We start from the raw sequence: 57,671 nt of genomic DNA, 5'->3' as shown, positions 1-57,671 counted from the left end.
TCCCGGTTGTAGCCGCCGCTGCGGCCGCCGTCGCCGTCGCGGCGCGGTCCGCGGTCGTCGCGGTTGTAACCACCGCGGCTGTCGCCGTCGCGGCGCGGGCCGCGGTCATCGCGGTTGAACCCGCCGCTGCGCGGCCGGTCGTCGCGGTTGTAGCCACCACTGCGCCCGCCGCGGTCGTCACGGCTGTAGCCGCCGCTGCGGCCCCCGTCGCCATCGCGGCGCGGGCGGTCGTCGCGGCTGCCTTCGAAGCGGCGCGGGCCGCGGTCATCGCGGTTGTACCCGCCACTGCGGCCACCGCGGTCGTCACGGCTGTAGCCGCCGCTGCGGCCCCCGTCGCCGTCACGGCGCGGGCGGTCGTCGCGGTTGTAGCCGCCACTGCGGCTGTCGCGGTTAAAGCCACCGCCACGGCTGTCGCCGTCCCGGCGCGGCCGGTCATCACGGCTGCCTTCGAAGCGGCGCGGGCCGCCCCGGTCGTCGCGGTTGTACCCGCCGCTGCGGTTGTCGCGGTTGTAGCCGCCACTGCGGCCCCCGTCGCCCTCACGGCGAGGACGGTCGTCCCGGTCATCGTAGCGCCGCGGGCGGTCATCGCGGCCTTCACTGCGGCCGTAGCCGCCCCGGCTGTCCCCTCGGCCGTCCTGGCGGTTGTACCCGCCGCTGCGGCCCGAACGGTCGCCGTAGCCGCCGCCCTCGCGACGGCCGTAGCCGCCTCGTCGGTCATCTTCACCCTTGCGGGCGCGGCCGTCTTCAGCCACTCGATTCTCCCCCTCTATTCACCGCGACAAAACCAGCCAAGTGTATGCCTCAGCCGACTACCTCGAACCCGGCGACGGTCTTCTTGCCGCGCCGGATCACTCCGTACCGTCCGTGAAGCAGGTCAGAAGGGTCGATAACGGCCGCAGGATCACTCACCCGGACGTTGTTCAGGTAGGCCCCGCCCTCCTTCGCGGCGCGGCGGGCCTCGCCCAGGCTCGCGACCACGCCGGACTCCTTCATGGCCTCGGCCACCGTGACGCCTGGCTTCGTGAACTCCGCCAGGCCCGCCTCGACGAGCGCGGCGCGCAGCGTCGACTCGGGCAGCTCGGCGAGCTCGCCGCGGCCGAACAGCGCCTGCGAGGCGGCCACGACATGCGCGGTCTCCTCGGCGCCGTGCAGCAGCGAGGTCATCTCCTCCGCGAGCGCCTTCTGCGCGAGACGCGCGGCGGGCTTCTCAGCGGTCGCCCGCTCCAGCTCCTCGATCTCCTCATGGGACTTGAACGAGAAGTACTTCAGGTAGCCCACCACGTCGGCGTCGGCCGAGTTCACCCAGAACTGGTAGAACGCGTACGGGCTGGTCAGCTCGGGATCGAGCCAGACGGCCCCGCCTTCGGTCTTGCCGAACTTCGTGCCGTCGGCCTTGAGGACCAGCGGGGTGACGAAGGCGTGGACGTGCTCGGCGGCCTTGCGGCGCACGAAGTCCACGCCCGCGGTGATGTTGCCCCACTGGTCGGACCCTCCGAACTGGAGGGAGCAGCCGTGGCGGCGGTGCAGCTCGTAGAAGTCGTTGGACTGCAGCAGCTGGTAGGAGAACTCGGTGAAGGAGATGCCGGATTCGAGCCGGGCCTTCACGACCTCGCGGGCGAGCATCTTCGAGACCGGGAAGTGCTTGCCGACGTCCCGGAGGAACTCCACGACGCCCATCTCGCTGGTCCAGTCGAGGTTGTTGACCGGGATCGCGCCGTTCTCGCCGTCGTAGGTGACGAACGGGGCGAGCTGCCCCCGGATCTTCTCGACCCATCCGGCCACGACCTCGGGCGGGTTGATGCTGCGCTCCCCCGCCTCCTTGGGGTCGCCGATCTGGCCGGTCGCGCCGCCCACGAGCAGCAGCGGCCTCAGGCCCGCCTGCTGGAGGCGGCGGGCGGTGATGACCTGCATGAGGTGGCCGACGTGCAGGCTGACCGCGGTCGGGTCGAAGCCCACATAGAAGGTCACCTGGCCCGCGTCGATGTGCTCGCGGAGAGCGTCGATGCCGGTGGAGTCCTGGATGAGGCCGCGCCATGCGAAGTCGTCGAGAATATGCACGCCCTCATTGTGCCCTAGCGGGCGAAGCGCTTTTCGGGCTCCGAGGCCGGTCGTGACCCTGCCGTCAGGCCTCCGCGTGCCGCCCCGCCTCGCCGAGCGCCAGCGCGACCTCGATCTGGACGCGCAGCTCAAGGGCCGCATTGGTCTTCGCGACCTGCTTGGTCGGGCCCTTGCCCTCGGCCGCGACGTGCTCGTCGGAGACCTGCAGCCGCCCTTCCGCACGGCAGGTGAAGACCCGCTCGTGCGAGGGGCCGTCGACCGAGAAATCCCAGGTGAGCGGCTTGATCAGACCGCGTGCGGCGTAGATCTGGACCGCTTCGGCCGGGTTGACCGCGGCGTCCACGAGGAGCTTCTTCGGGCCCTCAGTGCGCGGCTTGGCCACCGCGTCAGAGGACGGGTCGGGCAGGCCCGCCAGCGCGGCGACGAGCGCCAGGGCGGCCTGGTTGCGGGCTTCCTTCTTGTTGCGCTGCAGGCGCTTCGGCGAGTCGACCTGCTCGTCGCCGTAGCGGATGGAGACCTGCGCGGAGAAGAGCGGGCCCTCGAAGCCGGGCTCGTCCTCGACGGTCCAGAGCACGTTCGTCTCGTTGCTGACGGGGCCGCCGAGGCGGTCCTGGAGGTAGACGTTGACGATCGACTGGGCCTGCTGGGGCTCGTCGGCGAGCATCCGGTTCATGCGCTCGCGCAGCGGTTCGAACTCGCCGCGGCCGTAGAGGTAGACGGAGGCGAACTCGCGGAGCTGGAGTTCGCGGGCGTCGAGGCGGCGGGCGGTGTCCTCGGCGAGCCCGGCCGGGTGCTCGCCGCGCTCGACGGCGAACTGGAGGACGCGGGCGTACTGCTTGTAGGGCAGGGCGGTGAAGTCGGCGGCCGCGGCGTGCTTCGCGGTCTGCTCGTGGGCCTTCTGCTTGAAGTACTCGGCTTTGGCGCGGCGCTCCTCCTCGACGCGCTCGTTCACGTGCGCCGCGATGGCGTCGAGCTCTTCGGCGGGGTAGGGGCTCGGGCGGCCGAGGGCGGCGGCGAGCAGGATGCGCTGGACGACGAGGTCGGGGTAGCGGCGGATGGGGCTGGTCGCGTGCGTGTACGCGGGCAGCTGAAGTCCGTGGTGGCCGTGCACGGTGGGGCCGTAGGTCGCGGCGCGGGCGACCATGCGCATGCGGGCGCGGAGCATCTCGAAGGCGGCGCCGTCGCCGCTGGCGGCGATCGAGTCGAGCTCGGCGCGCAGTTCCGCGGGGTCGCCGGCGACGGCGGCGAGGCGGTGGTTGCGGAAGAGGATCGGCAGGTCCTCGCGCACGGCCCAGGAGGCGATCTGCGCGTTGGCGGCGATCATGAACTCCTGCACGATGATGTAGCCGGAGTTGCGCATCGAGCTGTCGAGCCGGACGAGCTGGCCCTCCTCGTTGGTGGCGAAGCCGGAGAGGAGGTCGTAGAACGCGAGTGCGCCGGCGTTGCGGCGGGCGGCGAGCATCGTCTGGGCGAAGCGCAGGGCGAGCGCGAGCGTGCCGTGGAGGGGGTGGGTGTCGTCGTTCGCGGCGGTCGCGGCCTCGCCGTGGGTCATGATCCACGACCGGGTGAGGCGTCCGGGGCCGAGTTCGGCGGTGAGCACGCGGCCGGCGGCGTCGAGTCTGAGGTGGACGGCGAAGGTGTCGTTCTCGCGGCCGGGTTCGAGGGAGGCGGCTTCGACGACGGGCGCGGGGAGCATGTGCTTGGTGTGCTCGGGCCGGTAGCGGGTGTGGACGCGGCGGTGGGCCTCGGTGTCGGCGCGGCCGCCGGTGGTGACGTGGTCGGCGACCCGGGCGATGTGGACCCAGACGTCGAAGCCGTCGCCGTGGGGCTCGATCCAGATGGCGTCGTCGCGATCGACCGTGGTGGCGGCGTCGATCATGATCCCGGTCTCGGCGGGGTTGTGCTCGACCAACTGCGCTCCTCGTTCGTCTCGCGCCATATCGTAGCGGGCAGCTCACTCGCATCGTTTCCCGTCTCGGGAAAGGTTGCGGGGCCGCGACACCTTGCAGGAGAGCGCGAGCGCTTTGGACGAGTGCGCCGACGCGGCGAGAGGGACCGAGCGCCGAGCGCTCGGTCCCTCTCGACGGTCCGTTCGGTCAGGGGCGCAGGTCCCAGGTCTCCAGTCGTCCGCACATGCCCCACTTGCCCACCGCGTCCCCGGCGTTGCCGGCGTGGGCGTCGCACAGGTGGGTCGCGTCGGCCCGCTCGAGGGCGTCCAGGTGGGCGCCCGTGGCGTCGGCCTGGGCCTTGGGCCCTGCCGCCCAGATCCGCCGCCAGGTCTCGGCGCGGCCCGAGACGAGCTGTGCCGCCTTGTCCCACAAGGGCTTCATGGCCGCGGGGCCCTCGGCCTCGACGCGTTCGCGCAGGGCGAGGTAGCCGTCGATCGCGAGGTCCCGGCGGGCCCGGGTGGCCTCGCCGCGCTGGCTCTCGGTGAGCCCTTCGGCGGCCGGTGCCGTCGCGGCGGCCCGGTAGGCCTCCGGGTCGGCAAGGGTCGCTTCGGGAAAGGTGAACACGGCGTCCCCGGCCTCGGGGATGCCGGCGTTCTGCATGACCACGACGACCTGGAGGTCGCCCGAGCCGTTGACCGCGCGGTGGACCGTCCCGGGGGTGAACCACAGGACGGTCCCGCGCTTGAGCTCGTGGCGCTCGAAGCCGTTCCCCGAGAGCGTCTCCACCGCTCCGGTGCCGCCGACGACGACGTAGCCCTCGGTGGAGGCGGTGTGGAGGTGCGGGCTGCCGCCCGCCTGCCCGTCGGCCGCGGGCCAGTCGTAGACCGAGACGAGGGAGACGGCCGTGCCGCCCGGGAAGCCGCTCATCGCTACCCCAACCGGTCCAGTTCGGCGGCGGCGAGCGCAGCGGCCTTGGCGGCGCCGTCGATGCCGGTGTCGCCGTTGCAGATGGCGACGGCGTGGCGCAGCGTCACGGTGTCGCCGGGCTCCATCGGCAGCTCGGTGTCGAAGAACGGCGCGGGGCAGACCGCGGCGAACGGGGTCGTGCGGACGAACCACTTGACGGGCGCGGTCGGGTTCTCCGGGTGGTCGGTGAAGACCAGCGTGGAGACGGCGTCGACCGAGTCGTGCTTGCCGCGGTAGGCGAGCCAGTCGCCGCGCTCGCCCATCTTCTCGTCGCCGCCTTCGCCTTCGGCGGTGTAGACGGTGCCTTCGGTGAAGGAGCGCGGTCCGCGCCAGAAGAAGCCGCCGTAGCCCGCGTTCTCGCGGCCCTCGGTGGTGGGGCTGCCCATGACGACCGTGTTCTCGGTGTCGTTGGTGAACGCGGTCGTGAACGACAGCACCCAGGTGTCGTCGGCGAGGACGGTGACGGCGAAGGTGCGGGTCTCGGAGAAGAAGTGGCGGCCGTCCTGGGTGATCCAGTCGAGGCGCTCCACGGCCTTGACACCGTGCTCGTCCGAGGTGAGCTCGGTGAACTCACTGTGGACCATGGCGCCGTCGTTCTTCTCGTCCACGTAGCCCTTGCCGCGGCGGAAGGTCGCGCCGCCCCAGAAGTTCTCGGGGCCCGCGTTCGGCAGGGAGAGCGCGATGCCCTTGTGCCACACGTGGTCGTGCGGGCGGTAGAGGCTCACCTGGTTGCCGGCGAGGTCGTAGAGCGGTTCGAAGTAGGGCCGCGGGGATTCGAACTGGGCGTTGTCGGGGCGGTAGACGTACCGCAGGATCGTCAAGTCGCCCTTGTTGATCGAGACGGCGGTGCCGTTGTCGTCGAGGTGCAGCGTCATCGGTGTGCTCTCCAGTCGTTGCTCGGTTTGGCGGCTCTGTCGGGCGGTCACTTGCGGTCGGGCCAGGGCGCGCCTGAGCCGTCCATGCGCTGGTAGAACGGCGAGGTCGGGTCGATCTCCCCGGCGCGGACGCGCTTGCCGGTGAAGGCGGAGGCGTAGATCGCGGCGAGGAGCTCGAGGGTGCGGCGGGCCTCCTCGACGGTGACCGGCGGGGCGGCCTTCCCGTCGAGGGCGTCGGCGATGCGCAGGAACTGGGCGTAGTGGCCCGAGTTCCGGCCGCGGGGCTCGCCCGCCCAGGCGAGGTGGACCTCTTCGGCGGCCGCGTCGATCGGGTGGATGCTCCAGTTGTCGTCGCCGTAGCCGTAGAGGTGGTCGAGTTCGACGGTGGCGTTGTCGAAGTCGAGCCGGATCTGCGAGACCTCGCGCGGGGAGAGCAGCGAGTTCGTGATGACCACCGAGGCACCGGACTCGAGGGTGACGATCGCGTGCGAGACGTCCTCGGTGTTGGTGATGCGGCGGTGGCGGTGGGCGGTGGCGACCACTTCGGACCAAGGCCCGACCAGGGAGAGGAGCGTGTCGATCTGGTGGATGCCGTGGCCCATGGTGGGGCCGCCGCCCTCGGTCTCCCAGCGTCCGCGCCATTCGACCGCGAAGTACTCCTCGGGGCGGTACCAGAGGGTGTCGCATTTCGCGACGGCGAGGCGGCCGAGGACGCCCGAGGCGGTCATGTCGCGCACGCGTTCGGCGGCGGAGCCGAAGCGGTGCTGGGAGATGAGCGCGAAGTCGCCCTTCGAGGCGGATGCGGCGGCGGCGATCCGGTCGAACTCGGCGAGGCTCAGCGCCGGGGGCTTCTCGCAGATGACGCCGACGCCGGCTTCGAGGGCGGCGATGGCACCGGGCGCGTGCGCCACGGGCGGGGTGCAGAGGTCGACCAGGTCGAGGGTCTCGGCGGCCAGCAGCTCCTCGATCGAGGCGTACCCGCTCGCGACGCCGAACTTCTGCTTGAACGCGTTGAGGCGGTCGGTGTCGGGGTCGACGGCCGCGACCAGCTCGATCCGGCCTTGACAGTGATCGCGCAGCTGCTCGGCGTGCAGGTGGGCGATGCCGCCGGTGCCGACTACGGCGAGGCGGTAGGGGGAGGACACAGTGGACTCCTTCGTCACAGGGTCTGTAAACGCTTTCCAGCGTCTGAGTGAATACTAGCCGACAACGGACGCGGAAGTGACTTGGGTCGCCAGGGCCCGGGTGCCCGGCTCCAGGCGCCGGGTGCCCGTCACCTCGACGTTCAGCGAGGCCACAGTGTCCGCCGCCGACCGCGCGAGACGCAGCTCGAGCGCCCCTGCCTCGACGACCCACCCGCCGTCCGCACCGACGAACGCGGCCAGCTCGACGGGCATGGCGAAGCGGGCCTCGCCGGCCTCACCGGGAGCCAGGTCGAGCCGCGCGAAACCGACCAGGCGCTGCACGGGGCGAACCGCGGAGGCCACCGGGTCGTGGAGGTAGAGCTGCACGACCTCGGTGCCGTGGCGCTCACCCGTGTTGCGCACGCGGACCGCGAGCTCGACGACTTCGTCCGGGCCGACCTCGGCGCCGGAGACGAGCGCCGCCTCGTCCCACGTGAACTCGGTGTACGAGAGGCCGTGGCCGAACACGTAGCGGGCCGTCGGGTCCACCGACGAGACCGAGGAGCGCCGGGCCAGTTCAGGGGCGAGGTAGGTGGCGGGCGGGGAGTCCGCGCGCGCCGGAACGCCCGCAGGCAGGCGCCCTTCGGGCTCGGCCGCTCCGGTGAGCACCGCGCTGATCGCGCCGGCGCCCTCCTGGCCGGGCAGGAACGCCTGCACGATCGCGGCGGCCCGGTCCGGGGCCGTGCCGAGCGCGTACGGGCGGCCCGAGATCACGACGACCACGGTGGGCGTGCCGGAGTCGAGCACCGCTTCGAGCAGTTCGGCCTGGCGGCCCGGCAGCGCGTGCGTCGGGGCGTCGCAGCCCTCGCCGGAGGTGCCCCGGCCGAAGAGCCCGGAGCGGTCGCCGACGGCGACGATCGCGAGGTCGGCAGCGGCGGCGGCGTTCGCCGCGGCGGCGATCTCGGCGTCGGAGGCGTCGAGGACGGAGCCGGCGGCGAGGTGCTCGACGACCGCGGCCGGGAGGTCCGCTTTGAGCCGCTCGAGGAGCGTGGCGATCGAGACGCCCATGTCCACGTGCGGGTACGGGTCGTCCGAGTCGATGGACGCGGCATCGTTGCGGCCGTGGTGGTTCGGGAAGGCATAGCAGCCGAGCATGACGGCCTTGTCGTCCGCGACGGGGCCGACGAGCGCGATCCGCCCCGGCTCGGCCTTGAGCGGCAGCGTGCCGTCGTTGGACAGGAGCACGATCGACTTGCGGGCCACCTCGGCGGCCAGCACGCGGGCGTGGGGCGGGTCGAGGTCGATCTCCGCGGCGGGCTCGGGGAGCTCCTCGAGGAGGCCCAGCTGGATCTTCTGGGTGAGCACGCGCTCGACGGCGCGGTCGATCACGCCTTCGTCGATGCGGCCGGCGGCGACGGCGGACTGCAGGGGCTCGCCGTAGCAGTCGACGCTCGGCAGCTCGACGTCCACGCCGCCCGCGAGGCCCAGCACGGCCGCTTCGGAGCGGTCGGCGGCGACGCTGTGCAGGGAGTTGAGGAAGTTGACGCCGAAGTAGTCGGAGACCACGGTCCCCTCGAAGCCCCATTCGTCCCGCAGGATGCTCTGCAGCAGCTCGGGGTTGGCGTGGGAGGCGATGCCGTCGTTGGCGGCGTAGGAGGGCATCACGGAGCCGGCGCGGCCGATGCGCACGGCCATCTCGAACGGGGTCAGGTAAGTCTCGGCGAACTGCCGCGGGCCCATGTAGACCGGTCCGAAGTTGCGGGCCGCGTGCGAGGCGGAGTAGCCGGCGAAGTGCTTCAGCGTGGCGACGATCCCGGAGTCCTGGAGGCCCGAGACGTACGCGGTGGCGAGCGTGCCCGTCAGGTACGGGTCCTCGCCCATCGTCTCCTCGGTCCGGCCCCAGCGCGAGTCGGCGACGACGTCCAGCACGGGGGCGAGGCCCTGGTGGACGCCCACGCTGCGCATGGTCGCGCCGATCTGCTGGGCCATCGCGCCGATGAGCTCGGGGTCGAAGGTCGCGCCCCAGGCGAGGGCGGTCGGGAAGATGGTCGCGCCGTGGGCCATGAAACCGGTGAGGCACTCCTCGTGGGCCAGGGCGGCGATGCCGAAGCGGCTGGAGGCCCGGATGCGCTGCTGCAGGGCGGCGAGGTTGGCCGCGCCTTCGGCGGCCGGGACAGGGGCCGAACCGAAGGGGCGGGTCAGCTGGCCCAACCCGTGCGCGATGGCCTCGTCCTCGGAGACGCCGCTGTTCTGCTCGCTCTGGTGCGGGGCCATGTCGGCGGCGTCCGCGTCGACGCCGCGCCACAGGCTGTACAGCTGCGCGCATTTCTCTTCGAGCGTCATCCGCTTGACAAGACCGGCGGCGCGTTCGGCCGCGTCCGCGGGGGTGTCGGTGTCCATGCTGCTCCACTCAAGCGGCCCGGAGCATTGGAACTGCTGGTTCCGGGCCGATAGTTTCTGAAACTTTTCTGATCGTTTTCGATACAGGTTTGCACACCATAACATTGATGACGGGCTACTTCTAGGCTTGATTTAAGCGTGGGATGCGTTTGCCCAGGACGTTTTATCGAGCGAAGTTCTCGAAAGTTTCGGGTGGAATCCGGGAGCCCTGGGGCACAGCTATAAGATGTCGGCACTACGGTTGGGCAGGAACGACCAGGAGGACCTTTGAGCGAAGACGAACATGGGCGCATCACGATCCGGGCCATCGCCGACGAGGCCGGCGTCAGCGTGCCGACGGTCTCGCGAGTCATCAACGGACGCTCGGACGTCGCCCCCGAGACGCGCAAACGCGTCGAGGAACTGCTGAACGAGCGCGGCTATCAGCGCCGCCGCTCCACCCGCGCGCCCAGCCGCGCGCGCCTGGTCGACCTCGTCTTCAACGAACTGGACAGCCCCTGGGCCGTGGAGATCATCCGCGGCGTCGAGGACGCGGCCCACGCCGCCGGCGTCGGCACCGTGGTCTCGGCGGTCCACCGCCGCCGCGCCTCGACCGAGCAGTGGCTGGACAACCTCCGCACGCGCGCCTCCGACGGCGTCATCCTGGTGGTCTCCCAGCTCGCCTCCCCGATCCTGGAGCAGCTGCGCCACCTCGGGGTCCCCATGGTCGTGCTCGACCCCTCCGGGGGCCCGACGATGGACGCCCCGGCGATCGGCGCCACCAACTGGGCCGGCGGCCTGGCCGCGACCGAACACCTGATCTCCTTGGGCCATACCCGTATCGGCTTCATCCACGGCCCCAAGCAGGTGCTCTGCTCCCGGGCGCGCTTCGACGGCTACCGCGCCGCCCTTGACGCGGCCGGCCTCACCTACGACCCGACGCTGATCTACGACGGCGACTTCTACCACCAGTCCGGCTTCGACGCCGCGTCCTCGCTCATGCGCCTCCCCGAGCCGCCGACCGCGATCTTCGCCTCCTCGGACCAGATGGCCTTCGGCGCCTACGAGGCGATCCGCCAAGCGGGCCTGCGCATCCCCGAGCACGTGAGCATCATCGGCTTCGACGACCTCCCCGAGTCGCGCTGGACCAGCCCGCCGCTGACCACGGTGCGCCAGCCCCTCGCCGAGATGGGCGCCCTCGCCGCCCGCACGGTCCTGGAGATGGCGGCCGGCAACGACATCGACTCGCCCCGCCTCGAGCTCGCCACCGAGCTCGTCGTCCGCGAGTCCACCGCACCCCTGGTCTGAACCGGGGTCAGGAGTCCGGGTCGTAGAGGAGGACCCGGACCTCCTGCGCGCACCGGCAGGCCTTCGCGAACCGGGCGGCCCACGCCAGGGCCTCCTCGCCGGAGTCCACCTCGATGATCGCGAACCCGCCCAGGACCGCCTTGGTCTCGGGGAACGGCCCCTCGGCGACCGTGCCGTCTGTGTCCACGATGCTCGCGCGCTGGCTTTCCAGCCCTGCGCCGAAGATCCAGACGCCGGCCTCCTTCGCCGCCGCGACCACCGCGCGCGAATCCCGGCTCACCTCGGGCAGGTCCTCCTCGGGGAAGGTCATCGCCCCGTCGTCGAACGAGATCAGATAGCGCTCCATACCGGTGCCTCCTGTCCGGCGCCGGCCGCGGTGCACGGCGCCCCGCCCCGATCGTACGGACGGGGTCCGACACCGTCCCCGGATCAGGCGTTCGGGGCCACGTCGGTGCCCGCCCCGCGCTTGCGGGGCTTGACCGCCTCGCGGACCGCCTCGGGGGCGGCGTCAAGACCGAGGGGGACGAGGCCCGCGTCCGCGATGAGCGCGAGGTCGTCCTTCGCCGCCTGGCCCTCGCTGGTCAGGTAGTCCCCCAGGAAGATCGAGTTGACGATCTGGAGCGCCACGCCCTGCATGTGCCGCAAGTGGACCTCGCGGCCCGCCGCGAGGCGCACCTCCGCGGCCGGGTTCGCCAGGCGCACCATCGCGAGGATGCGCAGGCACCGGCGCGGGTCGAGCTCCCACGTGTCCTGGAGGGGCGTGCCGTCGAAGGGCAGCAGGAAGTTCACCGGGATCGAGTCCACATCGAGCCCCCTGAGCCCCAAGGCGACCGAGACGAGGTCGGCGTCCGACTCCCCCATGCCCGCGATGAGGCCCGAGCACGGGGACAGGCCCGCGCCGTGCGCGGCGTTCACGGTGTCCACCCGGTCGCCGAAGGTGTGGGTCGAGCAGATCTCGGCGTAGGAGTCCTCAGCGGTGTTGAGGTTGTGGTTGTAGGCGTCCGCGCCGAGGTCGGCGAGGCGCTCGGCCTGGCCCTCCTTGAGCAGGCCCAGGCACGCGCACACCTCCACGCCGGGTGCGGCGTTCTTCACCGCGGCGATGGTCTTGCCGACGCGCTCGACGTCCATATCGGTCGGACCGCGCCCGCTTGCGACCAGGCACACCCGCGAGGCCCCGCCCGAGACGCCGGCCGCGGCCTGCTCGGCGGCCTGCTCCGGGCTCAGCCACGTGTACTTGAGGACGTCGGCCTTCGAACCGAGCCGCTGCGAGCAGTAGTTGCAGTCCTCGGGGCACAGCCCGCTCTTGAGGTTCACCAGGTAGTTGAGCTTGACCGTGTTCCCGAAGTGGCGGAACCGGTGCCGCGCGGCCGCGGCGACCACGTCCATGAGCTCGGCGTCCGCGCTCGCCAGCACCGCTTCGAGGTCGGCGGCGGCCGGGGCCTCCCCCGCGTCGGCGGCGGCGGACAGGCGGCTGAGGGCTTCGTGCACTGCGGTCATGGCAAAAATCTTGCCACAGCGCGGACACGCGGGACCTTTCGCATGGTTCGCGGCCATTGCGTGCGATAGGCATCGGACATCACCCTCAGACCGCAGCGTCGCGATCCGAATACACTTGCTACAGTGGGTGGTCGGTGCTGCGAAGAACGCGGCGGGCTGGTGGAGGTCCCCCCTGCTCGCGTTTCATACGACGAACCGCTCGAGCCATCCGGAGAGAACCAACCGTGCCGATCGCACCTGGACAACCGGCGTTGATCGCCGTCGCAGTCGCGACCCTCTGGGCCCAGCCCTCGGCCCCGGGACCGGAGGACCGCCTCGCACTCGGCGTGCCGTCCGCCATCCGGGAATGGGTCGCCCGGCTCACCAACGACATCCGCGCCAACGGCCTCAAGGGGCGCGTGCGCACCCAGTGCCTCCTCGGCACCCGCGTCGAAGTCCTCCAGGTCGCCGACGGCTGGGCCGAGGTCTCCTGCCCGCAGCAGGAGACCTCCGGCTGGGTCCCGCTCGACCAGCTCGTGCACCCCGCCGAGAACGACAATGAGGGCGTCGAGCACTTCGTGAGCGCCACCGCGACCGCCGTGCGGGAGGAACCGGGCGGCGACGTCGCCATCCCGGGCGTCACCCTCGGCACCCGCCTGCGGGTCGTCGGCGCCGCCTACCGCGGCTGGGTCCCCGTGGGCCTGCCCGGGCCGCGGCAGCCCGGCTGGGTGCCCCAGCGCGACCTCGCCAACGAACCCGTCACCGATGCGCCCTCGACCGCGCTCATCGCGGCCGGGCTCGACGCGGTGAAACTCGCCCAGCAGCTCCTGGAGATCCCGTACCTCCACGGCGGCGTCAGCGCCTACGGCATCGACGCCCCCGGCCTGGTGTGGATCGTCTACCGCCAGCTCGGCATCGACGTGCCGCGCTTCAACGACGCGCTCATCGAATCCGGCGAGGCCGTCCAGTTCGAGGACCTCCACCCCGGCGACCTGGTGTTCCTCGAGCACGGCGGCGACTCCAGGACCCCGGCGATCATGGCCGAGCGCAGCCAGACCGACCTGCCCGAGGTCATCTTCTCGTCCTCGGTCTACGGCAAGGTCGTCGTCGAATCGCTCAAGGACTCCGAGCTGGCGGGCATCACCGCCTGCCGCCGCCTGCCCGTGCAGGCCTGAGAACGCCGCAAGCGGAACGGCCCGCCTTCCCTTCCGGGGAGGCGGGCCGTTCCGCTTGCTGTGCGCTTGCGTGCTTACTTATCGACGCCCGCCACCGCGGGGGCGGCGGCGTCCATCTCGGCCTCGGACTCCGCGAAGAGCTCCTTGAAGGACTTGCCCTGGCGGCGCAGCAGGAACCAGTTGGCGATCACGACCGCGGCCAGCACGCCGGCGATGATGCCGAGCGAGATCGTGGTCGGGATGTGCGGCATCCACTCGATGTGGTGGCCGCCGTTGATGAACGGCAGCTGGTTCTCCGCCAGGCCGTTCATGACGAGCTTGACGCCGATCCAGCCGAGGATCGCCGCCAGACCCAGGTGCAGGTACTTCAGCGACTTGAGCATCGCGGCCAGCAGGAAGTACAGCTGGCGCAGGCCCATGAGCGCGAAGATCGTGGCGGTGAAGACCAGGTACGGCTCCTGGGTGAGGCCGAAGATCGCCGGGATCGAGTCGAGGGCGAACAGGATGTCCGTCGAGCCGATCGCGATCATCGCCAGCAGCAGCGGCGTCACGAACTTGACGCCGTCGATGCGGGTGAAGAGCTTGCTGCCGTGGTAGTCGGCGCTCACGCGCATCTTCGACTCGGCGAACTTCATGAAGCGCGACTTCTCGTAGTGCTCCTCGCCCTCCTCGCCTTCGTGGGCGTTCTCGCGGAGCTGCCCGATCGCGGTCCAGATGAGGATCGCGCCGAAGATGAGGAAGACCCAGCTGAACTTCGCGATGAGCACGGAGCCCACCGCGATGAAGCCGCCGCGGAGGATGATCGAGAGGACGATGCCGACCAGCAGCACACGCGACTGGAGCACCGGCGGGACCCGGAAGCCCTGGATGATGAGCAGGAAGACGAAGAGGTTGTCGACCGAGAGCGCCAGCTCGGTCAGGTAGCCGGCGTAGAACTGCCCGCCGTAAGTCGCGCCTTGGGTGACGAACATGATGACGCCGAAGACCAGCGCCGCGCCGATGTAGACGCCGGCCCAGGAGGCCGCTTCCTTCGTCGAGAGCTTGTGGGGGTTGCGGATGGCCATCGCGAGGTCGAGTACGACCACGGAGGCCAGCACCACCATCGTGAGAGCCCAGGCCCACGGGGGGAGGTCCAATGTGTTGCCTTCCTTGCCTTTGGAGGGTCACATGGTCTCTCCCGGTCCCTGCGGACCAGCGCCACCGGGGACCGATCGCGGTCCCGTGCATTGACGACGACGCTAACAGCGGCGAGCGCTGCGGGATACTCCCCACATACCTGATTCTGAACAGACGGGACTATTCTGCCTGCCGGAAGCCGACTTGTCACCAGTCGGATATGTGACTTCACTCTCGACACTACGCCTGCTGGGGCCGTTGGGGCGGCAGCTGTGGAAGGCTCCGCTCATGGTTCTCGAAGTCGCTGAAATCAAGGTCACCCCCGGGCAGGAGGACGCTTTCAAGGAGGCGTACCGCTCCGCCCGCGAACTCGTGAAGGTCTCCCCGGGCCTGCGCACGTTGCGCATGACGCAGGGCGTCGAGTCGCCGAGCCGCTTCGTGCTCCTCATCGAGTGGGACTCGGTCGAAGCGCATGAGCAGGGCTTCCGCGAGACCGACCGGTACGTCAAGTGGCGCGAGGCCATCGGCCCGTACTTCGCCCAGCCCCCGCTGGTGGAGCACTTCGACGACGTCGAATAAGCAGCACAGCGACGACGTCGAATAAACAGCACGGCGACGATGTCGAATGAGCAGCACTTCGACGACGTCGACCAGGCAGCGCAGCGGCGACGTCGATCGAGAAGTACTTGCAGCGAGCGGCCCGCGCCTTCCGGCGGGGGCCGCTCGTCTCGTTCTACGCTCCGGCCTCGTCGATCTGGCGGAGTTCGCGTTTCAGATCCGTGATCTCGTCCCGGTAGGCCGCTGCGAGCTCGAACCTGAGTTCCCTTGCGGCCGCGAGCATCTGCTCGTTGCGCTCATCGAGCTGCTTGAGGATCTCCGAGCGGACCTTGCCGGCGCCCTGCTCCCGCTTGCTCTTCGGAAGGGTCGCCCACGGGTCCTCTTCGACCAGCTTCGCGGTGTCTGCCGCGGACTCGTAGAGGTCCTCCATGATGTCGCCGATGCGCTTGCGCAGCGGCTGCGGGTCGACGCCGTGCAGCTTGTTGTAGGCGATCTGCTTCTCGCGGCGGCGGTCGGTCTCGTCGAGCGCCGCCTTCATGGAGTCGGTGAGCTTGTCGGCGTACATGAGCACGGTGCCCGAGACGTTGCGGGCCGCGCGCCCGATCGTCTGGATCAGCGAGGTCCCCGAGCGCAGGAACCCCTCCTTGTCCGCGTCGAGGATCGCGACCAGCGAGACCTCGGGCAGGTCGAGGCCCTCCCGGAGGAGGTTGATGCCGACGAGGACGTCGTAGTCGCCGCGCCGCAGCTCCCCCAGCAGCTCGACCCGGCGGAGCGTCTCGACCTCCGAGTGCAGGTAGCGCACCCGGATGCCGTTGTCCATGAAGTAGTCCGTGAGGTCTTCGGCCATTTTCTTGGTGAGGGTGGTGACGAGCACGCGCTCGTTCTTCTTGGCGCGCTCGTTGATCTCGTACATGAGGTCGTCGATCTGGCCCTTGGTCGGCCGCACCTCGACATGCGGGTCGACCAGGCCGGTGGGGCGGATCACCTGCTCCACGAACTGGCCCTTGGTCTGCTCCATCTCCCACTTGCCCGGGGTGGCCGAGAGGTAGACGCTCTGGCCCACGCGCTCGCGGAACTCGTCGAAGCGCAGCGGCCGGTTGTCCAGCGCGCTGGGCAGCCGGAAGCCGAAGTCCACGAGGTTGCGCTTGCGCGAGGCGTCGCCCTCGTGCATCGCGCCGATCTGGGGGATGGTCTGGTGCGACTCGTCGACGATGGTGACGAAGTCGGAGGGGAAGTAGTCGAGCAGGGTGTGCGGCGGGGTGCCGGCGGCGCGGCCGTCGATGTGCCGCGAGTAGTTCTCGATGCCGTTGCAGGTGCCGATCTGCTTCATGTTCTCCAGGTCGAACACGGTGCGCATCCGCAGCCGCTGGGCCTCCAGGAGCTTGCCCTGCTCTTCGAGCTCGGCGAGGCGCTCCTCGAGCTCGACCTCGATGTCGCGGATCGCGCGGGCCATCCGCTCGTTGCCCGTGGCGTAGTGCGAGCCGGGGAAGATGAGCACCCGGTCGACCTCGCGGACCACGTCGCCGGTGATCGGGTGGAGGTAGTAGAGCCGGTCGATCTCGTCGCCGAACATCTCGATGCGGATCGCCAGCTCCTCGTAGGCCGGGATGATCTCGATCGTGTCGCCGCGCACCCGGAAGGTACCGCGGGTGAAGGCGACGTCGTTGCGGCCGTATTGGACGTCGACGAGCCGCCGCAGCAGCTTGTCGCGGTCCCACTCCTGGCCCACGGCGACCTCGGTGGCCTGCTCCAGGTACTCGGCGGGCGTGGCCAGGCCGTAGATCGCCGAGACGGTGGCCACCACGACGACGTCGCGGCGGGTCAGCAGCGAGTAGGTGGCGCGGTGGCGCAGCCGCTCGACCTCCTCGTTGATCGAGGCGTCCTTCTCGATGTAGGTGTCGGACTGCGCGACGTACGCCTCGGGCTGGTAGTAGTCGTAGTACGAGACGTAGTACTCGACCGCGTTGTTCGGCAGGAGCTCGCGAAGCTCCTTCGCCAGCTGCGCGGCGAGGGTCTTGTTGTGGACCATCACCAGCGCGGGGCGCTGGAGCTTCTCGATGAGCCACGCGGACGTGGCCGACTTGCCGGTGCCGGTCGCGCCGAGCAGGACCACGTCCCGCTCGCCTCGTTCGACCCGTTCGGTCAGCTGGGCGATCGCGGTCGGCTGGTCCCCCGACGGCTCCCAGTCGGCTACCACCTCGAAGCGCCCTTCGGCGCGCGGAATATCGAATGCCACGGCCCAACCGTAGCGCCGGGGTACGACACAGTTCGCGATCGGCGGTGACTTTTCCCGGTCCGGCTCGTTGGTCCCTGCGTGAGCTCCACTACCGCAGTCCCCTGGAAATCGGCCCTGATGTGGGCCATGGCCATCATCGTCGCGATCGCCGTCGCCGGCTGGTTCGCCGTCTCGTGCAGTCCCGGCGGGTCGAGCGCCGAGCGCCCCGTGAGCGAGGAGGAGGCCGCGCTGCTGGCCGGGATGCGCGAGCGCAACCACGGCTCCGAGCCGGTCGCGGTGCGCATCAGCGTGCCCACCGGCGGCGAGACGGTCACGGCGGACGGATTCGTCGACTGGCAGACGCCGATGCTGTACGCGCGCGTTCCGGACGCCGAGGGCGGCCACCGGCTGATTCAGGCCGTCCCGGGCCTCATCGCCACCCGCGCGGACGACGAGGCGGCCTTCAGCGAGCTGCGCGTCCCCGAGGACGGCTGGACCACCCGGCAGATGCTCGCGGGCGCGGGCACGCCGCTGGAGACGACCATCGACATCCTCGCGTCCTCGCTGTTCACGCTGAGCAGTGCCGAGGCCGACGACCCCGCCGAGCTGGCGGCGCAGGCCACGTGGCGGGAGGAGGGGGTCATCGACGGCGAGCCGGTCGACTCCTTCCGCGCGCCGATCATGGTCGAGACCGACGAGAGTGCGCCCCAGCAGGGCGCGAAGCCTGAGGCGCTGTACTCGCTCGACGCGGACGGGAACCTGCGCCGCTTCCAGGTGAACACGGGCGAGGAGAGCCTCTCGGCCGTGGACTTCCTGCGCGACGTCGAGTTCGACGCGAGCGGACTCGCGGCCGCCGACCTCCTGGGCGGCCCGGCGGTCACGCCCGCCCCCGTCGACGAGGAGCTGGCGGCGACGATCGCGGAGGTGCGCAAGGGCAACTGGGAGGACACCGCCGAGGTTGAGCTGACCGTGCCCACCGGCGACGGCGAGGTGACGACGGGCCGCGGCTCGATCGACTGGCGCACCATGACCGCGTACCTGCACCTGTCGGACGCGAGCGGCCAGCGGCTGCTCCTGGCCCGGCCCGGCGGCTACGCGACCGCCGCGGCCGAGGGCGACGAGCTGCCCGAGTCGCCGCCCGCCGAAGGCTGGGAGGCGCACGCGCTCGCCGACGAGGACGCGGCCGACCATTTCGGCGCGGTCGAATCGCTGGTCTTCCGGCTCCTGGAGATGGCCGCCGAGGAGGCCGAGGACGCGGACGCCATCGCGGAGCAGGCGTTCCTGCTCCGGGTCGACGACGTCGACGGCGAGGCGGTGCACGTCGTCGAGTTCCCGGTCGCCGGCGACGCCGAAGCGGCCGGGGGCCGCTCGGCGTTCCGCTACCACCTCGAAGGCGAGCGGCTGCGCGAGGTCGAGATGATGTCGTTCTACGGCGTCGCCAGCGCCGAACTGTCCGATGAGGACTTCCCGATGGTCGAGATCCCTTGGGAGCTGGCCGAGAAGATCGGCTGACCACAGTGGTATGGAAGGGGCCAGGCCGTGCGGCCTGGCCCCTCCTCATTCACCTCCGCTTAGCAGACCGGGGCGTGCCAGCCGGTCTCGGCGGCCCAGCGGTTCGCGCGGGGCCAGCCCTCCTGGTCGAACCAGGGCTCCTTGGCCTCGGTGTAGTCCGCGGTCGCATCGACCTTGGTCGCCAGCGCGGCCTTGGCCTGCGCGTAGTCCCGGCGGGCGGCCGGGTCGGCGCGCAGCCAGTCGCGGAACAGCAGCGCGAACCGCTGGCCGGGGCTGTCGATCGGCCGGAAGTGGACATGGGCGATGTTCCCCGGATCCGCGAAGCCGTAGAAGCGCTTCTCCCAGTCCAGCGGGTTCGGGAACTCGGGCTTGGGCGAATCGTGCGCGACCTTGCCGTAGAACCCGGCGTCGCCGAGCGCATCGGCGAAGGCGTCCACGATCGGGAGCGCGACCACCGTGACCTGGATGTCGATGACGTCCTTCGCGGGCACGGCCGGGACGGCGGTGGAGCCCACGTGGTCGATGCGGACCGCGCTCGGTCCGAGGACCCGGCGCAGGCGCGCGGCGTGGTGCTCGAAGCGGCGCGACCATTCCGGGTCGGTCTCGACGAGCTGGATCTTCTCGGGCCGGGGCTCATAGCGGCCCTGGCGGAGGTTCTCGGCGAACGGCATGATGCGGTCGACCCACAGGAGCTCGACACGGTGCTCGAGCTCGTGCAGGTCGCCACCGTTGTGGATGACGACGTCGCAGACCTCGCGGCGTTCGGTGTCGGAGGCCTGGGCGTCGATCCGGCGCAGGGCGTCGGCGCGGGGCAGGCCCCGCTCGGCGAGCCGTTCGAGCCTGAGCTCTCGCGGCGCTTCCACGTCGATGTTGAGGTGGAAGCCGGGCGCCTGACCTGTTTCGGCCAGGAGCGGAATGTCTTGGACGACGATGGCGTCCTCGGGCATGGCATCGGTGAGCTGACGGGCACGGGCCCGAACGCGCGGGTGCACGATCGCCTCGAGCTCCGCCCGGGCGGGCGGGCTGTCGAAGACGATCTTCGCGAGTTCGGCGCGGTCCAGCGCGCCGTCGGCGTCGAGCACTTCGGGACCGAAACGGGAGACCACCGCGGCCAGCCCCTCGGTGTTCGGGGCGACGACCTCGCGGGAGAGGGCGTCCGCGTCGACGACGCGGGCCCCAAGCTCAGACAGCTTCGCTGCGACCGTGCTCTTACCGGCTCCGATGCCACCTGTCAATGCGACTCTAAGCACAAATAAAACACTACCCGCCCCAGGCGAACAGCCTGGGACGGGCAGTGTGTATTTCAGCTAAACGAGCGACGAACCTAGTTGCCGGCGAGCTTCTCGCGCAGAGCCGCGAGCGCCTCGTCGGTGGCCAGGGTGCCCTGGGGCTCGGCCGAAGGAGCCGACTTCTTCTCAGAGGTCGTCTTCTTCGCGCCCTTCTCACCCTTGGGGGCCGCTTCGCCCTCGGCGGGCTTGGCGGGAGCCTCGGTGATGACGCGCTCGGCGATCTGCTTGCCGTGCTCCTCCCAGCGGGTGCGGGCCTCGGCGTACTGCCGCTCCCACTCCTCGCGGGCCTCGTCGAAGCCCTCCATCCACTCGCCGGTCTCCGAGTCGAAGCCGTCCGGGTAGATGTAGTTGCCCTGGTCGTCGTACTGCGCGGCCATGCCGTACAGCGTCGGGTCGAACTGCTCCTCGTTCTCGACGTAGGCCTCGTTGGCCTGCTTGAGCGAGAGCGAGATCCGGCGGCGGTCCAGGTCGATGTCGATGACCTTGACCATGGCGTCGGAGCCGACCTTGACGACCTGCTCGGGCACCTCCACGTGGCGCTCGGCCAGCTCGGAGATGTGCACCAGGCCCTCGATGCCGTCCTCGACGCGGACGAACGCGCCGAAGGGGACGAGCTTGGTGACCTTGCCCGGGACGATCTGACCGATCGCGTGGGTGCGGGCGAACTGGCGCCACGGGTCTTCCTGGGTCGCCTTCAGCGACAGGGAGACGCGCTCGCGGTCCAGGTCCACCTCGAGGACCTCGACCTCGACCGGCTGACCGACCTCGACGACCTCGGACGGGTGGTCGATGTGCTTCCAGGACAGCTCGGAGACGTGCACCAGGCCGTCGACCCCGCCGAGGTCGACGAACGCGCCGAAGTTGACGATCGAGGAGACCGTGCCCTTGCGGACCTGGCCCTTCGCAAGCTGGTGCAGGAACTCGGTGCGGACCTCGGACTGGGTCTGCTCGAGCCAGGCGCGACGCGACAGGACCACGTTGTTGCGGTTCTTGTCGAGTTCGATGATCTTGGCTTCGAGCTCGCGGCCGACGTACGGCTGCAGGTCGCGCACACGACGCATCTCGACCAGAGACGCGGGCAGGAAGCCGCGCAGGCCGATGTCGAGGATGAGACCGCCCTTGACCACTTCGATGACCGAGCCGCGAACGACGCCGTCCTCTTCCTTGATCTTCTCGATGGTGCCCCACGCACGCTCGTACTGCGCGCGCTTCTTCGAGAGGATCAGACGGCCTTCCTTGTCCTCCTTCTGGAGGACGAGGGCCTCAACGTGATCGCCCACAGAGACGACGTCTTCGGGGTCCACGTCGTGCTTGATCGACAACTCGCGCGAGGGGATGACGCCCTCGGTCTTGTAGCCGATGTCGAGCAGGACTTCATCCCGGTCGACCTTGACGACGGTACCTTCGACGATATCGCCGTCATTGAAGTATTTGATGGTCGCGTCGATCGCCGCGAGGAGTTCCTCGTCGGAAAAGACTTCTTCGACCGTGCTGTTCTCAGCGTTGCTCGAGGTGGCCTCGATGCTGCTCGTCATGTGGGCTGGTGCTCCGGATACGTAAGAATCGTGGGCTCGCGCCCGCGCCCTCGCTAGACGCGAATGCTCGCAGTTCGTTCCCGGGCCGCCCTTGCCGCTGGCAACGCGTCCTACTCCATTCTGAGGACGCGGACATGCCCAGGCCATCCCAGGTTACCGTGCGCGATAACGCCGCGCCAGTCCGGGCCGGGACTCGTGGCCGCAGCCACGACATCCAAGGCCGGCAAGCGGGCGCCTCGACCCGCTAATGGGCGGCGGCCTCCCACGACTCGCCGAAACCGGCCTGCACGGTGAGCGGCACCGCGAGCTCGGCGGCGTTCGACATCTGCTCGCGCACGAGCGATTCGAGCGCCTTCGACTCACCGGGTGCGACCTCGCATACGAGCTCGTCGTGCACCTGCAGCAGCACCCGCGAGGCGAGCCCGGAGGACCGCAGCGCGCGGTCGACGCCGAGCATCGCGGTCTTCATGATGTCTGCGGCGCTGCCCTGGATCGGGGCGTTGAGTGCGGCCCGCTCGGCCATCTCGCGGCGCTGGCGGTTGTCGGAGGTGAGGTCTGGGAAGTAGCGGCGCCGGCCCATGATCGTCTCGGTGTACCCGGTCTTGCGGGCCTCCTCGACCACCCGGTGCAGGTAGTCGCGGACCTTCCCGAAGCGCGCGAAGTAGTCGTTCGAGAGCTGCTGCGCCTCCTCGGTGGAGACCGCGAGCTGCTGGCTCAGGCCGTACGTGGACAGGCCGTAGGCGAGGCCGTAGGACATGGCCTTGATCTTGCGGCGGTGCTCGGCGGTGACGGCCTCGGGCGCGACGGAGAAGACCTTCGCGGCGACGGCGCGGTGGATGTCCTCGCCCGAGACGAACGCGTCGATCAGTCCCTCGTCGCCGGTGAGGCTGGCCATGATCCGCATCTCGATCTGGCTGTAGTCGATGGTCATGAGGGACTCGAAGCCCTCGGAGACGACGAAGCCGGCGCGGATGTTGCGCCCGGCCTCGGAGCGGACCGGGATGTTCTGCAGGTTCGGGTCGGCCGAGGAGAGGCGCCCGGTGGCGGCCACGGTCTGGTGGAACGTGGTGTGGATGCGTCCGTCGGTCTGGATGGTCGCGCGCAGTGTGGCGACGATCTGCTTGAGCTTCTCGACGTCGCGGAACCGCAGCAGCTGCTCCAGGAGCGGGTGCTGATTCTTCGCGTAGAGCTGCTGCAGCGCTTCGGCATTGGTGGTGTAGCCGGTCTTGGTGCGCTTGGTCTTCGGCATCTTCAGCTCCTCGAAGAGGATCTCCTGGAGCTGCTTGGGCGAGCCGACGTTGAAGGGGCGGCCCACGATCTCGTGGGCGCGGTCCGTGGCCTCCTTCGACTGCATGGCGAACCCGGCCTCGATGTCGGCGAAGTGGCCTTCGTCTGCGGCGATCCCGAGGATCTCCATGCGCGCCAGGACGCCCGCGAGCGGGAACTCCATCTCGTCGGCGAGCCGCGCCTGGTGGCGGTCGGCCAGCCGGGCGGTCTGCTCGGCGGCGAGGTCCCCGATGACGGCCGCGGCGGCGCAGTCGGCCTCGAGCTTCGCCGAATCGTCGTTCATCGCCGCGTCCAGGCCCACGAGCGCGCCGTCGGCGGCGGGCGTCTCGGGGGTCTCCAGCTCGCGGCCGAGGAACTGCATGGCGAGGTCGCCCAGCGCGTACGAGCGCTGCTCGGGCTTGAGCAGGTAGGCGCCGAGCACCGTGTCGGCCTTGATCCCCTCGACCTCGGGCCAGCCCGCGGCGTCGGCGCCCCACAGGAACGCCTTCGCGTCGTGCACGACCTTGCCCTTGGCGGGGTCGGCGAGCCAGGCCGCCCAGGTCGTCTCGTCCTCGGCGTCGAGCTGGGAAGGCTCGAACCAGAGCGCCTGGCCGCCCTCGGCCAGCGCGATCGTGTCGAACGAGCCCGCCCCGGACGCGAAGGTCCCGGTGAACGCGATCGCGACGGTCCCTTCGCGGGCGCCGAGCCAGGCGGCGAGCCCGCCGGGCACCAGCGCGGCGGCCTCGGTCTGATCGACCTCGACGGCGGGGACTGCGGCGGCGCCGACGGCCTTGGAGGCGAGGTTCGCGTTGAGGCGCTCGCCGAGGGCGCGGAACTGGAGGGCGTCGAACAGGCTGTTGGTCTCGGCGACCGACCAGCCGGCCCACTCCAGGTCGTCGAGTCCCGATTCGAGTTCGAGGTCGCACACGAGGCCGTTGAGGCGGTGGTTGCGCAGCACGTCGTCCAAGTGCGCGCGCAGGTTCTCGCCGGCCTTGCCGGTGATCTCGTCGGCCTTGGCGACCAGGCCGTCGAGCGAGCCGTACTTGACGATCCACTTCGCGGCGGTCTTGGGGCCGACGCCGGGGATGCCGGGGAGGTTGTCGGACTTCTCCCCCACGAGGGCGGCGAGGTCGCGGTAGCGGTCGGGGGTGACGCCGTACTTGGCCTCGACGGCCTCGGGCGTGTAGCGGGCGAGCTCGGTGACGCCCTTGACCGGGTAGAGCAGGGTCGTGTCGGCGCCGACCAGCTGGATCGCGTCGCGGTCGCCCGAGGAGATGAGCGTGGCGAACCCGGCCTCTCCGGCGCGGGTGGCGAGGGTCGCGATGATGTCGTCGGCCTCGTAGTTGGTCTTGGTGAGCCAGGAGATGCCGAAGGCGTCCAGGAGCTGCTGGATGATCGGGATCTGGCTCTTGAACTCCTGCGGGGTCTCGCCGCGGCCGTCCTTGTAGGCGGCGTACTCGTCGGTGCGGAACGAGTGGCGCGAGAGGTCGAAGGCGACCGCGATGTGGGTGGGCTCCTCGGCCTTGAGCAGGTTGATCAGCATCGACGCGAAACCGTAGACGGCGTTGGTCACCTGGCCGTCGTCCGTGGCGAACTTCTCGGCGGGAAGCGCGAAGAACGCGCGGTATGCCATCGAGTGGCCGTCGATCAGGAGCAGGCGCGATTGCGAAGAAGTCACCCCACGAGCCTATCGAGTGCCTCCGACAACCCGGCGGCAAGCGGGGGCCGCGTGGCTCGGGGATGCAGAAACGGCCCGCGGACGGTGGGGTCCGCGGGCCGTGAAGTTCGGGAGGCCTACTCGGCTTCCTGGGCTTCCTTCTGCTCGGCTTCGGCGATGACGCGCTCGGCGACGGCGCGCATCGAGAGGCGGTGGTCCATCGCGGCGCGCTGGATCCAGCGGAACGCGTCGGGCTCGGGCATGCCGTACTGGGTCATGAGCAGGCCCTTGGCGCGGTCGACGAGCTTGCGGACCTCGAGGCGCTCGGTGAGGTTCGCGACCTCCTTCTCAAGGGCGGTCATCTCGGCGAAGCGGGTGAGGGAGAGCTCGATGGCCGGGACCAGGTCGGACTTCTGGAAGGGCTTCACGAGATAGGCCATGGCGCCGGCGGACGTGGCCCGGCTGATGAGGTCGCGCTGGGAGAAGGCGGTGAGGATCACGACCGGCGCGATGCGCGCGGAGACGATCTTCTCCGCGGCTTGGAGGCCGTCCATGATCGGCATCTGGATGTCGCAGATGACCAGGTCGGGCTGGTGCTCCTCGGCGAGGCGGACGGCGGCTTCACCGTCGGCGGCCTCGGCTACGACCTCATAGCCTTCCTCGGTGAGCATCTCGGCCAGGTCGAGGCGGATGAGCCCCTCGTCTTCGGCGATGAGCACGCGCTTGCGCGGCTCCTCGGCGGCCTTGCTCGTCATGCGGGTCCGTACCTTTCGTGCGCGAATGGACGTAGGGGCGTGCGTCGTTTCAGGCACACCAGGACGCTAGCTTAGCCGCCGCGCTTCGGGCCCGCACGTTCCTATGCCGAGCGTTTCGGACGTTGGAACCGAAACGTGAGCGGGGCAACCCGCCTCGGGCCGACCGGGAGGACGGGCTCGAAACCCGTACGGTGTGGGTTCGAATCCCACCGGGCCGCTTTCTTCCGCTGCCGCCTAGCGGCCCACTCGGACCGGTTCGCGGCCGCCCGCCCCGCACCGGGTATCATCTACACCGGCTCCGGCGCACTGCCCGGTGCCTCGGCCCGGTATTCCAACTGGCAGAGAAGACGGATTCAAAACCCGTACAGTGTGGGTTCGAATCCCACCCGGGTCATGTCACAGACCCGTACGCCCCCGAACTGGCCGAACACGACTCCACCCCGAGTTTCCTGCTCCAGGCGACATACGACCGGGACGGCAACGAGCTCACCGCCGAGGTGACCTCAACGTGAACCTCCCGCTCCTCCCCCGGCCACGACCGCCACCAGACTCCTCGGACATCCGTGGCCTGCAGGTAGCATCGCTCCCCGGCCAGGCCAACTGTACCGGCCCTACTACTCCAACTGGCAGAGAGAGCGGACTCAAAACCCGCACAGTCTGGGTTCGAATCCCAGGTAGGGCACCAAACTCAGCAAAGGCGGTCCAACCCGAGCTCGACCAGCGGGAGAATACGCCCGGCCGCGGCCCGCAATTCGAGCGCCGTCCGATATTAGGATCGGAGCTCCCATCCAGTCAGCTTGGCAGGGTTGGCGGGTCGAGCCAAGCAAACAGGTCCTCGAACTCGGTTTCGAGCAAGGGGGTCCCTCTGGAGCTCGATACTTGCATCGCGCGCGGCGGCACTGATTAGCGGCCTCGGTGCCTCCCACAACTGCGCGTGGGACGCGAGCACCGGCAGCAGCACCGAGGCCTTCGTGAATCTCCAGGAGACCACCAACTCCTCAGCGGGGAGACTCAGACATCTGGATCGAACCCCATGCGGGGTCCTCCGTACCTGTGAGCATATTCCATCCACTGGGGGGGGTATGTGTGTATAGCCGGTTGAAGCGGGCCTGGCTGAAGATTTCAGACTCACGGAGAGACGTATTTTCGAAATCAGACCTCTCACAGAACACAGTCTTATTGAAGCTTGTGTCTGCACTTGCGGTGAATTTTGCATTCTTGAATCTAGCCTCGCTACCAAAATACACTTCCATGAAGGTCGCGTGACTCTCGAATTCTACATTTTCAAAGGTTGCCACACTCTTTACTCGTGCCGAATGGAAAGAAGCGATTGCATCAAACCGCGCATTTTTGAATGATGCGCTAGTCTCAAACCTAGTCGAGTTGAAGTACGATCTTCCGTCGAACTCGACGCCGGTGAACTCAGCATCTTGCCCGAACGAACCGTACATGAAGAGTGCATCTTGCCTGAAGTGCGCCCAGCTGAACACGGCACTTTGAAGAAATTCGACTCGTTGATATTGTGCGCTTCCCTCAAAGATGGCCTTAAAGAAGTTTGCACCAGCCATGAACTTAGCTTCGGTAAAGACGACATTCCCTACGAATCTAGTTTCTTCAAAATTTGGCCTTCCGATAAATTTCGCCTGTGCGAAATCCGCATTTCGCAGCTCGGCTCCATTGAAATCAATACGATCAAGAACTGCCCCAGAGAGATTCATTCGAGTATGCTCCCAGAAGCCTCCGGGATGCTTACGTTGATTGAGGTGGCGTTGGAGAATCTCTTGGGCCACGAGTCGAACGTGTTGTTCTTCAGATGAAGTACTGCCGATGATTGCTAGCTGAAATTCCTCTAGACGGGATTGTTTCTCGACCTCGCTTCTTACGCGAGGCATCCTTAGATACGCGCAGATTTCATCGAGAACAATCTGTCGAAGTTCCGGGTGAAGGTCACCGAGTCTTTCAAGATTGTGAAGACCGCCTATTCGGACTGCGGGACTTTCGGACCCAAGCTGCTCGACAGCCTTGATGCGCAGCTCCGTAATCCGTCGCTGTTGGGCGTCATTTTGCATTGACGCCGACTCGAGTTCTTTATGTTGTTGCTGCCTTTCCCCTTGGCGCTGGCGATGGAAAGCCAGAAGGAGCGCCAAGATGCCGACGGCACCTGCCCCTGCCGTCAATGCGTAGCGAATGGCAGATATCCGCAATTTCGCCGTCTCGATGACAAAAGTCTCATCAGACTGTGTTGCATCGGGTATTTGAAACAGGACAAGAACATATGTGACTACGATAGTGACGAGAACCGCGCAGACCGCTGCCAACGCTACCCACCAAGGGAGTAGGCGAATCTTGTCCAGAGGTGGCGGTTGATCATGATTCAACGCTGCGCCCTTGTCGGACCTAGTGATTGGAGGGTCCGCCGTCACTCGCGGGCCGGACCCGACCTCGTCATCCTTGTCACCTTGCGCTGAGGCTGCGATGCCGACGCCGAGCCCGGCCCAAGCAGTATCAACGCCGCCATCATCACCTTGGCCTTCGTCGTCGTCCACGTACAGGTCCTCGGCGTCTGGCGAGTACAGGCCGACGCTCCACACCAGCAGCGGCGGCCCTTTGTGCCCGGGAGGTCCGTACAGGGTGATGCTGTGGTGCTCGCCTTCGGCGTAGTCCGGCGGGAACAGACCAAGGCTCATAGCACGCGCACCGAGCTCATATGTGTCGAGTTCATCGGCCGCCGCGCGCAGCTCGGCGAGCTGCACCGCATCGGTGGTCACGATGTAGCGCTCGTAATCATTCACTGCGCTTCAACGCCTCTCCAGTCCCTCGGTACGTGTTGAGCTGGTAGCTGCCATCTTCGCCTTCCACCCGAACGTGGAGGGTATACCCCGGCGGCAGGACCTTTGGCAAGTTCTCATGGCACCCGTTGGGGTCGGGCCGGCGGTAGCCGCCGCAAGTGGGGATGTTCAACCACAGGGTCATGACCATAGTTGTCGTCTTGCGCATGTACGCCGCGACGCCGCCTTCGATATGCCACGAAGTCGCGACCTCGCGCAGCCGCCATTCGTCTTTCAGGTCCGGTGTGTCATAGACGCGGTCGCCGCTCAACGGCCTCAACGGTTGGCGCAACACCGGCTTTCCGGCCCCGTCGTACAGCAGACCCAGGGCGGACGTGCGCCCCTTCACGTTGCGGGGCCAACCTTCGCGCCGAATCGCCTCCACGCGAGCAGGATCACGGGCCTTCGGGTCGTAGGACGGTGCCGAGGATGCGCCGGCCGCTCCGGACGCCTCGTCAACACTTGCCATCCTGGCTCCAACCCTCGGGGAATGACATCCTACGAGATTCGGCCCACCCGCTGAAAAGCACAGTCTGCGGCGGCACCTAGGGGCAAGATTGAGGGCGGCGGAGACTCTCCGGGGCCATCGCGCGCAGCGGTTGAAGAACTCGCCGACTTCGCGCACCGATCCGCGCCCCAGACAGGAAAGCCAAACGCAGTACTATGCCAGCCCGGTCACCAGAGGGTCGTTTGGAAGTGTCGGTCTTCCGGTGGTGACTTCGGGACACGGGATCCTCGGCATTGCGGGCAGTCAGTTCCTCTGCCGGTTCGCCGGTTAACGGCCGCTTCCCATTCGTGTCCCTTCGTGCACCGCCACCACATGACCCGGTTCGAGAACGGGCGCAGCCGCTCCGGGGTCCAGTCGCCGTTCAAGTCGGCCGCGAACTCTGCAGCAATCTCAGGGAACCTATCTGCGAGGCTGTGTCCCGGGGCCGCCGAGTTCGATTCGTGACGGGTTTTGAGAATGCAAGAACGGCATCCAGTTCCTTCCGCTCGCGAACGTGCGACTGGGGACGCCTGCCACCGGTGTCTGCATGTCGGGCACCGCCACCACACCAAGGTTCGCGACTCCTTGCGGACCTCCTCAGGCCCTTTAGGGTTCGCTTCGCGGTCCCACTGGTCGATGAGGTCGGGTCGGGCCGCGGCGAACGATGCGACGTGTGCCCGTTCAGCATGGTAGATGGCCCACCGGTCCTGCCGTTCGCATTCGGGGCAGGAGGCGCCCCCGGTCGTTCGGGACGACAGGAGCGACGAGGTCTCGTGCCCGCGCTCGCACAACCAGTGCACGGTGACGTTCGCTGCAGGGACGAGGTTCCATGGGGTGAGCTCGCCGTTCTTGGTTGGATGCCAGTTGGGCACGATTCTCGGGAACAGTTCGGCGGCCGATCCACCTGGCGGTGGAGTCCGATGCCCGCGTTTGTCAGCGAACACGCATGTGCGGCAGCCTCCTCGCTGCTTGGTGCGGCTGCGAACCGACGACTCCCACTCACGTCCGCAGTCTGGGCATTGCCACCACACGCGGTAGTCACTCGTGATCTTGTAATCCCGGGGTGTGCGCCCTTCGTTGCGCGTCGGGTGCCACGCGGCGGCGATTTCCGGATCCGCCGCGAGGGAGTCTTCGAACTCGGCCGGGCGGTACCGCAGGGGCGCGTCCAGCTTCCGGCATTCCTTGCAGCCGGCGCCTTTGATGGTCCGGTCGGCCACTTTCTGGACCCAGGTGTGCCCGCGCGCGCACCGCCACCAGATCTTCCACTGTGATGCGGGCATGAAGTCCGCGCCGGTGCGGCCCTCGTTCAAGTCCGCGGCCACTTCAGCGCTGATCGCCGGGTGCCGGTCCGTGAGGCTCTGCCCCGGCGGCGGCGGTTTCGGCTGTTTCCGCTTCGCTTGCTTGCAGGTCGCGCAGCCAGGCCCGGAACCGTTCGCGCGGCCGGCGACCGCGGCTTGCCATTGGTGTCCGCAGGAGTGGCAGCGCCACCACACTCGCTCTTGTGCACCGGACCCATACGCCTCGGGCCCTGTCCCGTTAGCGGCAATATCCCAGTCACAAACTAGTTCGGGATGGTCGGTCGCCAGCGAACGCTGCACGCGGCACTCGTAGTCGGCGGCAGCGGCATCTGCACCCAGGCGAATCCTGGCCGCCAAGTATTCTCCAGCGTTCACGGGATACCCGAGGCTGGCCAGGTGCGCGAGCAGGAGATGCGCCGTCTCCAGGACAGTAGCGGTGATTGTGATGCCTAGGTCCTGGTCAGTGAGAGCCTCAAGACCTTGACGGACGCGAACGACCGTCCATCCGAGAGCGATCAGGTGCGCGGTCTTCTCGCTGTCACGCGTTTGACTGGTTCGGTGGTACAGGTGCCCGTCGAACTCGACGGCAAGGTGCCATTCGGGGACTGCAATGTCGACCTGACGCCACCGGCTTCCTTCAGGAAGTCGCAGGTCGTGCACGACGGGGCACCCGGCTGCGCGGAGTTCATGAAATAGTTCGATTTCAAACCGAGACGTGCCTTGCGGAATGCATTTGGGGCAGCGTGTGTTCTGGCCAGTCCGCATTGCCGGGGAGGTCTGCCATTCATGACCTCGCGGGCACTGCCACCATATGGATCGTTTGGACACTGCGGGAAGAATGTCGGTTGGGGCGAGGCCCCCGTTACGGGTCGGGTGCCATTCAGCGGCGACATCGGGGCGGACGTCGGCAAGGCTTCTCCCCGGGGGAGGATTGCGGAAGCCGAATCGTGCCCGACTTGCGCATTGCGGGCATCCCCGTGGGTTGACCGATTTGTTCCGGTTGGAGACGTACGCTTCCCATTCATGTGCGCACTCGGGGCAGGTCCACCAAGCTTTCGCGTTCCAACAGGCGGGTATGTCAGCTGGCGTCATGTCCCCGTTCTTAACCGGGTGCCATTGTGCTGCCAAGGCGGGGTTGTCCAGCGCGAGGTTCGGGCGGCGGGCTCGTGGGTCTGCCATGGCGACACCGTAGAGCATGGGTACGACATCTGGCATTTCGCGCTTCTCGGCGGCGACGCAGAGGATTACCTCGACGTCGCGACCGAGCGGCGGAGATCGACCTGAACGAGAATGCATACAAGGCTAGGGGGGTTCCTCGGGCACAGTAGGCAAACACGAACCCTGTTATGACGGATCATGCTGGGGTTTTGGTGGGCGTTCCATATCGCCATGCCCGGCGAGCGGCCAGATGCGGCTCGCGTCGCCCCCGCCGGCACCTATGTCGCGAGTGGAGGGCCTGGCCGTTTCGCCCACCAAGCACCGGCCCGGCCACCCTCAATCGTCGCCGCGGTTCAATGCCGCGAACAGCAGGATCGCAATGAGGAACAGTGCGGCGGCGATGGCGAGACCTACGCCGAGCATGACGGGCACCCACAGGGTCCCGCGAGCGCCCGGTTGCCACGTCTTCACGGAGAACAGCAGGCTGAACGTGCCGATCACCATCAACAGCAGCAGCAATCCGACGTCCAGGAACGACGCGAACCCGGTGAACGCAGGACGGAGCAGCGTTTCGGCTGAATCGGGGATGAGGAACGCGTAGATGCCAGTCGGGACCGGCAGATGCGTGAAGACGGGCGTGACCTTCCAGGTAACTGCGAACCAGTGTCCGAAGGTCGGGTCGAGCACGGCAGCGGTCGCTACCATGGAGCCCGCGACACCGACACCGGCGGCAAGGTCGGCGCTTTTGCCTTGGGTGGCACCGGCATTGACCGCAGCGGCGACCGGCAGGCACACGATGCGGCCGATCTGCCCGAACAGTGCCGTGAACAGACCGGCGGCTACCAGAAACACCGCGACGACGGCGATAACGCGGCCGATGAACCCGAACACGGGGGCGACGAGGGCGACAATCCATTCGATGCCCGCGACCAGACCTGCCCAGGCCACAGCGAAGGCGTGCGCGATGAGGGCGAGAAGCCCGTCAAGCCAACCTGCGGCGAGCACACCGGCGACCACCGCTACAGCAGCTACGACGAGAAGCGCACCGATCCAGCGTCGGCCTTGCGTCAGCGCGAGGATGAGTCTGACGAGGATCCTCCCGATGTAGACGACAGCGGCGATGGCGGCGACGACCATGACGGCGACAAGGATCCACAAGAGGATCCGCGTCACCCATGGTGCGATCCAGGCGATGAAGTCCATGACGTACCCGGCGATACGCCACGCCGCCCACAGGAGCCAGCCGATCCAGGCGGCGATGGGGATACCGATGAGCCCGAGCAGGCCGGCGAGGACGGTGATCTGGATCGGTCGCGGGCTGCGTGCACGGGCGGAGCGGATGAGCGCCGCGATCCACATCAGCGGCAGCGCGAACAGCGCGAGCTGGAGACACAGGCGGCCGGTGCCGCTGTAGGAAGCGATCGTCAGGGCGTCCGCCCACTGCCCGGCAGTTTCCCGAAGGAACGCGAGCGAACGGTCCACGTAGGTCGGCCCGCTATCGATGCGGGCAATGATCACAAGCAGGTTCGGGATCGAGGCCATGGCGTACAAGGCACCAGCAAGGACGTAGACCACGCCGAGCACGACGAGGATCCGCACTGGCGGAAGATCGAAGAAGGGCCGGGCGGACGGGTTTGGCATGGACATCGGGCACTCCTGGCTCCCGCGCGGCGGGGTGGAGGGGCGGGGTGCAGCGGAGTGGGACGCTGTACATGGACCGTATAGGCCATGCACTTGAGTCAGTGTCCACCAGCGACTGATGTCGGGCAGATCGGTCACGCACCGCGCGGATTCATCCGTTCGAAGGACCACCGTCGCACATCGTGTCGCACCATGTTGAGAAGCACTGCTGCCGTTGGGGCACGCGACTACCGATAGCTGCACGGCCGTTTGCGCGCCCCTCAGCTGCAACAGCGCGGTCACGTCATCTGGAGGTTCTCTACCACGTCCTCTCCGCCCCGGCCGCAAACCCAGTTCAGTGGCGGTGAAGGTTACGAACCCACACGCGCTCGCCAGACGGCCCTGACATGCTGTGACCAGGCCCGATTCAAGAAGATCTCCTGTTATCGACCTCAGTACTGAGGTCCGCCTCAGGCTGCAAGGCGCGTGGGTTCGGCTCCTGCCCGGGTCATGTCACAGACCCATACGCCCCTGAACTGGCGAACACGACTCTTCTTTCCTTGTCCAGGCGACGTACGACAGGGACGGCAACGAGCTCAACGCCGAGACGATCTCCGCGTGAACACCCCGCTCCTCCCCCGGCCACGACCGCCACCAGACCCTTCCGAACCTCCGTGGTCTGTAGGTAGCATCGCTTCCGGCCAGACCACCGGTACGGCCCTACTACTCCAACTGGCAGAGAGAGCGGACTCAAAACCCGCACAGTCTGGGTTCGAATCCCAGGTAGGGCACCCTACGTTTACTGCGTTTCCGTAGGTGGCCGTTGGGGACCCGTTCTCCTTGCGGCGCTGCCATGCTTACGGTATGAACGCCCCCCTCGCCCTGCGTCTCTCCCGGAAGCGACGCCGCGATCTCTGCGGGTTCCCCTCGTATCTTCCGAGCAGCCCCGACCAGTTCATGAGTGACCTGCCGCTCCTTCGCGAAACGCTCGAAGGGCCGGAGGCACGCCTCATCGAGGGCAGCTGGTACGCCGGCCGCGCCACCACCAAGTGGCATCTCAAGTCACGCCATCCCATTGTCTATGTGATGTATTTCGAAGTCAACACTCGCTGGTGCTGCCGTAGCGTGCTTGCCGAGTCGCGTCGGCCCATCCTCTTCGGGATCCCGTTCCCGCAGGTTCCGATCGAGCGCTCGCACGACGCGGACGATCTCCTGAGGCGCGAGCCCTTCGGTCTGCGACCTCGCTTCACTGGCTGGTTGCCGCAACCGATCGAGCGATTGCGGGGCTGGCTCTCGGCCGCCGAGGAGTACCTGTCTCAGGAGCGTCAGATTTTGGCGGACCTAAGTGAATGGGCCGCAGAAGCCGCACTGCTCGATTATCGGAAGCCTTCGCATGCGGACCGCATCGCGAGAGCGGTCCCCGCGCAGCGCCGCGCGATGGAGCGGTTGAACGAGGCCGGCGATGCGTATGCGCCAGTGCTCGAAGACATCGAGGACGCCCGGTGCGGGGCGCCCGCCTCTCTAGCCGACCCCTCGGAGCGGCTGCTGCGGTGGGCGAACCAACGCGTCTGGCTGGTCGTCAACGACGGACACCGAATTCACGTCTACCATGTGGACGCGTTGCCGGACCGCCCGATACCGAAGTACTGGGACGCTTCGGAAGTGGACTACATGGGGGACGCTCACCAGCTCGTGCACCTGCCTGACCTAGGCCGGCGGCACCTGACGACCGAAGCGAGCGGGGAGACCCTCGAAGTGGTCTGGGACCGGGCCTCCGTCGAGCACTGCGATCGGGAGCTCGCCGAACTCTGGAAGGATCTCGACGCGGAGCACGATCTGCCGAGCGGCTTCGCCTCTCTCTGGAAGGCGTTCTACGGGTATGACTTCGAAGTCGCCTACGGCTGGAACGGCCGCGGAACGCGCTCTTCAGGAATCGAGCCGCAGCCGACGAGCCATGTGTGGTATGGAAGCGGAGGCGTCGGCGGCGGCGGGGATGCCGGTGGCTGCGGCGGCGTATGAGCCCTCAGCCCTCTGCGCCGGGGCGGCTCGGCGCAGCCCAAAGCGCGAGGTCGACTTGGAAGCCCAGTCGTCCGATCATCGCGGCCGTGGCCGCAGGCGGTTCGGCCCCGACCGGTGCGGTCGGATCGTCATCGGGGCGGTGGTGGATGAACCGGCCCCCGATGCGCTCGCAGAAGTCGGCGTACTCGTTGGTGTACAAGAGGAACGTGTGCCAACCGAGGTCGACCTCCGCCGAGGGCGCGAGCGGCCGGGGCGCGTTCGCGCACGCGGCGACGAACGCCAGCGCCTGGTCCATGATTCGCGCGGCAGTGCGTTCGTCCCGACCGTAGTCGAGCACGATCCTGCGGCACAGCCGCTCGAACAGTGCCGGATCGATGAGCTCCCGGCCGGTCTGCGGGGGCGTCGTTTCAGGAACATCTCGGCCTCCTCATGCTCCCCTCAACCGTAACGTGGGCGACTGGTTCGCTCCTCGGGATTGTCGTCCGGTCAGGACCTGTCAAGCGGAGCTGCTATTCGGTCACGTAGCTTGCGTACGTTGGGCTTTCGGAGCAGTGAGGGCGACGAGCCCGGCGCCCAGGAGCGCGGCGATGAGGGACCCGGCGAGCACGCCGATCTTCGCCTCGGCAGTCAGCAGCTCGGTGCCTTCACCGCGGAAGGCGAGCTCGGTGATGAACAGCGCCACCGTGAACCCGATCCCGGCGACCGCCGCGATGCCGACCAGCAGCGGCCAGCTCGTGCCGGTCGGCAGGCGGCCCGCGCCCGTCTTCACCGCGATCCACGTCGCGAGCGTGATGCCGACCGTCTTGCCCAGCACGAGCCCGAGGACGATGCCGAGGGTGACCGCCGACGTCGCGGCCGTGGCGAGCAGGTCGCCTGAGAGCACCACCCCGGCGTTGGCGAGCGCGAACAGCGGGAGCACCACGAACGAGGAGAACGGGTGGTTGGCCGCCTGGAGCCGGTCGGTCGGCGCGAGCGCGTCGCGGCGCAACCGCACGACCTGCTCGGTCTCCTCTGCCGTGAGCCCTTCCTTGGCCAGCTCCTGGGCCCGGGCGTGCGCGGCGGCCGGATCGAACAGGGGCTTGGCGGCGATGATCAGGCCCATGATGACGCCCGCGATGGTGGCGTGGACACCGGATTCGAGCATCGCCAACCACAGCGCGGTGCCGACGACGAGGTAGACCGGCGCGGACCAGACGTTGAGCAGGCGCAGCCCGATCGCGATCACCAGGATGACCCCGGCCGCGGCGAGCCAGCCCATCGAGACCTCCTCGGTGTAGAACACAGCGATCACCGCGATCGCGCCCAGGTCGTCCACAATTGCGAGCGTAAGGAGGAACACCCTTGCCGCCGCGGGGATCCGGGATCCGAACAGGGCGAGAACACCGACGGCGAACGCGATGTCGGTGGCCATCGGGACACCCCAGCCGCCGGCGCCCGCGCCGCCGGCGTTGAACGCCGCGTAGATGATCGCGGGGACGGCCATGCCGCCGATCGCGCCCGCGATCGGGGCGACCGCGTTGCGGAGGCTCCGCAGTTCACCGGAGACGATCTCGCTCTTGATCTCCATGCCCACCACGAAGAAGAAGATCGCCATGAGCCCGTCGTTGATCCAGTCGCGCAGCGAGTGGTACAGCTCGAAACCGCCGATGTGCAGGCTGATGTCCAGGCCCCACAACCACTCGTACGAGGCGGCCCACGGCGAGTTCGCCCAGACCATCGCGATGACCGCGCACGCCAGCAGCACGATCCCCGAAGCGGGCTCGATATGGAGGAACGCGGCGGCCGGGCGCCCGACGAAACGGGCGAGCGGCTTGCTGGAATAGAGGAACGCCGGGCGCGAACGCCACAACGGCGAGGTCCAGGGCTCTTTCGTGGACTGCACGGGCAGGAACTCCGATCAGAGGGCAGGATCATTTCCCGCCGACCAGACTTCCCGGCACACCAGGCCACACCCTACCCCAGACGCATCGCCGCCCCGACACCGTCGGTTACCGGTGGTATCGCGTGGGATTACTCCATCGCGCTGCGCATCAGCGGCATCGGCAGAAGCGCTTGGCCCCGAGCCGGTAGCGGGCCCGCTCGGGCGGGGGTTCTTGTGTCAATCCGAATTACAGTTTATGCTGAAATTCATGGCACATGATGTAAGTAGTGAATCGTCTTTGAAGCAGCCCTCCGAGGGTGATGCGCCCTCGCATGATGAGCTGCTCGACTGGGTTGAGCGGGTCGCGATGTTCCTCGCGAACGACGGAGTGCCGCCAATCGCGGGACGGGTGCTCGGCTGGCTGATGGTCTGCGAGCCCGCCGAGCAGTCGGCCGGCCAGATCAGCGAGGCGATCGGGGCCAGCCGGGCATCACTGACGACGAACATGCGCGTGCTGATGACCGTCGGATTCATCGAGCGGCGGACGCGGCCGGGCGAACGCACGGGCTACTACCGACTCAGGGACGGCGCTTGGGAAACGGTGGTGCGCCGCCAGATCGCCTCACTCGTGTCATTCCGCGAGGTCGCCGCCGACGGCCTGACACTACTGGGCACTGAAAGCACACGCGCCGACCGCGTGCGCGAAGCGCAGAACGTTTTCGACTGGATGGCCGAGGTCTTCGAACAAGCCCCGCCACCTGAGCGCAAGGGAGACAAGCGATGAGCGGTTCGGCAATTGTCGTTGGAGCGGGCATCGGCGGGCTGGCCGCTGCGATCGGCCTGCGCCGCATCGGCTGGGACGTGACCGTGCTGGAGCGCTCGCCCGAAGTGGGCGAGATCGGGGCCGGGATGTCGCAGGCGCCCAACGCCCTGCGCGCGTTGGACGCGCTCGGTGTCGGTGACCGGGCGCGTGCAGCGGGGACGCCGTTCTTCGCCACGACCAACCTCCGCGACCCCTCAGGCGGTCATCTGATGCGCGCCCCCTCGGGGGGCCCGCATCCGCTGCTGGGCTTCCATCGCGCGGACCTGCATGGCGTACTCCGCGATGCCGTTCCGCCGGAGTCGATCCGGACAGGAATGAAAGTGACCGGCTTCGCGCAGAACGCGGAGCAGGCCGAAGTCCAGACCGAGTCCGAGACGTTCAGCGCCGACCTGGTCGTCGCCGCTGACGGCGTCCACAGCACCGCCCGCAGACTCCTGTGGCCGGACACGCCCGATCCCGCGTTCTGGAACTACACCGTCTGGCGCGGCATCGCCGACCTCGACCTGGCCGCGAATGAGGGATGCATGACCCTCGGCGCGGACCGGTACTTCTTGACGATGCCGCTGACCCGGAGCCGGGTCTACTGGGCGCTCGGCGCCCAGGCGGAGGCCCCCCGTGTCCGGTATCCGGACGAGCGGGAAGCGGTCCGCGAGCGGGTCGCCGACTGGCATGGCCTGGTCCACGGACTCCTGGACGCGACGCCGGTCGATCGGGTGCTGCACCACGACATCACCGATCTCGACCATGCCCCCTTGCCGACTTTCGTGAACGGCCGCATCGCGTTGCTGGGCGATGCGGCGCATCCGATGAGTCCGGATCTGGGTCAGGGTGCGGGCATGGCGATCGAGGACGCCGTCGTACTGGCCGCGGCCCTCGCCGAGACCCGCGATGCGGTAACGGCGCTCGCGCGATATGACCGGGAACGGCGACCGCGCGCGCAGTGGGTAGCGAAAGCCGCCCATAAGAACGGCCACGACGCGCTCATGGGCAGCGCGCTGAACCGGCGCCTTCTGTCACTGACGTTGCGGCTCATGACGCCGGCGGTGTTCGCCAAGGTCTCTGCGCAGGCGCTCGATCGCCTCTGGGGTTGGCAGCCTCCCGCCCTGCCCGGCCGCTAACACCGGACCTTCGTAAATCCATATGTTTTCTTGACGCTTCCCCTCGGCGGCATATCCAAGCGCGCCGACTGCATCTAGCTGGTGGTTTACGTCATCACGGTTCGCGCGTCAGGGAAAAGGCGGCCGAGCATAATCAGCGCTTGTGAGACGAGCTCTGCGACATCCGGCGCGACTGGTGCCCCTGGCCTTCCTGGCGTTCATCCTCGCTGGGGCGGGACTGCTCATGCTGCCGGTGTCCACCGAGACCCCGGAGGCCGCGCCGCCGTTGACGGCGCTGTTCACGTCGGTGTCGGCGGTGTGCGTGACCGGGCTGGTCGTCGTCGACACCTCGACCTACTGGTCCGGATTCGGCGAAGCCGTCATCACGGTGCTCATCCAAGTCGGCGGTTTCGGCATCATCACGGCCGCGACCTTGTTGGGAATTCTGACCGTGGGGCGGATGCGGTTGAGCAACCGCCTGCTGGCGGCGAGCGAGAACCAGGCGTTGAGCCTGGGCGACATCGGCGCGGTCGTGCGGCGAGTCGCAGTGATCACCGTGTCCGTCGAGGCGGTCGTGGCATTGGCGTTGTTCCTGCGGTTCCGCTACTACTACGACTTCCCGGTCGGGAAGGCGCTGTGGTACGGGGTCTTCCACTCGGTCTCCTCGTTCAACAACGCCGGGTTCGGCCTCGAGGCCGACAGCCTCATGCAGTGGGTGACCGATCCGTTCGTGACGGCCCCGGTGACCGCGGCATTGATCATCGGCGGCATCGGATTTCCCGTGATCGTGGAAGTGCTGCGCAAATCCCGCCTGACGCGCGCGATGCGCGGCGACCGGCGCCGCCGACCCATCCCGGGCTGGTCGGTGCACACCAAACTGACGATGGTGACCACCGGGGTCCTCTTGGCCGTGGGCTTCGCCGCCTACGCGGTCTTCGAGTGGACCAACCCGGCCACGCTCGGGCCGATGAACGTCGGCGAGAAGCTCTGGGCGGCGTTCGTCGCGGGCGCCATGCCCCGCACGGCGGGCTTCAACAACCTCCCGATGGCCGACCTGACACATGAGACGTGGATGGTCACCGACGCACTGATGTTCATCGGCGGCGGCTCCTCCAGCACCGCCGGCGGCATCAAGGTCACCACATTCGTGCTGCTGGCGGTGGTCATCTGGTCGGAGATCCGGGGCGAACCCGACGTCGCGGTGTTCGGCCGCAAGATCCCCGGTTCGACACAGCGCCAGGCACTGACCGTGGCACTCTTGGGCGTCGCGATCGTCGCGGTCGGGACCGCGCTGGTCATGATCGAGACCGAGTTCTCCTTGGATCAGGTGCTGTTCGAGTCGATCTCGGCGTTCGCGACCGTGGGCCTGTCGACCGGCATCACCGCCGCGCTGCCGCCGTTCAGCCAACTGGTGATGATCGTTCTCATGTTCGCCGGCAGGGTCGGCATCGTCTCGCTCGCGACCGCGCTCGCGCTGCGCAGTCGGCACCGTCTCTACTCCTTCCCCGAGGAGCGCCCGCTGGTCGGCTAGGCGTCGGACCCATGCGCTCGCGTGACCGCACCCACACTCCATGAATGATTTCTTGACGGTTCTGTAAGTTCAATATTTACTGAACTTATTGTACTTGCGGAACTTCGTGAGTGCGGTTCCCCGGAAGGAGCACGTCATGGAACTGGTCACCGAGTTCTTCGAATGGGCCTGGCCCCGCCACCTCAACCCCATCAGCTGGTACATCCGCCCGCTGTTCTTCATCCCCATCGCGCTCTTCGCCTGGCGCCGCCAAGGCTGGTGGATGAGCCTCTCGATAGTCGCAATGCTCTCGAGCTTCTTCTGGTTCCCGGAACCGGCCGAAGTGGACCCGGCCGCACAGGCCATCCTCGACATGGAGGCCGAGCTGTTCGCCCAGCCCAGCTGGCAGACCGTGATCAGCCTCGGCACTATCCCGATCTTCCTCGGCGGCCTCGTGTGGGCCTTCTGGCGCCACTCGATCGGGATCGGCTTGTGGGTCGTCAACGTCGGCGTCGCCTACAAGGCCGCCTGGGTGTGGGTCAACACCGACTTCGCCGGCTTCATGCACGTCGTCCCGATCTACGCCATCGCCCTCCTGGTCATCAACGCCCTCACCATAGGTTTCGCCAAGTGGCGCAAGATCCCGCTCTACCCGGATCGGAACGTCGAGAAGCAGGCGGCCGAGGCTTGAAGCGCCCGAGCGGGGTGAACCCGCAAGCCGGTTCACCCCGCTTTTCACGTTCACCGATGAAGGAAGGGATACTGAACCCATGTCCGACCCCGACCAAGCGGCCACCGGCGCCGACCCCCAGACACTCGCGTTCGTCGAGGACTTCGCACTCGCCATGGAACGCCTCGGGCTGGTCCGCATGACCGGCCGTGTCATGGCCTGGCTCCTGGTGTGCGACCCACCCGCTCAGACGTTCGGGCAGATCGCCGAGGCCCTCCAGGCATCCAAAGGTTCAATTTCCACCGCATTGAAATTTCTGACCACCGCAGGGTGGGTCGGCAAGACCTCCAAACCGGGAGTGCGCGGCGACTTCTACACCATCCGATCCGGCGCGATGGCCGACCTGATCAAGCAGCAGAGCGGCCAGTACGCGGTCTTCACCCAGGTGACTGCCCGCGGCCTCGCCCTGTTCGAGGACGCACCGCCCGAGCGGAGCGAGCGCCTGCGCGACATGCACGAGTTCTTCTCCTGGCTCGCCAAGGAGCTCCCCGCGCTCATGGACCGCTGGGAGACCGAGCGAGCCTGAGCGACTGAGTCTCTGTGTCCTCTAGGGGCGGAAGCGGTAGCCCATGCCCGGCTCGGTCAGGAAGTGCACCGGCCTGGGAGGATTGGCTTCCAGTTTGCGGCGGAGCTGGGCCATGTACTGGCGCAGATAGTGGGTCTCGGTGTCGTACTTCGGACCCCAGACCCGGTGGAGCAGTTCGTGCTGACTGACGAGCTTCCCCGGATTGCGCAGCAGGATCTGCAGGATCTGCCACTCGGTGCGGGTCAGGTGGATCTCCTCCCCTTCACGGTCGACCCTCTTTGCGGCGATATCGACAGTGGCCGAACCGATCACCGTGATCGGCGATTCGTTGCCAGGGCCCACGCGTCGCGTCGCGGCGCGTACACGCGCGAGGAGTTCGCCGATGTCGAACGGTTTCGTCACGTAGTCGTCCGCGCCCGCGTCCAGGGCGGCGATCTTCTCGGCGCTGGCCGCGCGGCCCGACAGGATGAAGATCGGCGTCTTGGACCAGACGCGCACGCCCTCGACCACCTCCCGACCGTCCATATCGGGCAGTCCGAGGTCGAGCAGGATGAGATCCGGTTTGACCTCCGCGCCCTTGCGCAGTGCTTCGGTGCCGGTATCGGCAGTGGCCACCTCGTAGCCGTGGGCGGTCAGGTTGATGCGCAGCGCCCGGAGGATCTGCGGCTCGTCGTCGACTACCAGCACCCTGATCATTTGTCCCCGCTCTCGTTCTCGCGGTGGTCCTCGAGTCGTAGCAGCGCCAGCACCATCGTCAGGCCTCCGCCGGGGGTCGCCTCGGGCAGGAGTGTGCCGCCCATGGCCTCGGCCAGGCCCCGCGAGAGCGCGAGTCCTAGTCCGACTCCGGTCGTGTTGTCGCGGTCGCCGAGTCGCTGGAACGGGCGGAACATCGTCTCGTGGTCCTCGTCGGGGACGCCCGGGCCCCGGTCGATCACCCGCAGTTCCACCGTTCGCCCATGCGCGCCCGCCACCAGCTGCGGCGGCTGGTCCTCCGGACTGAACCGCAGGGCGTTGGCGATGACGTTCACCAGGATCCGCTGCAAGAGGCCCGGATCGGCCGCTACTTCGGGCAGGTCCACGGGGATGTTGAGCCGCACGTCAGCAGCCTGCTCGCCCAGTTCGTCCAAGGCGGTCGGCACTGCTTCGTCGAGTGCGATCGGCACCGAGTTCGCACCGAGCACGCCCGCCTGGAGGCGACTCATGTCCAGCAGGTTGTCCACCAGGCTCGTCAGCTGCGCCAGTGACTGCTCGGCAGAGTCCAGTAGCTCCTGCCGCTCTGCGGGTGTGAACAGATTCTCGCTGGCTTTCAGGCTGGAGACCGCGACACGCACCGACGCGAGTGGCGTCCTGAGATCGTGCGAGACCGCTGCCAGCAGCGCGGTCCGCAGCTTGTCCGCGTCCGTCAGCCGCTGCACCGCCTTGGCCTGATGCTCCAGACGCTCGCGCTCCAGCGCGGCGGCCGCATGCATGGCGAACGCCTGCGCGATTCGCCGGTCCGCCGCCTCGAGCATGTGCCCCTGCAGCGCGAGCGCGAGATCGTCGTTGATGGGGATGTCGTTGTCCGCGTCGCCGGGATTCGCGCGCGCCTCTCCAGCGCACGCGACCGGCCGCCAGGACTTGGCCTCGTGCCGCTCGTCGGGTCCCGCGCCCGGCTCGGTCCGCTCCAGCAGCGTCACCGAGTCCAGGCCGAACGTCTCCCGCAGTTGTTCAAGGAGGTCGTCGAGGCGGTTGCCGCCGCGGAGCACGTTCCCGGCGAGGGTGGCGAGGGTCTGCGCCTCCGCACTGGCCCGCGCCGCCAGGCGTGCCCGCGCGGCCGACAGGTTCACGACCGCAGCCCCGCCGAGCGCCAGCGCGACGAAGATGAACAGGGCGATCAGCTGCTCCTGGTCGTTGACCTTGAACGTGTAGTACGGGACGGTGAAGAAGAAGTTCAGCAGGAAGAACCCCAGCAGCGCGGCCAAGAGGGCGGGCCACATGCCGCCGGCGAGGGTCAGCCCCATGACGGCGGTGAGGACGATGAGGATCATCGTGGTCAACGAGAGTTCTTCGTGGAATGGGGTCAGGGCCGCCACGAGCGCTGGAATGCCGACGACCGCGAGGAGCATGCCGAGGCGGCGTCGGCCGGTGCCGATGAGTCCGCGGCCCGGGCGCGAACGCCGGACATTCGCCACATGCTCGTGCGTGACCAGGTGGACGTCGATCGGGCCCGACTTCGCCGTCGTGGTCACGCCGACGCCGCGGGAGATCGCCTGCGCGAAGCGCCCGCGCCGGGAGGCCCCGAGTACGAGCTGCGTCGCGTTCACCCCGCGCGCGAACTCCAGCAGCGCTTCAGGGATCGCATCGCCCACCACCTGGTGGTAGGAGCCTCCGAGGTCTTCGACGAGGTTCCGCTGCTGGGCGAGGTTGCGGGCGGCGCGGGCGCTGGTAAGCCCGTCGCCCGAAGCGATGTACACCGCTCTGAGGTCCGCACCGCCTGAGCGGGCGGCGATGCGGGCGGCGCGGCGAATGAGGGTGTCGCCCTCGTCGCCGCCCGACAGCGCGACGACGACGCGCTCTTTGGACTCCCACATGTCGGTGATGTCCTGGTCGGTCCGGTACTGCTCCAGCTGATCCTCGACCTTGTCGGCCAACCACAGCAGCGCGATCTCGCGCAGGGCCGTCAGGTTGCCGACGCGGAAGTAGTTCGACAACGCCGCGTCCACTTTCTCCGGCGGGTAGATATTGCCGTGAACCATGCGCCGGCGCAGTGCCTCGGGGGTGATGTCGGCGAGTTCGACCTGTTCGGCGCGGCGCACGACCTCGTCCGGGACGGTCTCGCGTTGCGGCACACCGGTGATGGCGGCGACGACGTCGTTGAGGGATTCGAGGTGCTGGACGTTGACCGTCGAGATGACGTCGATGCCGGCTTCGAGGAGTTCGTCGATGTCCTGCCAGCGCTTCTCGTGGCGTGAGCCGGGCACGTTGGTGTGCGCGAGCTCGTCGACGAGCGCCACTGCCGGGGCACGGGCAATGACGGCGTCGACGTCGAACTCCTCGAAGGACGAACCGCGGTACTCGATCGTCCGCCGCGGAATCACCTCGAGGTCGCCGATCAGCTCGGCGGTCGAGGGCCGCCCGTGGGTCTCGACGAAGCCGATGACGACGTCGGTCCCGCGGGCGGCACGGCGGTGGGCCTCTTCGAGCGCGGCGAAGGTCTTCCCGACGCCGGGTGCGGCCCCGAGATAGATCCGGAGTTGTCCACGTGTCGTAGCCACAGTGCTGATGAATCCTCTCGGGGCCGGTGTGGTCCCTGTTCTTTCAGTTAAGCGGAAATTGTTCGTCGAGTGCGAGGTTGAGCTCGACGACGTTCACCGCGGGCTCGCCCATGAAGCCGAGGAACCGGCCGGTGGTGCTGTCCTCGACCAACGCTTCGATGTCTTCGGCGCTCGCGTCCCGCTCGGCGGCGATCCGCTCGACCTGCAGTTCCGCGTACTCGGGGCTGATGTGCGGGTCCAAGCCCGAACCCGAGGCGGTCACCGCGTCGGCCGGGACGGCCGGCTCGGCCGGGGCGTCTCCTTCGATCGGAGTGATGACCGCAGCGGCGTAGGAGGTGCCGTACTCGGCGCATTCGACCTGCACGCCTTCGTACTCGTGGAGGAACGGCGCCTCGGTCGTGCCGCAGGCTTCGTTGAGGCTCACCACGCGGGTCACCTCACCCGAGGTGCCTTCGGAGTAGAAGACGCCGAGGACTGCGCCGACCGCGCTTGCGCCCGAGGGCGCGCAGTACGGCCGCGAGCCGTCGACGCCTTCGCGCTCCCCGATGGCGAACGACCGCTCGCAGACCTTCGTGAGCAGGCTCTTCGATGCGTTCGCGTCGCCGTCCCAGCCGAGGGCGGGGTCGGGCAGGGTGTCCACGACGTTTTCGGGCCCGATGTTCGAGGCGCCAGAAACGAGCGGGTCGTAGTCACCGGTCTCGCCGGCGGCCATGGACGGGCGCGACTGGAAGTAATCCAGGATCGCGTTCCCCTCCTCATCGGTGTAGGACTGCCCGATGAGGGAGGAGCCGATCACATTGCCGTCGGCGTCGTAGAGGAGCGACCCGTCGGCCTTGTCGTTCAGGCCGGGGATCTGGGCGACCGCGAGGACCGCCAGCGGATACATGATTCCAGTAAGGACGGTGAACACCAGGACGGTCCGAAGGGCGGCCAGGTGTTGCGTGATCCAGCGAGGTAGACGTGCCATTTATGCCATCCCTGGGATGAGCGCGACCGCGAGGTCGATGAGTTTGATGCCGATGAACGGGGTGATGATGCCGCCGAGGCCGTAGACCAGGAGGTTGCGGCGCAGGAGCGCCGAGGCTGCCCCGGGCTTGTAGGCGACGCCTTTGAGCGCCAGCGGGACGAGCGCGATGATAATGAGCGCGTTGAAGATCACCGCCGAGACGATCGCCGATTCCGGGCTGGCGAGGCGCATGATGTTGAGCGCGTCGAGCCCGGGGTAGATCACGGCGAAGATCGCCGGGATGATCGCGAAGTACTTCGCGATGTCGTTGGCGATCGAGAAGGTCGTCAGCGCGCCGCGCGTCATGAGGAGCTGCTTGCCAATGGCGACGATCTCGATGAGTTTCGTCGGGTCGGAGTCGAGGTCGACCATGTTCCCGGCCTCTTTGGCCGCCGAGGTCCCGGTGTTCATCGCGACCCCGACGTCGGCCGCCGCGAGCGCGGGGGCGTCGTTGGTGCCGTCGCCGGTCATGGCGACCATGCGCCCGGACTCCTGCTCGCGCTTGATGAGCGCCATCTTGTCCTCGGGTTTGGCCTCGGCGAGGAAGTCGTCCACGCCCGCCTCGGCCGCGATGGCCTTGGCGGTACGCGGGTTGTCGCCGGTGACCATGACCGTGCGGATACCCATGGCGCGCAGCCTCGCGAAGCGTTCGGCCATGCCCTCCTTGACCACGTCCTTGAGATAGACGACCCCGAGGACTTCGGCGGGGAACCCTTCGTGCCGTTCGGCGACTACGAGCGGTGTCCCGCCCTCGCGGGAGACCTGGTCGACGAGGTCCTCGATGCGCGGATTCGGGTCACCGTCGTTGTTCCTGACCCAATCGATGACGGAGGAGGCAGCGCCCTTCCGGATCTGCGTGCCGTCGACGTCGACGCCGCTCATGCGGGTCTGGGCGGTGAACTCGATCCACTCGGCGCCGGCGAGCTCGCCGGTGTCCCGTTCCCGAAGCCCGTAACCCTCCTTGGCGTACACCACGATCGAGCGGCCCTCCGGCGTCTCGTCGGCCAAGCTCGACAACTGCGCGGCGTCGGCCAGATGCGAGCCGGCGATGCCGGGGACGGCCAGGAACGCGGAAGCGCGGCGGTTGCCGTACGTGATGGTGCCGGTCTTGTCGAGCAATAGCGTGTCGACATCGCCGGAGGCCTCGACGGCCCGGCCGGACATGGCGAGCACGTTGCGCTGCACGAGCCGGTCCATCCCGGCGATGCCGATCGCGCTCAGGAGCGCGCCAATCGTGGTGGGGATCAGGCACACCAGTAGCGATATCAGGACGATTCCCGTAACGCCATCCTCGTTGAGGACGGCAGAGTTCGGGGCGGCGACCATGTAGTCCTTGGAGAAGATCGCCACGGGCTGCATGGTGACCACGGCCAGCAAGAAGATGAGCGTCATCGCCGAGAGCAGGATGTTCAACGCGATCTCGTTCGGCGTCTTGCGCCGCTCAGCACCTTCGACCAGTGCGATCATCCGGTCCAGGAAGGACTTCCCGGGTTCGGCAGTGACTCTGATGACGATCCAGTCCGAGAGGACCTTCGTGCCGCCCATGACCGCCGAGCGATCGCCGCCCGATTCGCGGATGACCGGAGCGGACTCGCCGGTGATCGCCGACTCATCCACGCTGGCGATGCCCGTGACGACGTCGCCGTCCCCCGGAATCGTCTCACCGGCGACCACCAAGACCAGGTCGCCTCGGTGCAATTCGGTGGCGGGCACGTCGACTGTGGCGACGTCGGGGGAGTCGATCTGATGGTCCTGCACTTGCAGTCTTCGGGCGACGGTGTCAGTCTTGGCCTTGCGGAGGCTGTCGGCCTGGGCCTTGCCGCGGCCTTCGGCGATCGCCTCGGCAGCGTTCGCGAACAGGACCGTCAGCCACAGCCACACGGTGATGGTCCAGGCGAACACGCCCGGGTCGACGATCGCCAGCACCGTGGTGAACGCGGCGCCGATCTCGACGATGAGCATGACCGGGTTGCGCCACATCAGGCGCGGATCGAGCTTGCGGAACGCGGCCGGGGCGGACTTGACCCACTGTTTCGGATCGAGCAGGCCGTTGGGGGCCTGTGCCTTCTTACGCGGCGCCACGGTCTTGAATGGCTTGGTTGCCATTGATGACATTGCGACGACTCCTATTGCAGGCCTTCGGCCAGCGGGCCGAGGGCGAGGACGGGCAGGAACGTGAGCGCGACGAGGACGAGGGTCACGCCGACGACCATGCCGACGAACAAGGGCTTGTGGGTGGGAAAGGTGCCCGATGTGGCCGGGACGGGCTTCTGCTTCGCGAACGATCCGGCGAGGGCGAGCACCAGGATGATCGGCAGGAACCGGCCGAACACCATGCACAGACCCAGCGCGGTGTTGAACCAGGGCGTATTCGCCCCGAAGCCTGCGAACGCGGACCCGTTGTTGTTCGAGGCCGACGCGAAGGCGTACAGCATCTCGGAGAGCCCGTGCGGGCCCGCCTCCTGCATGGACTCGAGGTTTTCCGGGACCGCGATGGAGGCGGCCACCCCTGCCAGGAGCAGTACCGGCGTCACCAGGAAGTACAGACTCGCGAGCTTGATCTCGCGGGCGCCGATCTTCTTGCCCAGGTATTCCGGCGTGCGTCCGACCATGAGGCCGGCGATGAACACCGTGATCACGGCGAGGACGAGCATCCCGTAGAGGCCCGCGCCGACGCCGCCGGGAGCGACCTCGCCGAGCATCATGTTGAGGATGAGGACGCCGCCGCCGAACGCGGTGTAGGAGTCGTGGAACGAGTTCACCGAACCGGTGGAGGTCAATGTGGTCGCGGCCGCGAACAGCCCGGAGTCGGGAACGCCGAAGCGGACTTCCTTGCCTTCCATCGCTGCGGACACGGCCTGCGGCACGGTGCCGTTCGCCAGGTTCTCGAAACCGACGACTAGGTTCACCGAGACAATCGCCAGGACGCCCATGACCGCTGCGATGGCGTAGCCCTGCCGGTTGTCGCCGACCAGGCGCCCGAACGTGCGCGGCAGCGAGAACGGGATCACCAGCAGCAGGTAAACGATGAGGAAGTTCGTCCAGCTGGTGGGGTTCTCGAACGGATGCGCCGCATTGGCGTTGAAGTACCCGCCGCCGTTGGTGCCCAGGTCCTTGATGGCTTCCTGGCTGGCGACGAGCCCGCCGGTGAGCGACTGCGTGTCCCCGGCCGCGGTGGTCGCGGAGGTGACGTCGGTGAGGTTCTGGACTACACCACCGGCGATGAGCACGATCGCGGCGACGAAGCTGATCGGCAGCAGCACCCAAAGGACGATCCGCGTCAGGTCGACCCAAAAGTTCCCGAGCTTGTCCGTGGCCTTCCGGGCGAACCCGCGCACCAGGACCACCGCGACGGCGATGCCCACCGCGGCCGACACGAAGTTCTGCACCGCCAGGCCCGCGGCCTGGATCAGGATCCCCATGGTCGCTTCGCCGGAGTAGGCCTGCCAGTTGGTGTTCGTGGTGAAACTGACCGCGGTGTTCCAGGCCAGGCCCGGCTCAACCCCGGGGAACCCGTTGTCGAGCGGCAGCCAGTGCTGGAGGCGCTGGAACAGGTAGAGCAAGACGATACTGACGGCCGAGAACGCCAGGACGCTGCGCGCGTACCCGGCCCAGTTCTGCTCGATGCCGGGCCGCGCGCCGATGACGCGGTAGATCCCGCGCTCGACCTTCCGGTGGTGCTCGCGAGTGGCGACCCGGTACATGTAATCGCCGAGCGGCTTGTAGGTTGCGGCGAGGGCCGCGATCATCGCGGCGATGAAGATGACGCCCGCGGTGGTCTCGCTCATCAGAACTTCTCCGGCTTCAGCAGGGCGTACACCAGGTAGGCGCCGACGAGCACGGCGAGGACGAGACCGATGGCGTTGACGGCGCTCACAGCTTCTCCACCGCCTTCACGATGAGACCCAGGACGACGAAACAAACCACCGTCAGGGCGAGATATGCGAGATCGGGCATCGAATCCTTCACTTTTCAAGCAGGGGGCGCGGCCGTTGCCGCGTCGCCGACTCGGGGGATGGAGGTCGGCGAATCCGAGTGAACGCCCGCACGCTTCGATTGCCTAGAGTGTTTGACGGCGTCCATACGAGCCGAGGTGAATCCTTACGCGGTCTTGACGCCCTGCCTGCTGAAACACGGTACGACCCGGGCGGCTCCGGCGACGCACACGATCGCGAAGATGATGGCGAACGGCACGAACAGGCCCTACTTGCTCACCTCGTCGGCCCACGCGCGGGCCGCTCGTCACCGAGGAACCGCGACTGCGCACAGCCTCGAGCCGAGCCGCGTCATCCGCTGGCTCTTGACCGGCTCCAGCCAACACGACGCACTTCTGGCGGGCTTCCGGCGCCCCTCAGCGCAGACGGGCGCGGTATTCAGCGAGTTCCAGGCGGTCGAGGCGCGGCACCGCGGTGATCTCGGCGGTGAGGACTTCCTCGCGGGTCTCCCCCGCGGTCAGGTGGATCGTCCGCCGGAACACGGCTCTGTCCAGGTCGACGACCGTGTGCGGGCCGATCTGCCGATGCGGCACCGCGACGCGCACCACCAGTTCGTGCTCGCCGGGCTGGAGCTGCAGCCACATCCGGGTCCAACTCGCCCGCACCGCCTTGCCGTCGACGAACACCTCGGGAGCGGGGACCCATGGCCTGCAGCCCGGTGCTTCGGGTTCGCCGATGCGAATCGCCCGCCACCGCTGCATCACGCTCAGCTTCCCGCCTCCTGCGAGCGCCGCCAGCACCTCCGGTGGATACGCGTCGATCATGAATCGCAGGTGGAGCCCGAGCCCGGCCCATCCCGGTGCGGGTGCGATCCGTTCGGGCGCATCGGCATCGAGGATGCGGAGTCCCTGCGGGTCCCGATCCGCAGGCGCATCGGCCACCATGACCCTGCGCAGTCGCGCCTGCTTCGCCAGTGATCCGGCGATGACGGCGACGCCCACGCCGAGTCCGACCGCGATGGCGCCGATGACGGCCGTGTTGCCGATGGCGGACGAGAACCCGGACGGGTTCGCGAGCGCCGCCGCGGTCGCACCGCCCATGAGCGCCATGCCGCCCAGGACGATCAGGAAGTACCAGCCGGTGCTACCCGGACCGCGTCGCCGCTCGCGGAACCGCGTGAGGTCGTAGGCCTGGTTGCCGGCCTCGTAGTGGCGGTGGGCGCTGGCGCCGATGACGCTCGTGTAGTCGAGGTCGATCCGTTGGCCTCGTTCGAGGTTCACGGTCTTGTAGCAGCGTGAATGGCTGCTGGTGACCGCGATCAGGTGCTCGCCCGGCGGCAGCGTGAGCTTGGTCGTCCCCCAGCCCCATGAGGCCGGAACGCCGTCGACGCTCACGAGCGGGACCAATGGCCGTGAGACTTGGAGCGAGGGGTTCCATTCACGTGAGTGCTGGTTCCCCCAGGCGGTGCGGACCACCACCATGGCGTTGGCGGCATCGGTGTCACTCGGTGACAGGTCGATCCGGCGCCCGGCCTGGACCGCCACGGCCGCATCGGGATGCGGCCGGGCGGCCCAGGCGCGGAACGGCGGGAAGGTCTTGAACGCGGTGAAGCGTCGCGTCCCCGGCAGCACCGGCCAGCAAACGAGCAGCGCGATGGCGAGCAGTCCGAAGACCCACCCAATGAGGTCGTCAGTGCTCATGCGCTACCGGTCTCCCTTGGTCCAATCGTTCAGCCCCAGTCGGGGGCGTCGTCGTCGGCCCACCCGGGGGCCTCGATCGTGGGGATGAAGTCGAGGTTGCCCGGGTCGAGGCCGGTCTCCGCCCGCGGGTCGTTCTTACCGTCGACGCTGCCGTCCTGGGCCATGTCATTGACGTTGAGCCCGGTGTTGTAGACGCCCTGGCCGCCCATGAACAGGTGAGCGAAACCGGGGGCGACGTGCTTGCCGCCCGAGGGCGCCATCGCGTTCCGCAGCCCCAACTGAGCGAGCCCTTGCGCCATGTTGAACGCGGTGGGGCCGACCAGCTCGAGGGGGTTGACCACGTTGCCCTGGGTGGCGAGGACGGTCCAGGAGAGGCCCATGCCCGCCCCGATCCCGGCGGCGAGCCCCTTGCCCAGCACCGTGAGCGCGGTGTCGAGGGCCTTCAGGATGGTGAGACCGGTGGCGGCGACGGTCATCGCCGCCGCCCGGACCGCCTGGGCGGCGGCCGCGGTGAGCGGGAACGCCTGGAGCGGCCAGTACACCAGCGCCATGGCCATGAGGATCATCGCGAGGGCCGTGTAAGCGGTGACCATGACCGCCAGCAGGGCGGCGATGGAGAACAGGCCGATGCCGACCTCGATCGCGAAGGTGGCGATGGTCCACAGCTGGGTCTGGACTTTTCCGGCCTGGTCGATGAAGGCCTGGCAGTCGTCCCCGTCCCAGGATTCGGCGTCCATCGCGTCGATCTCGTCCTGAAGGGCCTGGGCGGCGGTGATGTACTTCTCGGCGAGCTGGAACCAGTAGGCGCCGACCATCATGATCTGGCCGGGGTTGCACTGGTTCATGTAGATGATGCGGGCGATCTGCGTGCAGCAGGGGCCGAAGGTGAAGGCGGGCAGGACGATCTCGACCGCCGCGGCCGGGGCCATGACGGCGAAGGTGTCCATCATGCCCTGGAAGGACTCGGGTTCGGGTGCACCGATTGACATCGAGCGGTTCCTTACGGTTCAGAGGGATGCGGTGGTCACTTGAAGTCGGCGGCGCCCGCCGCGTCGGCGTCCTCCCAGGCGGTGGCGCAGCCTTCGAGGTTGTCGTTCATGGTCTGGAAGCACTCGGCGGCGCCCTGGACCATCTCGTTCATGTAGCTCACGGCCGTGGTGTAGACCATGGCGAGCGAGGGGTCGACGGACGTGTACAGCGCCTGGTCGATGCCGCGCAGGTTCGGCAGGAGCTCGTTGGCCTCCTCCAGGGTGGGGGTGACGTTGCTCTTGATGTTGGTGCCCAGTTGGCGGATGGTCTCGGGGTCTACTTTCGGCATGTCGTCCTCACTGTCCTCGAAGCCGGCGGATCTGTTCATCGTGGTCTTGGCGCAGGAACGCCGCCTGACCGATCGATTTGCGCGCAAATGCCCGGGCCTCGGCGGGCATGCCGTCGACCTGGTCCATGGTCAACGGGAGCCCCATGGCGTCGATGCCCGCACGCTGACGCTCCGCCAGGTCCTGGGCGGCGCGCGCGGTGGTCTCGTTGATCTCCCGGGCCAGGGCGTCCGGGCCGAGCTCGCGGGCGTGGATGCCGAGCAGGAGGCGGGCGATCGGGTATTCGCCGTCGGACTCGACCGTCACGTCACCTTCGGGACTGGTGGCAGTGCCGATGGACTCGTCGAGCGCGGCCTCGGGTGCCCGGCCTCCCTGTGCGCCTTGGAATCGTTCAAGCATCGCGATCGCCATGTCGAGGTTGCCGATCGGGTATTCGGAGCTGAGCGCTGACCGCGACTGGACCCGCGGGTCCTCAGGGGGCAGATCGTCGTCGGCGCCGAACCGGGCCCGATTGCGCTCGATGACGGCGTTCAATCCGTTCTCCCGCAGGCCGTCGCGCAGGTCCTTGAGTTCAGCCAACGCATCGACGGCCGAACCTGGGAGCGAGTCCGCGGCGGACCGCGACGCGTCGGCGGCGTCCCGCGCGGTGTACGTGATGAGTTCGGCCAGATCGCGTGCGGGCATCCGCACGGCCTCCGTGGCGAGTCGGACGATCGGGGTCGGACTGCCGCCGTCCACGACGGTGACGTTGCCGCATCCGCTGGTGTAAGCGGGTGGTGCGGGGTCGATGTCGGTCATCGATGCTCCAGGTTTCGTTCGACGGTGGATAGGGCGGTCGGGCAGCGGCGGGCGAGGAGTGCGCCGCCGCCAAGAGCGCGAGCCCCCGAAGACGCCGTTTTGACCAGGCCCTGCTGCGCGGGGACGGTGAAGGCGAATTTGATGATGAGCAGGCTGACCGTGATCCGCAGCCGGATTGCGGTCGTTTCGGGTGCCGGGTCACCGGTCGTCCTTTCGGGTGAAGCGAGCCAGAGGGGCGTCGGGGTCAGCGAGCATGAGGGCTACGAGCGTGGTGACCGCTGCGGGCTGTTCGTCGGCGGCGAGGTGTCCGGCGTCGTCGATGACGTACAGGTCGACGCCGAGCTTGTCCCGGACCGCGGGTCCCAGGCGCGCGCGGGGCAGGAACCGGTCGTGGGCGCCGGTCGCGACGATCAGCGGTGCGCCGCGATGCCGAAGCAGGACTTCTTCCGGCAGCGGCGGCGGCGCGAGCGTGGACCGGCAATGAGCCGCGACCAGATGCAGCCAATGGGCGATCGCCTCCGGCGGTGAGGTTCCCGGCGCGGTGAAACCTTCCAGCATCGCCTCGGTCCGTTCGAGGGTCGGGGCGAGCAGCCACCACAGCGAGGGCACCATCATGCGCAGGTCCACGTGCAGGGGGACGACACCTGCCGGAGCGAGAAGCACTCGCCCGGTGATCCGGTCGGAATCGCACGACAACAGGACCGAGCCGCCCAGCGAGTGGCCCACAGCGGTCACTGGTTCGGCGTCGATCGCGTCAAGGACCGCGGTGAGCTTGCGCCCGTACCATTCCCGATGCGCCGCGCGGGGGCGCTCGCCGCTGCTCAGGCCCGGTTGACCGGGAAGGTCGACGAGAATGACGCCCCAGCGGCGCGCGAGGGACTCGGCGATGGTGAGGCTGCTGGCGGCGTTGAAGTTCGTGCCCGGTACGAACAAGACCCGGGCGGGTCCGACGCCGACGTGGGTCAGATGCACCTGGGCGTCACCGACATCGACCGTTTCGCGACGGTGCGGCACCTCCCAGGCGTCGAGCCGGGACCGGCACCACCGTGCGACGACTTCGCGGTCGGCCTTCGATTTGTAGAGGGTGCGCAAGCGGGCTCCGATCGTAGGGCAGTGGAAAACCACGCCGACCAGACTTCCCGGCACACCAGCCCCGACCCTACCGCAGTACAACAATTCACCAAACGGACCGTCTTTGGCCATGCACCTCAGCTAGCAGTTCAACTTTTCAATCATTATTGAAATTTCTGACCGAGCAGCGTACTGTCGGGATGATCCGCCGAAAGGAGACGCCATGAGCGGCGAACGCACCGGCCGTCACGATTACGCCGACGAGATCGGCCTCTACTTCGAGAACTACGGCCTCCCCCGCATCCCCGGGCGCATCCTCGGCTGGCTCCTGGTCTGCGAACCGCCGCACCAGACGGCCGAAGAGCTCGCCGAGGAACTGGACATCAGCCGCGGCTCGGTGAGCATGGCGATGAAGATGCTGGCGGCCAACAAGGCCGTCGTGCGCCACGCCGTCCCCGGTTCACGGCGCACCCACTGGCGGCTGCGCCCCGGCTTCTGGCTCGACGAGGCCGCTGAGAAGGCCAAGCAGGCTCGCGAGTGGATCAAGCAGACCGACCGCGGGCTCGACCTCCTGGCCGACGCGCCTCCCGAGTCCCGTCAGCGCCTCGAGGAGGCCAAGGAGATGTACACCTTCCTCGCCGAGCAGTACGAACGCATCGAAACCCTCTGGCACGAACAGCGAAAGCAGTGACCCCGTTGAGCCACGTCATCGACATCGAAGGCCTCACCTTCACCTACCCCAAGTCCCCCGAACCGGCCGTGCGCGGCATCGACTTCACCGTCGACGCCGGCGAGGTCTTCGGCTTCCTCGGCCCCTCCGGCGCCGGCAAGTCCACCACGCAGAAGATCCTCACCGGGCTCCTCACCGGCCACGGCGGCTCGGTCGCGGTGTGGGGCAAGGACCCCGCCGTCTGGAAATCGGAGTACTACGAGCGGATCGGGGTCTCCTTCGAGCTGCCCAACCACTACCTCAAGCTCACCGGCTTGGAGAACCTCCAGTTCTTCGCCTCGCTGTATAAGGGCCCCAACGAGGACCCCATGGCGCTGCTCGAGCGGGTCGGGCTCGCCGACGCCGCCCACACCCGCGTCGCCAAGTACTCCAAGGGCATGCAGATGCGCCTGGTGTTCATCCGCGCCCTCCTGCACCGCCCGCAACTGCTGTTCCTGGACGAACCGACCTCCGGCATGGACCCCGCCAACGCCCGCATCGTCAAGGACATCGTGGGCGAACTGCGCGACGAGGGCCGCACCGTCTTCCTCACCACTCACGACATGACCACCGCCGACCAACTTTGCGACCGGGTCGCGTTCGTCGTCGACGGGCGCATCGCCGCCTTGGCCTCCCCCACCGAGCACAAACTCTCCCGCAGTCGGCGCCAAGTCACCGTCACCTACCGCGCCAGCGACTCAGACGACCTGGCCACCAAGGACTTCCCGCTCGACGGACTCGGCGGCGACGAGGCGTTCCGCTCGCTGCTGAACGACGCCGCGATCGAATCCGTGCACTCCCAGGAGGCCGACCTGGAGGACGTCTTCATTGACGTCACCGGACGGAAGCTGTCATGACCGGCGTCCTCACCCAGGCCCTGCGGCTCGAGGTGCGCCTGCAATGGCGGTACGGGTTCCTGTACGCGGCGGCGTTCTCGGCGCTCCTCTGGGAGGTCGTCGTCTACCTCATCCCCGGGCAGCTCAAAGCCGCCTCGATGACCTACATCATCTTCGGCGACCTGGCCCTGGTCGGGTTCTTCTTCATCGCCGGGGCCGTGTTCTTCGAACGCGGCGAGCGCACACTCTTCGCACTCCTGGTCTCCCCCTTGCGCTTCCGCGCCTACTACACCGCGAAGCTCACCGCGCTCGCCGCGCTGAGCCTGCTCCTGTCGCTGATCATCGCGTTCTCAGGCGTCGGCCTCGACTTCGAGCCGTTCTCGTTCACGGCCGGCGTGGTGCTGTGCGCACTGCTGTTCCTGACGTGCAGTTTCATCTCCGCGACGCCGTTCACTTCGATCAGCGAGTGGATCATCCCGTCCACACTGGTGCTCGCGGTCCTCAATGTCCCGCTCATCAACTACTCGGGCCTGTGGGAACACCCGATCACCTACCTCATCCCGACCCAGGGGGTGCTGCTGCTGATGGGCCACTCGTTCGGCCGGGTCGACCTGGCCGCCTGGCAGTGGCTCTACGCCCTCGCGTACCCGGTCGCCGTGCTCGCCGCGCTCGGTCTCCTCTCTCGCAAGATGTTCGACCGGCACATCGCCGCCAGCGAAGGCGGTGAGTGACATGCCCAGCGCCGTATCGACCTTCGGCCGCAACGACCTGCGGAACATCCGCCGCGACAGCCTCCTCGCCGGGATCGTCTTCGGACCGTTCATCTACGCGGCCACGATGTGGCTGCTGCCCATGTTCACCCGTTACCTGGACCGCGACCACGGCTTCGACCTGGTCCCGTACTACCCGCTCATCCTCAGTGCCTTCATCGTGGTCGGACCGATCGCCGTCCTCGGCGCGGTCTGCGGGATGCTGCTGATGGACGACAAGGATCAGCGGACCCTCGCGGCCCTGCGGGTGACGCCCGCGCCGCCGATGGGCTACCCGCTCTACCGCGCGGCCACCACGGTCTCCGCTACCGCGGTCTCGCTCATAGCCGCGATGGCGTTGACCGGGCAAGTCCCGGCCGCGATCGTCGCCGCGTCCGTCCCGATCACCGTCCTGTGCGGACTCAATGCAGCGATGGTCGGCTTCGGCCTAGCCGCACTGGCGCGCAACAAGGTCGAAGGGCTCGCGATCGTCCGCGCGATCGGCATGCTGCTGTTCGGCCTCCCCATGGTGCCGTTCTTCTCCGACCACCCGGCGATGCTCGGCTTCGGCATCATCCCGACCTACTGGCCTGCCAAGGCCTTCTGGGAAGTCTGGGACGGCGGCAATCCGTGGCCCTATCTCGTAGTGGGAGCCGTTTACGCGGGAGTGGTCGGTTGGTGGCTGCTGAAACGACTCGCCTCGCAGAAGTACTGAACCCGTGGAGGGCGGGGCGCTTCCCGCCCGTCCTCCGCCATCCCCAGGGCCCGGGATCGCAAGGGCTGAGCACGAGTCGCGTTCGACGCTACGCTGTGGACATGCCCACCCCCGCCCCCTGGCTGATCATCACGTTCACCGCGATCGCCTGCGCGCTCGCCGTTAGCGCAGCCAAACTCGTGGTCACCCGCCTGCTGCTACGCGAGGTCGCGCTCAACGGCACCGACCACCGATCCCATGCCGAGCAAGGCTAAAGCCATCGGCGACTACGTCAGATGGCGCAACCAGAACGCCAGGCCCAAAACCAGATTCGCGATCAACTCCAAGATCCGCCACCCCGATTACCGACCCAACGTTCCCGGATAAGCCACTAGCACCGGCCCTGTGCCCGGGCTCAACTCGATCGGGCCTGCCGCATGGCCGCGATCTCGGCGGCGACGACCCCGGCGAGTGGAATGAGCGCCAGCCAGAC

Annotated in this window: 47 protein-coding genes, 3 tRNA genes and 2 pseudogenes (1 of these 52 running past the window's edge); 19 read left to right on the top strand and 33 right to left on the bottom strand. The window is 68.1% G+C overall.

Going from position 1 to position 57,671, the window contains the following annotated elements; genetic code table 11:
• From QWI33_RS20710 to QWI33_RS20680, 7 genes are all read right to left on the bottom strand, one after another.
• A protein-coding gene (locus tag QWI33_RS20710; RefSeq protein ID WP_289958270.1) for a hypothetical protein crosses the window boundary here: on the bottom strand, positions 1 to 752 show its start. It extends 1,690 nt beyond the left edge of the window; the window shows 752 of its 2,442 coding nt (coding positions 1-752); its start codon is at positions 750 to 752; its stop codon lies beyond the left edge, outside the window.
• Positions 753 to 801: 49 nt separating this feature from the next.
• The gene (gene tyrS, locus QWI33_RS20705) at positions 802 to 2,058 is read right to left on the bottom strand and encodes a tyrosine--tRNA ligase (RefSeq protein ID WP_289958271.1); all 1,257 of its coding nucleotides are present in this window, start codon (positions 2,056 to 2,058) and stop codon (positions 802 to 804) included.
• Between the two features lie 64 nt (positions 2,059 to 2,122).
• Complete coding sequence (locus tag QWI33_RS20700) at positions 2,123 to 3,970, bottom strand: RNB domain-containing ribonuclease (RefSeq protein ID WP_289958272.1); 1,848 nt, start codon at positions 3,968 to 3,970, stop codon at positions 2,123 to 2,125.
• 184 nt (positions 3,971 to 4,154) lie between these two features.
• The gene (locus QWI33_RS20695; protein WP_289958273.1) at positions 4,155 to 4,874 is read right to left on the bottom strand and encodes a cupin domain-containing protein; all 720 of its coding nucleotides are present in this window, start codon (positions 4,872 to 4,874) and stop codon (positions 4,155 to 4,157) included.
• A 2-nt stretch (positions 4,875 to 4,876) separates the two neighbouring features.
• Positions 4,877 to 5,788 carry a DUF6807 domain-containing protein gene (locus QWI33_RS20690; protein WP_289958274.1) on the bottom strand — a complete coding sequence of 304 codons (912 nt, stop codon included), beginning with the start codon at positions 5,786 to 5,788 and terminating at the stop codon, positions 4,877 to 4,879.
• 47 nt (positions 5,789 to 5,835) lie between these two features.
• Positions 5,836 to 6,933: a Gfo/Idh/MocA family protein gene (locus QWI33_RS20685; RefSeq protein ID WP_289958275.1), complete on the bottom strand. Its 1,098-nt coding sequence runs from the start codon at positions 6,931 to 6,933 to the stop codon at positions 5,836 to 5,838.
• Positions 6,934 to 6,987: 54 nt separating this feature from the next.
• Entirely contained in the window at positions 6,988 to 9,312 is a 2,325-nt protein-coding gene (locus tag QWI33_RS20680; protein ID WP_289958276.1) for a beta-glucosidase family protein, read from the bottom strand.
• A gap of 267 nt (positions 9,313 to 9,579) precedes the next feature.
• On the opposite strand from QWI33_RS20680, the gene QWI33_RS20675 reads away from it, so the two are divergent.
• The gene (locus tag QWI33_RS20675) at positions 9,580 to 10,599 is read left to right on the top strand and encodes a LacI family DNA-binding transcriptional regulator (RefSeq protein WP_289958277.1); all 1,020 of its coding nucleotides are present in this window, start codon (positions 9,580 to 9,582) and stop codon (positions 10,597 to 10,599) included.
• Positions 10,600 to 10,606: 7 nt separating this feature from the next.
• Here QWI33_RS20675 and QWI33_RS20670 read toward each other — a convergent pair whose 3' ends face one another.
• Both QWI33_RS20670 and bioB read right to left on the bottom strand, forming a co-directional pair.
• Entirely contained in the window at positions 10,607 to 10,945 is a 339-nt protein-coding gene (locus tag QWI33_RS20670; protein WP_289958278.1) for a YciI family protein, read from the bottom strand.
• An 83-nt stretch (positions 10,946 to 11,028) separates the two neighbouring features.
• Positions 11,029 to 12,096 (bottom strand): biotin synthase BioB, encoded by a 1,068-nt coding sequence (gene bioB / locus QWI33_RS20665; RefSeq protein ID WP_289958279.1) that lies wholly within the window; start codon positions 12,094 to 12,096, stop codon positions 11,029 to 11,031.
• Between the two features lie 224 nt (positions 12,097 to 12,320).
• Here bioB and QWI33_RS20660 point away from each other — a divergent pair, with 224 nt between their 5' ends.
• Positions 12,321 to 13,250, top strand: a complete 930-nt coding sequence (locus QWI33_RS20660; RefSeq protein WP_289958280.1) for a C40 family peptidase — start codon at positions 12,321 to 12,323, stop codon at positions 13,248 to 13,250.
• Positions 13,251 to 13,324: 74 nt separating this feature from the next.
• Here the strand turns inward: QWI33_RS20660 and QWI33_RS20655 are convergent, their stop codons facing one another.
• Positions 13,325 to 14,386 carry a TerC/Alx family metal homeostasis membrane protein gene (locus QWI33_RS20655; protein ID WP_289958281.1) on the bottom strand — a complete coding sequence of 354 codons (1,062 nt, stop codon included), beginning with the start codon at positions 14,384 to 14,386 and terminating at the stop codon, positions 13,325 to 13,327.
• A 268-nt stretch (positions 14,387 to 14,654) separates the two neighbouring features.
• On the opposite strand from QWI33_RS20655, the gene QWI33_RS20650 reads away from it, so the two are divergent.
• Positions 14,655 to 14,945 (top strand): antibiotic biosynthesis monooxygenase family protein, encoded by a 291-nt coding sequence (locus tag QWI33_RS20650; RefSeq protein WP_289958282.1) that lies wholly within the window; start codon positions 14,655 to 14,657, stop codon positions 14,943 to 14,945.
• A gap of 154 nt (positions 14,946 to 15,099) precedes the next feature.
• On the opposite strand, the gene uvrB is transcribed toward QWI33_RS20650, so the two are convergent.
• Positions 15,100 to 17,160 (bottom strand): excinuclease ABC subunit UvrB, encoded by a 2,061-nt coding sequence (gene uvrB / locus QWI33_RS20645; RefSeq protein WP_289958283.1) that lies wholly within the window; start codon positions 17,158 to 17,160, stop codon positions 15,100 to 15,102.
• Between the two features lie 78 nt (positions 17,161 to 17,238).
• Here uvrB and QWI33_RS20640 point away from each other — a divergent pair, with 78 nt between their 5' ends.
• The gene (locus QWI33_RS20640) at positions 17,239 to 18,651 is read left to right on the top strand and encodes a hypothetical protein (RefSeq protein WP_289958284.1); all 1,413 of its coding nucleotides are present in this window, start codon (positions 17,239 to 17,241) and stop codon (positions 18,649 to 18,651) included.
• A 59-nt stretch (positions 18,652 to 18,710) separates the two neighbouring features.
• On the opposite strand, the gene coaE is transcribed toward QWI33_RS20640, so the two are convergent.
• The 4 genes from coaE to QWI33_RS20620 all read right to left on the bottom strand — a co-directional run bounded on the left by coaE (position 18,711) and on the right by QWI33_RS20620 (position 25,153).
• Entirely contained in the window at positions 18,711 to 19,901 is a 1,191-nt protein-coding gene (gene coaE / locus QWI33_RS20635) for a dephospho-CoA kinase (RefSeq protein WP_289958285.1), read from the bottom strand.
• A gap of 74 nt (positions 19,902 to 19,975) precedes the next feature.
• Positions 19,976 to 21,475 (bottom strand): 30S ribosomal protein S1, encoded by a 1,500-nt coding sequence (gene rpsA / locus QWI33_RS20630; protein ID WP_289958286.1) that lies wholly within the window; start codon positions 21,473 to 21,475, stop codon positions 19,976 to 19,978.
• Positions 21,476 to 21,719: 244 nt separating this feature from the next.
• Complete coding sequence (gene polA, locus QWI33_RS20625; protein WP_289958287.1) at positions 21,720 to 24,419, bottom strand: DNA polymerase I; 2,700 nt, start codon at positions 24,417 to 24,419, stop codon at positions 21,720 to 21,722.
• 116 nt (positions 24,420 to 24,535) lie between these two features.
• Positions 24,536 to 25,153, bottom strand: a complete 618-nt coding sequence (locus QWI33_RS20620; protein ID WP_270113239.1) for an ANTAR domain-containing response regulator — start codon at positions 25,151 to 25,153, stop codon at positions 24,536 to 24,538.
• A gap of 320 nt (positions 25,154 to 25,473) precedes the next feature.
• Between QWI33_RS20620 and QWI33_RS20615 the strand changes: the two genes are divergently transcribed.
• Both QWI33_RS20615 and QWI33_RS20610 read left to right on the top strand, forming a co-directional pair.
• Positions 25,474 to 25,547, top strand: a tRNA-Leu gene (locus tag QWI33_RS20615).
• A gap of 214 nt (positions 25,548 to 25,761) precedes the next feature.
• Positions 25,762 to 25,838, top strand: a tRNA-Leu gene (locus QWI33_RS20610).
• A gap of 313 nt (positions 25,839 to 26,151) precedes the next feature.
• Here the strand turns inward: QWI33_RS20610 and QWI33_RS20605 are convergent.
• The 3 genes and pseudogenes from QWI33_RS20605 to QWI33_RS29450 form a co-directional block, all read right to left on the bottom strand.
• On the bottom strand, positions 26,152 to 27,945 hold the full coding sequence (locus tag QWI33_RS20605) for a pentapeptide repeat-containing protein (RefSeq protein WP_289958288.1): 1,794 nt from the start codon (positions 27,943 to 27,945) through the stop codon (positions 26,152 to 26,154).
• Positions 27,938 to 28,450, bottom strand: coding sequence for a DddA-like double-stranded DNA deaminase toxin (locus tag QWI33_RS20600; protein WP_289958289.1), 513 nt, complete (start codon positions 28,448 to 28,450; stop codon positions 27,938 to 27,940). The genes QWI33_RS20605 and QWI33_RS20600 overlap by 8 nt, the downstream gene beginning before the upstream one ends.
• Positions 28,451 to 28,656: 206 nt before the next feature.
• Positions 28,657 to 30,021 (bottom strand): annotated as a pseudogene (locus tag QWI33_RS29450) (zinc-ribbon domain-containing protein); the annotation flags it as partial.
• Positions 30,022 to 30,246: 225 nt separating this feature from the next.
• On the opposite strand from QWI33_RS29450, the gene QWI33_RS20595 reads away from it, so the two are divergent.
• Positions 30,247 to 30,462, top strand: a complete 216-nt coding sequence (locus tag QWI33_RS20595) for a hypothetical protein (protein WP_289958290.1) — start codon at positions 30,247 to 30,249, stop codon at positions 30,460 to 30,462.
• 45 nt (positions 30,463 to 30,507) lie between these two features.
• Here QWI33_RS20595 and QWI33_RS29445 read toward each other — a convergent pair.
• A pseudogene (locus QWI33_RS29445) lies at positions 30,508 to 30,945 on the bottom strand (zinc-ribbon domain-containing protein); the annotation flags it as partial.
• Positions 30,946 to 31,260: 315 nt separating this feature from the next.
• Positions 31,261 to 32,571, bottom strand: coding sequence for a hypothetical protein (locus QWI33_RS20590; protein WP_289958291.1), 1,311 nt, complete (start codon positions 32,569 to 32,571; stop codon positions 31,261 to 31,263).
• Between the two features lie 690 nt (positions 32,572 to 33,261).
• Between QWI33_RS20590 and QWI33_RS20585 the strand changes: the two genes are divergently transcribed.
• Positions 33,262 to 33,335 (top strand) — tRNA-Leu (locus QWI33_RS20585).
• Positions 33,336 to 33,408: 73 nt separating this feature from the next.
• Complete coding sequence (locus QWI33_RS20580; RefSeq protein WP_289958292.1) at positions 33,409 to 34,563, top strand: hypothetical protein; 1,155 nt, start codon at positions 33,409 to 33,411, stop codon at positions 34,561 to 34,563.
• A 4-nt stretch (positions 34,564 to 34,567) separates the two neighbouring features.
• On the opposite strand, the gene QWI33_RS20575 is transcribed toward QWI33_RS20580, so the two are convergent.
• Positions 34,568 to 34,900, bottom strand: coding sequence for a glycine-rich domain-containing protein (locus QWI33_RS20575; RefSeq protein WP_289958293.1), 333 nt, complete (start codon positions 34,898 to 34,900; stop codon positions 34,568 to 34,570).
• A gap of 180 nt (positions 34,901 to 35,080) precedes the next feature.
• Positions 35,081 to 36,445 carry a Na+/H+ antiporter NhaA gene (nhaA, locus tag QWI33_RS20570; RefSeq protein WP_289958294.1) on the bottom strand — a complete coding sequence of 455 codons (1,365 nt, stop codon included), beginning with the start codon at positions 36,443 to 36,445 and terminating at the stop codon, positions 35,081 to 35,083.
• Between the two features lie 235 nt (positions 36,446 to 36,680).
• On the opposite strand from nhaA, the gene QWI33_RS20565 reads away from it, so the two are divergent.
• The 5 genes from QWI33_RS20565 (at position 36,681) to QWI33_RS20545 (ending at position 41,110) form a co-directional block, all read left to right on the top strand.
• Entirely contained in the window at positions 36,681 to 37,208 is a 528-nt protein-coding gene (locus QWI33_RS20565) for a GbsR/MarR family transcriptional regulator (RefSeq protein WP_289958295.1), read from the top strand.
• Positions 37,205 to 38,365 carry an FAD-dependent monooxygenase gene (locus QWI33_RS20560; RefSeq protein WP_289958296.1) on the top strand — a complete coding sequence of 387 codons (1,161 nt, stop codon included), beginning with the start codon at positions 37,205 to 37,207 and terminating at the stop codon, positions 38,363 to 38,365. The genes QWI33_RS20565 and QWI33_RS20560 overlap by 4 nt, the downstream gene beginning before the upstream one ends.
• A gap of 142 nt (positions 38,366 to 38,507) precedes the next feature.
• Positions 38,508 to 39,875 (top strand): TrkH family potassium uptake protein, encoded by a 1,368-nt coding sequence (locus QWI33_RS20555; RefSeq protein WP_289958297.1) that lies wholly within the window; start codon positions 38,508 to 38,510, stop codon positions 39,873 to 39,875.
• A gap of 136 nt (positions 39,876 to 40,011) precedes the next feature.
• Positions 40,012 to 40,545 carry a hypothetical protein gene (locus QWI33_RS20550; protein WP_289958298.1) on the top strand — a complete coding sequence of 178 codons (534 nt, stop codon included), beginning with the start codon at positions 40,012 to 40,014 and terminating at the stop codon, positions 40,543 to 40,545.
• Positions 40,546 to 40,624: 79 nt separating this feature from the next.
• A complete protein-coding gene (locus QWI33_RS20545; protein WP_289958299.1) occupies positions 40,625 to 41,110 on the top strand; it encodes a GbsR/MarR family transcriptional regulator in 486 nt (161 codons plus the stop codon).
• Positions 41,111 to 41,131: 21 nt separating this feature from the next.
• On the opposite strand, the gene QWI33_RS20540 is transcribed toward QWI33_RS20545, so the two are convergent.
• The 11 genes from QWI33_RS20540 to QWI33_RS20490 form a co-directional block, all read right to left on the bottom strand.
• Entirely contained in the window at positions 41,132 to 41,806 is a 675-nt protein-coding gene (locus QWI33_RS20540) for a response regulator (RefSeq protein WP_353895479.1), read from the bottom strand.
• Positions 41,803 to 44,364 (bottom strand): sensor histidine kinase, encoded by a 2,562-nt coding sequence (locus tag QWI33_RS20535; protein WP_289958301.1) that lies wholly within the window; start codon positions 44,362 to 44,364, stop codon positions 41,803 to 41,805. The genes QWI33_RS20540 and QWI33_RS20535 overlap by 4 nt, the downstream gene beginning before the upstream one ends.
• A 43-nt stretch (positions 44,365 to 44,407) precedes the next feature.
• Positions 44,408 to 45,331 carry a potassium-transporting ATPase subunit C gene (locus QWI33_RS20530; protein ID WP_289958302.1) on the bottom strand — a complete coding sequence of 308 codons (924 nt, stop codon included), beginning with the start codon at positions 45,329 to 45,331 and terminating at the stop codon, positions 44,408 to 44,410.
• Positions 45,332 to 47,476 (bottom strand): potassium-transporting ATPase subunit KdpB, encoded by a 2,145-nt coding sequence (gene kdpB / locus QWI33_RS20525; protein ID WP_289958303.1) that lies wholly within the window; start codon positions 47,474 to 47,476, stop codon positions 45,332 to 45,334.
• Positions 47,477 to 47,496: 20 nt separating this feature from the next.
• A complete protein-coding gene (kdpA, locus tag QWI33_RS20520; RefSeq protein WP_289958304.1) occupies positions 47,497 to 49,158 on the bottom strand; it encodes a potassium-transporting ATPase subunit KdpA in 1,662 nt (553 codons plus the stop codon).
• Positions 49,158 to 49,247 carry a K(+)-transporting ATPase subunit F gene (kdpF, locus tag QWI33_RS20515; protein WP_289958305.1) on the bottom strand — a complete coding sequence of 30 codons (90 nt, stop codon included), beginning with the start codon at positions 49,245 to 49,247 and terminating at the stop codon, positions 49,158 to 49,160. Before kdpF ends, kdpA begins: the two co-directional genes overlap by 1 nt.
• 474 nt (positions 49,248 to 49,721) lie before the next feature.
• Positions 49,722 to 51,005 (bottom strand): hypothetical protein, encoded by a 1,284-nt coding sequence (locus tag QWI33_RS20510; protein WP_289958306.1) that lies wholly within the window; start codon positions 51,003 to 51,005, stop codon positions 49,722 to 49,724.
• Between the two features lie 29 nt (positions 51,006 to 51,034).
• Positions 51,035 to 51,994 (bottom strand): hypothetical protein, encoded by a 960-nt coding sequence (locus QWI33_RS20505; RefSeq protein ID WP_289958307.1) that lies wholly within the window; start codon positions 51,992 to 51,994, stop codon positions 51,035 to 51,037.
• 35 nt (positions 51,995 to 52,029) lie between these two features.
• Positions 52,030 to 52,323, bottom strand: a complete 294-nt coding sequence (locus tag QWI33_RS20500; RefSeq protein WP_270110192.1) for a hypothetical protein — start codon at positions 52,321 to 52,323, stop codon at positions 52,030 to 52,032.
• A 7-nt stretch (positions 52,324 to 52,330) separates the two neighbouring features.
• Positions 52,331 to 53,119, bottom strand: coding sequence for a hypothetical protein (locus tag QWI33_RS20495; RefSeq protein WP_289958308.1), 789 nt, complete (start codon positions 53,117 to 53,119; stop codon positions 52,331 to 52,333).
• Positions 53,120 to 53,317: 198 nt separating this feature from the next.
• Positions 53,318 to 54,211, bottom strand: coding sequence for an alpha/beta fold hydrolase (locus QWI33_RS20490; protein WP_289958309.1), 894 nt, complete (start codon positions 54,209 to 54,211; stop codon positions 53,318 to 53,320).
• Positions 54,212 to 54,413: 202 nt separating this feature from the next.
• On the opposite strand from QWI33_RS20490, the gene QWI33_RS20485 reads away from it, so the two are divergent.
• The 5 genes from QWI33_RS20485 to QWI33_RS20465 all read left to right on the top strand — a co-directional run bounded on the left by QWI33_RS20485 (position 54,414) and on the right by QWI33_RS20465 (position 57,453).
• The gene (locus QWI33_RS20485) at positions 54,414 to 54,881 is read left to right on the top strand and encodes a GbsR/MarR family transcriptional regulator (RefSeq protein WP_289958310.1); all 468 of its coding nucleotides are present in this window, start codon (positions 54,414 to 54,416) and stop codon (positions 54,879 to 54,881) included.
• A 5-nt stretch (positions 54,882 to 54,886) separates the two neighbouring features.
• The gene (locus QWI33_RS20480; protein ID WP_289959008.1) at positions 54,887 to 55,756 is read left to right on the top strand and encodes an ABC transporter ATP-binding protein; all 870 of its coding nucleotides are present in this window, start codon (positions 54,887 to 54,889) and stop codon (positions 55,754 to 55,756) included.
• Positions 55,753 to 56,466, top strand: a complete 714-nt coding sequence (locus tag QWI33_RS20475; protein ID WP_289958312.1) for a fluoroquinolone export ABC transporter permease subunit — start codon at positions 55,753 to 55,755, stop codon at positions 56,464 to 56,466. Before QWI33_RS20480 ends, QWI33_RS20475 begins: the two co-directional genes overlap by 4 nt.
• 1 nt (position 56,467) lies before the next feature.
• Positions 56,468 to 57,199 (top strand): Rv2686c family ABC transporter permease subunit, encoded by a 732-nt coding sequence (locus tag QWI33_RS20470; protein ID WP_289958313.1) that lies wholly within the window; start codon positions 56,468 to 56,470, stop codon positions 57,197 to 57,199.
• Between the two features lie 101 nt (positions 57,200 to 57,300).
• Positions 57,301 to 57,453, top strand: coding sequence for a hypothetical protein (locus QWI33_RS20465; RefSeq protein WP_289958314.1), 153 nt, complete (start codon positions 57,301 to 57,303; stop codon positions 57,451 to 57,453).
• Positions 57,454 to 57,671 lie beyond the last annotated feature (218 nt).

This window comes from Glycomyces tritici, from assembly GCF_030403505.1.
The sequence above is the reverse complement of the archived record's forward strand: the minus strand, read 5'-3'. Positions and strand labels throughout refer to the sequence as shown.

Coding starts and splice junctions, on each gene's coding strand:
- QWI33_RS20695 (WP_289958273.1), bottom strand. CDS start 4,874: ATGAGCGGCTTCCCGGGCGGCACGGCCGTCTCCCTCGTCTCGGTCTAC.
- QWI33_RS20465 (WP_289958314.1), top strand. CDS start 57,301: ATGCCCACCCCCGCCCCCTGGCTGATCATCACGTTCACCGCGATCGCC.
- QWI33_RS20470 (WP_289958313.1), top strand. CDS start 56,468: ATGCCCAGCGCCGTATCGACCTTCGGCCGCAACGACCTGCGGAACATC.
- QWI33_RS20650 (WP_289958282.1), top strand. CDS start 14,655: ATGGTTCTCGAAGTCGCTGAAATCAAGGTCACCCCCGGGCAGGAGGAC.
- QWI33_RS20495 (WP_289958308.1), bottom strand. CDS start 53,119: ATGACCGACATCGACCCCGCACCACCCGCTTACACCAGCGGATGCGGC.
- QWI33_RS20590 (WP_289958291.1), bottom strand. CDS start 32,571: ATGTCCATGCCAAACCCGTCCGCCCGGCCCTTCTTCGATCTTCCGCCA.
- kdpB (WP_289958303.1), bottom strand. CDS start 47,476: ATGGCAACCAAGCCATTCAAGACCGTGGCGCCGCGTAAGAAGGCACAG.
- QWI33_RS20500 (WP_270110192.1), bottom strand. CDS start 52,323: ATGCCGAAAGTAGACCCCGAGACCATCCGCCAACTGGGCACCAACATC.
- QWI33_RS20485 (WP_289958310.1), top strand. CDS start 54,414: ATGAGCGGCGAACGCACCGGCCGTCACGATTACGCCGACGAGATCGGC.
- QWI33_RS20540 (WP_353895479.1), bottom strand. CDS start 41,806: ATGATCAGGGTGCTGGTAGTCGACGACGAGCCGCAGATCCTCCGGGCG.
- QWI33_RS20670 (WP_289958278.1), bottom strand. CDS start 10,945: ATGGAGCGCTATCTGATCTCGTTCGACGACGGGGCGATGACCTTCCCC.
- rpsA (WP_289958286.1), bottom strand. CDS start 21,475: ATGACGAGCAGCATCGAGGCCACCTCGAGCAACGCTGAGAACAGCACG.
- bioB (WP_289958279.1), bottom strand. CDS start 12,096: ATGACCGCAGTGCACGAAGCCCTCAGCCGCCTGTCCGCCGCCGCCGAC.
- QWI33_RS20475 (WP_289958312.1), top strand. CDS start 55,753: ATGACCGGCGTCCTCACCCAGGCCCTGCGGCTCGAGGTGCGCCTGCAA.
- QWI33_RS20530 (WP_289958302.1), bottom strand. CDS start 45,331: ATGGCACGTCTACCTCGCTGGATCACGCAACACCTGGCCGCCCTTCGG.
- kdpA (WP_289958304.1), bottom strand. CDS start 49,158: ATGAGCGAGACCACCGCGGGCGTCATCTTCATCGCCGCGATGATCGCG.
- QWI33_RS20620 (WP_270113239.1), bottom strand. CDS start 25,153: ATGACGAGCAAGGCCGCCGAGGAGCCGCGCAAGCGCGTGCTCATCGCC.
- QWI33_RS20680 (WP_289958276.1), bottom strand. CDS start 9,312: ATGGACACCGACACCCCCGCGGACGCGGCCGAACGCGCCGCCGGTCTT.
- QWI33_RS20565 (WP_289958295.1), top strand. CDS start 36,681: ATGCTGAAATTCATGGCACATGATGTAAGTAGTGAATCGTCTTTGAAG.
- QWI33_RS20580 (WP_289958292.1), top strand. CDS start 33,409: ATGAACGCCCCCCTCGCCCTGCGTCTCTCCCGGAAGCGACGCCGCGAT.
- QWI33_RS20550 (WP_289958298.1), top strand. CDS start 40,012: ATGGAACTGGTCACCGAGTTCTTCGAATGGGCCTGGCCCCGCCACCTC.
- QWI33_RS20600 (WP_289958289.1), bottom strand. CDS start 28,450: ATGGCAAGTGTTGACGAGGCGTCCGGAGCGGCCGGCGCATCCTCGGCA.
- QWI33_RS20690 (WP_289958274.1), bottom strand. CDS start 5,788: ATGACGCTGCACCTCGACGACAACGGCACCGCCGTCTCGATCAACAAG.
- QWI33_RS20560 (WP_289958296.1), top strand. CDS start 37,205: ATGAGCGGTTCGGCAATTGTCGTTGGAGCGGGCATCGGCGGGCTGGCC.
- QWI33_RS20510 (WP_289958306.1), bottom strand. CDS start 51,005: ATGAGCACTGACGACCTCATTGGGTGGGTCTTCGGACTGCTCGCCATC.
- QWI33_RS20505 (WP_289958307.1), bottom strand. CDS start 51,994: ATGTCAATCGGTGCACCCGAACCCGAGTCCTTCCAGGGCATGATGGAC.
- QWI33_RS20545 (WP_289958299.1), top strand. CDS start 40,625: ATGTCCGACCCCGACCAAGCGGCCACCGGCGCCGACCCCCAGACACTC.